This window comes from Pedobacter jejuensis (assembly GCF_003725795.1).
Lineage (GTDB): Bacteria > Bacteroidota > Bacteroidia > Sphingobacteriales > Sphingobacteriaceae > Pedobacter > Pedobacter jejuensis.
In genome coordinates this window covers 173,015-230,510 of the sequence record NZ_RBEE01000011.1, presented here as the reverse complement: position 1 = coordinate 230,510, position 57,496 = coordinate 173,015, and the positions used below count along the sequence as shown (strand labels likewise).

Sequence of the window (57,496 nt, the reverse complement as noted above, 5' to 3'; positions counted from 1 at the left end):
TAGGCTTATTGGACATTGTAATCAACAGTTTTTGTTCGGCTAAAAGCTAAACAAAAACATATTCCTATAAACCATTTAGCACAAACGAATCTGCAATTTCAAGGGGGTCAATTTGGATTGGCGCAAAGGGGTCTTTTTCCTTTGGCGAACCTTATCAAATTAACTCGGCTAAGGGGAACTTTTTAGATTGGCGAAGAGGGGTCAATTTGAAGCGGTTTATCCAATCTACCTTGTATTTATCTAAAACTCCAGCCTCAAACTTTTTTCGCCTTTCCTCATATGAACCATCATTGTCCATTCCATTATAAAAATCATGATCTACCAGCTTACTGAATTCATAGTAGGATTGTAGGGGGTATTCGGATGAGGCTATACCTGCTGTGATTTTTGGGGAGATAACGCAAAACCACATCCAGGCACCCAATAATACTAATAGTGAAGTGCCTGAGGATTTGCATACAAAAGATGTACAAACAGAGAAAACAGTAAAAATTAAGAAATACAGCAGATATGAAATGGCAAAAAGGCTCACATTAACATATGATTCTGAGCTAAATAAGCCCTTTATCAAAATGAAAGCAAGGCAAGGAAAAATGACAACCAGAATGATTACATAATTTCCCGCAATTTTCCCCCAGACCAGCGCACGGAGAGATAGTCCCTGTGACAGTAGTATTTTAAAAGTTCCGTCCTGCCGCTCTTTTGAAACTGAGGAAAACGATAGGAATATAATTACAAGTGGAACCAATAATTGAAATATGGATGCTACCGACAGTTCGCCAAAACGAATAACACCGTCCGAATCCTGAACGCTAGCCAAACTCATTTCCGATTGTTTGTGTGCTTCCACCCTGTATGAAATACCTGTGTAACTATTAACACCTGGGTCATATAAACTCAAAGACGTCAACGGCTTGAATAGATACGTTCCAAAGTGGGCCGCCGAATGGGGATTTCGCTCCTTTTCCGCTAATTCATTTTTGAATAAGGTCGTTGCCTCTAAACGTTGCTTTCTAGCGGTCCTAAAGTTTTCGAGTCCGCCAATACAAGCAACTGCCAGCAATGACCAAATGATCAACCCCAACACGATAAATACGTGATTTGAAAATGCAGCTCTTATTTCTTTTGCAGCTATAATTCTCCACATGTTAAATTGTTTCTAGATATAATTTTTGGAGATCACTTGCATTTATTTCAGATGCTAATACTTCATGAACCAGTATCCCATGGCGCATTATGCCGATCTTAGTGCCTACGTTTACTGCGTTAAAAAGATCGTGTGTGGCCATAAGTATAATCTTTCCCTGCTTTCCAAGTCTTATAACTAAGTCAGAAAATTCGTTAGTTGCTTTTGGATCTAGTCCAGATGTCGGCTCATCCATCAACAATACATCTGCATTCTTGGCAAGAGCAATGGCAATCCCAACTTTCTGGCGCATGCCTTTTGAATAGTTACCAAGAGGTTTATAAAACGCGTCAGGCTGGAGACCGACCTGAATCAAGAATTCCTGAAGTTCTTTTGTGGAGTAGTTGAAGCCAGCTATTTTGCTAAAAAAATCAAGGTTTTCTAAACTGTTTAATTTTTCGTAAAGCATCACTACCTCAGGTATGTAAGCAAGAAATTTTTTAACATCAGGGTCGCCTGGTTTTACAACAAGTCCGTTAACTCTTGCCTCTCCTGATGTTGCTTCAGCGAACCCAAGAAAAAGATTAATGACTGTAGTTTTACCTGCCCCATTCTGGCCCAGTAAGCAATATATTTCACCAGGCTCTATCGTAAGATTTAAATTATTTAGGGCAACATTGCCTTGATATTTTTTAGTAAGCCCGATCGCTTGTAACATTGCGTGTAAGATTAAATTATTTGAACACCCGAATCATCTAGATCAGCTAAAATTTGCCATAGGACATATGTTAGGTGATAAATATTGGGGGCTTTGGGATGATTGACATTTTCCAGCAATGGCACATACCGTGTTACAAATTCGTTGCAACGGTCGGTCCATATTTTTTAACGCAGGGTTTTATTTCCTAAATATTCAGGGATGTCAAACTCTCATTAAAAATTATCAGAAAATTAATTTAGGATGCACACCGTGCATCTACAGGGAAACTTGGATTTGGGGGGCTATTAGCTTTTGGAAAAAGAATTGTGAATGGTATGTATCCTATAATAGTTATTACCGAAAGTTTTGGCAGCTGCAATCCTACAGGCACAATAACTTCAACAAAATTGGACGTTCTGTATTTTAACTCTTGATGAGCCAGATAGTCGCAAACAGCACATTTTACATGAAAAACTTTAAAGCTATTCGAGTAAGCCGAACTTGAGGAAACTTGGTCGGGATGATGATGTACTGCCTGAATAACAGGAATCATCAAAAATACGATCAGTAGGATGACTGCCGACAATCGCATTTTTAACTTTAGACCTGTTTTACCCTTGTCTTTCATTATTGCATCAAAGTTGCAAATAATTTATTTAAATAATTGTAATATTTTTTTTACTCTGTTGTAATACCCTTATTTGACTTTGCCGCCCACATCATCATTATTAATACTTCTTTGGTTTTTTTTAATTTCGGATTTCAACGCCCCGAAATTATAATTTAAGCTCAATCCAAATGTCCGGTAAATCTTCTGCCCTGATACCTGTTGTTCAAAGTCTGCTGTGATTATCTTCGTTTTTACGTACCAGTATTTTTGATAAGGATTAACAACAGAAAAAGAGGCAGTTAATTTTTTCTTCAATAGATCTTTCGTTAAACGGAAACTATTATTGATTATAGCATTTCTTCGCCCTTGTAGCATTGGACTTGCACTGACAAAGCTTACAAATGTTCCAAGTCTCCAGTTAGTATTGATCTTATAATTAAGGCTGGCATAAGCTGAACCCTGTAGACCATCGTTTTCATAAATTTTTTTATTAAAACTCCCTTTCATCCAAACGTAACCTAATGCACTGTTGATACTTCCAGTGAAACTTTTTGAAAACGGATAGCTTGTACTAATGTTCATGCCTGTGGTTTTATTTTCACCGATATTTTCATAGGTAGTGTATGAAGCTCCCTCTAGTAGGGAGGTAACCTGTTGGATATTACTATTGGCAAAAGAATAGCTTAAAGCCAGGTTGTAATTTCCTTTACCGAAAATATTGTAGGCAAGTTCAAAATTATGGTTAAGCACCGGTTTCAACTCAGGATTTCCGGTAGTTATAAATTGCGGATCAGATTTGTCTATGAACGGGTTAAGCTGGTAAATTCCTGGTCTCGAAATCCTTTGCGTGTAACCTAAGTTTATAGCGCCTTGTTCAAGCTTTCGCTGAATAGAAATAACAGGTATATAATTTGTATAACTTTCTTTTAAAAAAGATTTTTGTGTACTGAAGTCGGCATTTAGTCGAGTGTTTTCTAATCTAAAACCAGCCTTTACCTCAATTTTTTTTAATTTCAAATGCCACGAGTTGTATAAGCTATAAACGCTCTGCCTGTAGTCAAAAGAATTGTCCGTAAAGCCATCTGCTGAATATGCATTTAAAGCTGGGTTATAAATTTCCCTACCGTAATCACTGAAATTATTCCTTAAAATCGCCTTTGCTCCAACCTCGATTGTAAATATTTTTGCCGGATGAACGTAATCTATTTGAATGGTTTGCTCGCGAGTTCCATTTGAATTAGCCTGTCGGTAACTGTTTTGTTCATAATTGTATCGATTACTGATTTGCACTTCATCGCTTTGCCGGTTGGGGAAATCTTGAAACTGATATGAAAAGGTAAGCAACTGATTTTTTAGCTGTTTAAAGCCAAGTTGATAGTTTATATTCAAGTCAACCCCAGTTTCTCGCTGCGGATTGATATTTAGCAAGTCATAGCTATAGAGTAGTTCGTTTTGGCCATTAACCATCCTTGATGTCTGGCTAGTCTGATCATCATACCTGCTTTGAAACAAACTCCCAGAAGCGGTAATTAAATTAAGACTATCAATCTCAAAACTAATTTCTAAATTTTCAGAACTATAGGCGCCCATATATGAATATGTTCCTTGTTGTAATAGTCGGGTAAACGCTGGTAGAAAGATATCTCTCGAACTTTCCGTTTCTAAGTACCGCTTAAAGTCCTGAAATACGTAAGCTCTCGAAGTTATGCCAAATTTACCTTTCTTCCATGTTAAGGTAGCATTTTCCCCCATTCCCACCATATCATTGTAACTCACGCCTATTGAACCGTTGTAGCCATCGACCAGCCTTTTGTTTGTCACGATATTAATGATTCCCGCTAACCCTTCAGCATCGTATTTTGCGGGAGGTGTGGTAATGACTTCAATTTTTTGGACAGAGTTTGCAGGCATAGCCTTTAAGGCCTCCTTTGGATTACGGGCGACCAATGCAGAAGGACGCCCATTTATAAAAATTTTATAGTTTCCGCTTCCCTTTAACAAGATGTTCTCGTCTCCATCTAAAGAGAGCATAGGAACCTTACTAATGATTTCTAAAACCGATTGACTTTTATTATCTGCATCAGCCTGTACATCATAACTGAGCCGATCAATTTCTTGTCTAACTAGCGGTCTGCTTGCGGTCACTAACACCTCTTTTAAACTGTTTATTGTTGGAGCAAGTACGATCTGTCCAAGGTTAGTCTGGGTATGTAAAGAATCGATTTTAGCAGATATAGTTTTACTTTTATATCCCATCGCACCAATTGCGATTGAATGGGGAAGGTTATCTAATCCCGAAATTTGGAATACTCCATTCGAATCTGTCAATAGTATTTTAGCCGCAGTACCTTTTACTGCATTTTTCACAGTCACGGTGGCAAATACAACAGGCAAAAGAGTTACCGAATCAATGACCTGACCCTTAATGGAATAATTTTGTTGAGCGCATAATTGGCTGCCTGTTATTAATAAAAGAAATAGAATCAATATTCTCATCAAGCGGTATTAGATTTTATCAAGGTATCCTTCAACTTTCCACCTGAAAATTCGATTGTCCTAACTGACAAATAGTGACTATTTGGAATTAAAGTTAAGCCAGTAAATTTCCCTGCCTTATATTCTTTAAGTTCATATTCGTTTAAAAGGCAACTTTTAAGACTTTTAGATATCGTCTCCTGATCTAAATCCTGACCAGTAAAGACTAGTTCATTCAAACGATCCCCAAATTCCTTGTCCCATTTGCCTTCAATATAATCTTTGTTTTCTACAAAGTCCTGATAATTCATACGCTCATTTAACGACATACTTGCCCACCAAACACCCGCGCTTTCCAAACGGGAAGAGCCACCAGCCTGTGAAAAATTCATGGCTTCATTAGGTTTGTCAGCAGTCCAGAATAATCCTTTTGATCTTATGATATTACTGGGGAAATCGTTTTGTAGGTAATTTGTTAGCCGATATGGATTAAAAGGAAGTTTGTCCCTAAAGACCATTGAGTTAATTCCGTACTCATCCGTTTCAGGTACATGATTTTTCTCCAATTCCTTAATCCAACCTGCTGCTTGCGAAGCCTTATCAAAATCAAAAAGTCCGGTATTAAGTATTTCCACAGGAGGCACGATACCAAAAACAGATTGAATAAGCTTTGCTTCAGGATTTAGCTTACTTATTAAGGCACTTAACAGTCCCACATCATTGCTGCTAACCAAATCTGTCTTGTTCAGAATAATAACATTGGCAAATTCTATTTGATCTGTTAACAAGTTTACAATTGTGCGGTTATCGTCATCATCTACGGTAAGATTTCGGTGCAGAAGCAACTCATCACTTCCAAAATCATTGATGAAGTTATAACAGTCTACTATAGTAACCATAGTGTCAAGTGTAGCAAATCGACTAAGATCAATTCCAGCATTTTCATCACTAAAAGTGAAGGTTTGAGCTATTGGGATGGGTTCTGAAATTCCTGTACTCTCAATGAGTAGGTAATCAAATCTGTTCTCTTTGGCCAATTTCTCAACTTCGATCATAAGATCCTCCCTTAATGTACAACATATACAGCCATTGCTCATTTCTACCAGTTTCTCTTCAGTGCGGGATAGTGTTTTCTGCCCAGCGATTAACTTAGCATCGATATTTACCTCGCTCATGTCATTTACAATGACGGCTACACGAAGATTTATCTTGTTGTGAAGGATATAATTTAATAAAGTTGTTTTTCCTGCACCTAAAAAACCACTGAGTACAGTTACTGGTAGTCTATTGTTTTTATTCATTTATGCAATGATAAGAAAGTTTAATATTATCTGCAACTATGTTGCAAATAATATTATTTTGATATGCCCGCATATCTTTTGTTACAAATAAATTTGGTTGTTAGTTAGAGTTTGGTTCACCAATGCCCATACTGGCATTGTTAGGACAGGCAAAGTTGCAGAGACTTTTTAATTGTCATTTTTTTAATGTCTTAATCTTTTATAACTAATTCTTACTTGTTGGTAAACTATATAGCCGGATACAACGTTTAAATATTGCAACTCAATTGCAAATATTATAAATCAATAGTATTAAATCAAGGAAACAATGATTAAGGCAAGAGCGGAAGATAAAGCAATAGCTGTGGAAATATTAAGCACTTCATTTAAAGATAATTTGAGTGTGAATTATATCGTAAAACAGGACAAAAAAAAGCTAAAACGCATTGAAGCTCTGATGGATTACTCTTTTGAAATTTGTCATTTGTTTGGAGATATATTTCTATCTGATGATAAAAAGGCATGTGCACTGGTGCTATATCCAGATAAGAAGAAAACAACTATTAAGTCTATAATGCTTGATTTTAACCTGATTTTGTCCTGCATTGGTATAGAGAACATTAAAAAAACGATCAACAGGGAGGCAATCATTAAAAAGATACCAGCCTAAAGAAACAATGTTTTATTTATGGTTTATAGGTGTCGATCCTGTAAATCAAAATACCGGAATAGGCAGTGAACTTCTAAAAGAAATCATAGAAGATAGCAGGCGAAAAGCAAAACCGATTTATTTGGAAACCTCCACACTCAAAAATCTACCCTGGTATAAGACATTTGGTTTTAAAATTTATAACGAATTAGAATTATCTTATCAACTCTATTTCTTAAAACTGGAACTAACAGAAAAGTAGATGATGAAAGTATTCGGGTCGGAAATGCTCGTAATTACTTTTGTTTTTGCGGTGCTTGAAGTTGTCATGTTTTTTTATCAGTTTATTTATTACTTATCCCGGCCACAGGATAAGCAACGCCTGTATTATCTTGTGTTGCTTTTACTGCTTGTAATCTACAATATAACCGGTGGCCTTTTGCCTGATCCTCAAATTAACATTCCAATTGTTGTACAAAACATTCTTGCCTATGGCAGTGGCTTTATTATGGCCTCCTACTTTCCTTACTATTTTTACAAAGGCTTCGATCTTGTTCGTTTAAGATTTCATGCTTTATATGGCGTATTGCTGTTTCTGATACTTCCCTTCCTGATATTTTTTGTAGTTGTCTATTCTTTTAATGAAAATCTTGATCTTGCGATTAAATATGGTATAATCATTCCCTTTTTCTATTCACTTATTCTTCTCGGAGCCATAACAAGGGCAATATGGTTAAAATATCAGCATAACAAGAGCAGGACAAATTACATGGAGATGATCGCTGTTTATCTGGCAGTGATTCCCTGGGTTTCAATGACCGTGATTGCTTACTTTAATCTCGGACAATTTATTGAAGTGATTTTTACAAATGGTGGTTTTCTAGTTATCACCATTATCTTTATTTCCACTTCTATAAAGCTGGCAAGGAGGGATTACGAGGAGTTACAACAATTAAAGATGGTAGGTATGCATCCTTCGCCTTATTTAGAAGAAAATTGCATTAGTTATGGTTTGACGCAACGCGAAATTGAAATTGTGCAGCTTATTCGAAAGGGATGGAAAAACAAAGCCATTGCTGAAAACTTGCATATTTCAGAAGGAACCGTTAAAAAACATGTTGAAAACTTATTTCATAAAACTGGTGCCACAGGTCGTGTTGAGCTAATCCACAAGCTCGTATTTACAGGAAGACTGTAAAATATCGTAAAAAACTTAAATATCCGTCTAAATACGTAGTGTAAATATGCCTAAATCCGTATTGTACAAGGATGAATATTGCCACAACTTTGTATCCACATTTACTCATAATAAAGTAGCTATGGAAAGAAACTTACTTATCACCTGTCCGATGTGATATAAATAAGCCAGTGAACAGGCGGGGCAGGATTACTTAATAATCCTATTTATGATACGAGAATTTAGTGCCGAACAGCTCGGAGTGCTGAATGAAGGAATGAAGGCAATTTCTGAAAAAAATCATTTAGCGCACTTTAAACTAACCGAAGAATTATTGCTAATACGCAATACCCTCTCTTCTCTCACAGAGTATATAAGAGAACATCCATTTGTGTCTGTTGATGAAGAAGTTGAGTTCCACAAACAAATTTATCCGCAGTTTCGGTGTCTCTACATTTATCATGCAGAAGTACATAACCTAACGCAGGAAGTTCCTGATGGTGATCGAAAAAGTATTAGAAAATACTACCGGACACAGATGGATATTATCGGGCACTACATTCATCATAACCAATTTCACTATAGCTACTTCAAACTTAAAGGAACCGAACTTGATCGCCTCTACTTTACATCTACCACAAACAGGCAAAGCGTATTGATACCTGTTCTTGCAGAACTTAGCGGAGAGCATTCGACAATAATGGGCTACCTATTTGCCCGATTTAGAGCTTATGAACTTTTGTACCATTACATTCTGATGAAGCTTGACGAGTTACAACCAAACCTTCCCGGCAGTCCAGCCAGAAAAACATTGAAGTGGTCAGGTGAAACAGTAAACCTGATTGAATTAGCACATGGTGTACATCTCAACAAGCAGATAAATAACGGTGATATTGGCATAGTGGAATTTTTTGAAAATCTGGGAGAATTTTTTGGAGTGAATTTAGGTGTACCAAAAAAAGGATTCGATGATTTAAAGAAGCGTAAACGTTTGAGCAAAACAAACTTTATAGATCACATGCGTGATGCTATTCTACAAAGAATGGATGATGAAGATGCTTATGACCCCAATAAATCAACTCATAAAGGCAACCATTTATAGTTGTAAATCAGCGTTTTGCAAATGTATTTTTCCCATATGGGATAAGAAGATTTGCAGCCTTTGAACCTTTGCTATTGAAATCGCGGCATAATGTAGTGCCGTGAATAAAAGCAAGTTTATGTTACAACAATTCACATGGCCGCAATTTCTGCTTGCCGCATTTGTACTTAGCCTCGTCTGGTATGTAGGTGTTGTCTTGATTTTTTACCGGAAAGAACTGAAGCAGTTTTTAAGTGGAGGAAGGAGGCAAAAGCAAAATCCTGAACCATTACCGCACCGATGGGACGCCGATACCGAGCCTATAGAAGATTCAAACGAAGAAACATTGATGGGCGAACCACAGCTACCACAAGGAATGACTAATGTTAGCATGGGCGGATTTGGGTTTGCAGTAAGCGAAGATGAAAAGGAAGAGCAATTTGGGTTGGTTCCTGATGTATTGGAGGAGATTAAATCAGTCTTTAATATCCTCTCAAAAGAGGATGGCAACAAAAAAGACTTCTTCAGTTTAATGAAACTTGTGAGTGCCAAATATCCTATGATAGGGTCCAATCCTAATATTGAACGTATCAACGAGTACATTACAGACCATGCGCCCTTTCATCTCTCGGCTCAGGAACTACAAGATCTTTGGGATTAAACTTTCCTTCTCAGGTAATTATTCAATTATTCATTAAAAAGTAACACATGAACAATTCATCTAATAATCATAAAAAGCAACTTTTAGCCAAATACTGGCTACTTTCTATAACTCTTTGTGTTTACAATATGCTATCCAGCTTATCCTTATTTGCTCAAGACGGAAATGCTGGCATACAAGAAGCCACTAACAAGGTTAAAGGGTACTTCGATACCGGTTGTGACCTGATGTATGCCATTGGTGCAGTAGTTGGCATCATTGGGGCAATAAAAGTATTCAATAAGTGGAATGCAGGTGAGCCTGACACTAATAAAGTGGCTGCCGCATGGTTCGGCTCTTGTATATTTCTGGTGGTCGTAGCAACCGTTCTTAAATCTTTTTTCGGTATTTAATCATGGCAAGCATCTATCACATTAATAAAGGCGTTTCTAAGCCAATCGAGTTTAAGGGATTAAAGGCTCAATACATTGCCTATCTGGCAATAGGATTAGTGTTATTGCTAATTGCCTTTGCGATTCTCTACATTATTGGGTTAAGCTTATTTGTGGTTCTTCCACTAATCATCGGTTTAGGTACATCTCTATTTTTCACGGTGTTTCATTTGAGCCGTAAATTTGGAGAGCATGGACTAACCAAATATTTAGCCAAACGAGGCTTACCCAACCATATCAAATTCCGCTCAAGGAGATTATTCACAAACTTAAAATCCAAATAATATGGTAGAAGCGCAAAATATATTACCTGTTTATAAGGTAGAACATAATTGCATTCTTTCGATGCAAGGCGATATTAGTATAGCCTATAAAGTTACTCTACCAGAAATTTTCACACTTTCGGACAGGGATTATGAAGCTTATCATCAGGCATGGATTAAGGCTATCAAAATCCTGCCACAGCAAAGCATTTTCCATAAACAGGATTGGTTTACAGAAGGCAGTTATCAAGCTGACTATGAAAGATCAGGAGACAGCTTTTTATCAAAAGCAAGTGAGCGATTCTTTAATGAGCGACCTTGCTTAGACCATGAGTGCTATATCTTTCTGATTAAAAAGCCAAAAGACAGAAAATTGTCTTCCTCTGTTTATAGCAACATTTTGCGAAAATCTATTGTACCTGTTCAAACTATCAATCCGGTTCTATTCCGGGACTTTCTGGATAGTGCAGGCCAATTTGAGCGGATACTAAAAGATAGCGGTTTTGTGGATCTTCGAAGGCTAACCGATAATGAACTGGCTGGCACAGCAAATGATGCAGGCATTATTGAACGTTATTGTTTTCTGTCTGGCATCGGGCAACAACCCCTTATTCAGGACATTCACATCAAAGATGAAATCCGCATTGGCAATAAGCAGGTAGAGCTTTACACTTTATCCGATACAGAACACTTGCCACCACTATGTGGTAGCCGTATCAATTATGATAAATACAGTACTGACCGGACAAAATTTAGTATCGGATTTGCATCACCGTTAGGAAGCCTGTTGAACTGTAACCACATTCTGAACCAGTATGTATTCATTGAAGATGCCCAAAAAACCATCAAACGTTTGGAGGCCAAAAAACTTCGCTTGCAGTCCTTGTCTGGTTACTCCCGCGAAAATGCAATCAACCGTGATGCAGTTAACGATTTTTTAAACGAGGCAATCGGTGAACAACGATTACCAATCAAGGCGCATTTTAATGTTTTAACTTGGTCAGAAGATACCGAGAAAGTCAAAGACCTTAAAAATCTGGTCAGTTCGGCTATGGCACAAATGGATGCTACGGCTAAGCAGGAAACAGATGGACAGGCGCAAATTTGGTGGTCAGGGCTGCCTGGAAACGAAGCGGACTTTCCAATGAATGATACTTTTGATTCTTTTCTTGAACAAGCCACCTGCTTTTTTAATCTGGAAAGTAATTACCGTTCAAGCATTAGTCCATTTGGTTTGCGTTTAGGCGACCGGTTGAGCGGTAAGCCTGTTCATGTTGATATATCCGATGAACCTATTAAGCAAGGCTATACCACCAATAGGAACAAATTCATATTAGGGCCGAGTGGCAGTGGAAAGTCTTTCTTTACCAACCACATGGTACGCTCTTATTATGAGCAGGGTGCGCATGTGGTTCTGGTAGATGTTGGGCACAGCTATAAAGGGCTTTGTGATCTGGTAGGCGGTTATTATTTCACCTATACAGAAAGCAATCCCATTAAGTTCAATCCATTTTATTTAACCGGTGGAGATGTATTGGATACCGAAAAAAAGGAAAGTATCAAGACTTTACTGCTGGCCTTATGGAAAAAGGAAGATGAAATCTTTCGGCGGTCTGAATATGTGGCCTTGTCGAATGCACTCACACTCTATTTTGACCATCTTGAAAAACGCCCAGACATCTTTCCCTGCTTTAACACCTTTTATGAGTTCCTGTTATCAGAATACATGCAGGTACTGGAAGATGGAAAAGTAAAAGAAAAGGATTTTGACATTGGTAATTTCCTGTATGTACTTAACCCGTACTATCGCGGAGGAGAATTTGACTACCTGCTAAATGCCACGCAAAACCTTGACTTGCTAAATGAGCGGTTCATTGTTTTTGAACTTGATCAAGTGAAGGATCACCCGATTCTTTTTCCCGCCATTACGTTGATTATCATGGAAGTATTCATCTCCAAAATGCGCAAGTTGAAAGGTATCCGCAAAGTTATTTTATTGGAAGAAGCCTGGAAAGCGATTGCAAAAGAAGGTATGGCAGAGTATATAAAATACCTTTTTAAAACAGTGAGAAAGTTTTTTGGAGAAGCCATTGTTGTAACGCAGGAAGTCGAAGACATCATCAGTTCCCCAGTAGTTAAGCAGGCGATTATCAATAATTCGGACTGTAAGATTTTACTTGACCAAAGCAAGTATCAGAACAAGTTTGACAGCATACAAGAACTGCTGGGTTTAACCGAAAAAGAGAAAGCACAGATCCTTTCTATGAACAAAGCAAATGATCCTAAGCGAAAGTACAAAGAAGTCTTTATATCACTTGGCGGGCAATACAGTAAAGTATACAGAACAAAGGTGTCGCTTGAAGAATATTTGGCCTATTCCACAGAAGAAAGTGAGAAAATACAGGTACAAGAATACGCTAAACGATATGGCAGCATACAGAAGGGCATTGCAGTACTGGCAGAGGAACTTAGAAGTAAATAATTAATTATTAACCCAGCCGATGTAAAATAAATACAACGGTCTAAAAATCAAAAACCATGAAAGTAAACATCTTTTTTTTGACAGTGTGTGCAATGATTCTTGCAGCCTGCAACAGCGAGAAAAGCACCCGTTCCTTTATCACAGGCACTTACGTGAGCCAAAGCGAAGGAGAATACAGTATTGCCAGTGATACACTGGTAATAGAAGCATCGGAAAGCAATAATTATATCATTCACAGAAAGACAGGCTTTAAGCGTATAACTGAAGGAAAGCAGGGAAAATTGGAATATGAAACCGAAGAATGGAATGCGCTTTATGATGAGGGAACCAACGCTCTTACGGAAACCAAAAAGGGAAAAGTCATTACTTTTTATCCTGAAGCAAATAAGCTGTTAGTTGGCAAGCGGGAATATAGGAAACTCGGAATAAAATAATCTTGAACCTGCTGATTGTATGATACTGTGAAAAAATTAATTAAAGAAATGGTCATTACGGAGCCTGCGGAGCAGGCTTCATCACCATAAACAACAATTATTAACAGATGAAAATGATAAAATATATGAAAAAGTATATGGTCATCTTGCCCATGAGTGCCATGACCCTTTTTGTTGCCTTGCCCACAGGGGCAAACGCACAGATAGCCGTTCTGGAAGTCATTAAGGCCGGAGTAAAAAAAGTAATCAAGGCAGTTGACCTGAAGGTACAACGCTTGCAGAACGAAACAATTTGGTTGCAAAACGCACAAAAGGTTTTGGAAAACCAACTATCCAAGCTAAAGCTTACAGAGATTGCAGATTGGACCGAAAAGCAGAAAAATCTCTATAGTGAGTATTACGAAGAGCTTTGGAAAATTAAGTCTGCCATTGCATACTACAAGCGCATCAAAGACCTGACCCAGCGACAGGTAGATATTGTAGATGAATACAAATGGGCATGGAACCTCTTCAAACAGGATAAGCATTTTACTGCTGACGAGCTGGATTACATACAAAAAGTCTATTCCGGCATCCTTGATGAAAGCGTTAAAAACGTCGATCAGATATTATTGGTGGTAAACAGCTTTAAAACACAGATGAGCGATGCTCAAAGACTGGAAATCATTAATGCAGCTGCCGATAAAATGGACACCAATTATAGTGATCTTAAACAGTTTAACACACAAAACAGCAGGTTAAGTATTCAACGGGCTAAATCATTGGATGAAGCAGCCAAACTCAAAGAAATATATGGAATCGAATAAGTTTAAAATCTTTTCTTGCACAGCTATCATGCTTGTTCTTTCTATTCCTGCCACCTTTGGACAGACTTTTTCAGAATGGTTTAACCAAAAGAAAACGCAGAAAAAGTACCTGATTGAACAGATTGTTGCATTACAGGTCTATACCGGTTATCTAAAAAAAGGTTATGAAATTGCAGGACAGGGAATTAACACAGTAAAAGATATTAAAGACGGTGAATTTGGTCTGCATAATGTTTTTATTGGTTCTCTCAAAACGGTCAACTCGGCTATTCGCAAAAGCAGTAAGGTAATGGAAATCATTGCTTACCAGGTAGAAATCAGTAAAGCTCTAAGCCAATTAAAATCCAATGAATGGCTTTCTTCTGATCATCAGCATTATGTGCGGAATGTAAAATATAAAGTGATGGAAGAATGCGGAAATGACCTCGAAGAACTTTTATTGGTTATCACTTCCGGCATGGTAGAAATGACGGATGACGAGCGTATCAATAGGCTTGATAAATTACATTCCGCTATGCAGGATAAAGCCGCATTTGTCCAAAGCTTCCAGAATCAGACAGATCTGCTTATCCGTCAACAGGAGCATTCACAAAGATCCATTAACCAAATAAAAAAATATTATGGAATCATTGATTAAAAGATTGATCTGGCCATTCATAGGGTTAGTTGTATTACTGTTTTTAAGTGTTTTTTCAATGGCTGCTAAAGCTCAATCGACTGAAATTCAGCAACTCCTTCTAAATGTGGAAAAGTTGTCTCAACTAAAGAACATTCTTGCCGATATGAAAAAGGGATATACTGTTATCACTAACGGTTATAATGCAGTAAAGAACGTTTCAAAAGGCAATTTTAGCCTTCACGAAGTTTTTCTTGATGGTTTGATGCTTGTTAACCCAGAGATTAAAAAGTACAAAAGGGTTGGCGACATCATCAGTTATCAGAAAGATCTGGTTACCGAATATAAATCAGCTTTTACCCGCTTCAGGGCTTCTGATAATTTTAGTCCGCAGGAGATTGGGTATTTAGGAAAAGTATATAAACAACTCTTCGATCAAAGCTTAAATAACCTGGATCAGCTAACGACTGTAATCACTTCATCTCAATTACGGATGAGTGATGATGAACGCCTACAGGCCATTGATAGGATTTTCGCCGACACCCAAGATAAGCTCATTTTCCTTCGGAACTTCAATCAACAAACAAGCATACTGAACTTGCAACGCCAAAAAGAGAAAGCGGATATCAAAGCGATGAAACAATATTACAACCTTAATTAAACGAATTATGAAAAATAAACTATTCATAAAATCATGTTTTGCATTAGCCGCCTTGCTTTCGCCCCATCTGCTTTTTGCTCAGGGAATGGCGCAGTCGCTAACGGGAATGCAACCCGTCCTTGACAGGGTGTACAATGAAATGCTTCCTCTATGCAGCCGCCTTATCGACGTGGCTCGCGGTATAGCCGGTTTCGGGGCATTATGGTATATCGCCAGCCGTGTATGGCGCCAGATTGCCGCTGCCGAGCCAATTGATTTTTATCCGCTCTTGCGCCCATTTGCATTGGGTATGGCTATTATAATGTTTCCAATGGTAATAGCCCTGATGAATGGCGTATTGCAACCAACTGTTTCTGCCACTGGCGCAATGGTTAAAGACAGTAACAAAGCTATCGCGGCATTATTGAGGGAAAAGGAAAAAGCGGTAAAAAATAGCGATTCCTATAAAATGTATGTGGGTGACAATGGACAGGGAGATAGTGATAAATGGTACAAGTACACCCATCCGAAAGACCCTGACAGACAGGATGAAGGGATGTTCGAGGGTATCGGAAATGATATTAAATTCTGGATGGACAAACAGTCTTACAACTTTCGAAATAGCATCAAACAATGGATGAGCGAAGTACTGGAAGTGCTTTATGCAGCCGCTTCACTTTGCATCAATACCATTCGTACTTTTTTTTTAATCGTACTCGCTATCCTTGGCCCGTTAGTTTTTGGATTTGCAGTATTTGACGGCTTTCAGAATACACTAGCAGTTTGGCTGGCGAGATATGTGAACATCTTTCTGTGGTTACCTATAGCTAATATATTCGGAAGCATTCTTGGAAAGATACAGGAGAATATGCTTAAACTAGATATTTCCCAGATCGGTCAGCAGGGAGATACTTTTTTCAGTAGCACTGATACCGGTTACCTCATTTTTTTAGTGATTGGCATTGTAGGCTATTTCTGTGTGCCAAATATTGCTAACTATGTTGTACACGCTGGTGGTGGCAATACCATTCTGCAAAAAGTAAATATGTTGGTAAGCAGTTCTTCCCATAGTAGTATGAAGGCCGGTATGGCAGGTGGTGGTATGGCAGCAGATGCCTTGGGCGATGGGGCAAGAAAACTTTATCAGGGATTTACAGGCTCCAGCAATGGAGATTACTTCCCCGATAGCAAAGGCGGAAGTCCAAGTCATCAGCATGATCGGCTATCAGGTAAATAAACCCAAATAAATCTCAGCATTATGTTTACACAATTTAAAAATATAGATACTGCTTTTAAGCATATTAAACTGTTCAGCATTTTTTTGATAATGGCATGTACACTGCTTTCTGGTTTTTCCATTTGGAAAAGCTTTGATATGGTAAAGACAGTAAAAGGTAAGATCTACATTCTTGCAAATGGAAAAGCTATCGAAGCTTTCAGTGCAGAACGCAAGAATAATATAGGCGTGGAACTGCGTGATCACATCAAAATGTTCCACCATTATTTCTTTACCCTTGACCCGGATGATAAGGTAATACAGGCTAATATATCCAACGCATTAAATCTCGCAGATGAAAGCGCAAAGAAGGCTTTTGATAACCTTAAAGAACAAGGTTATTATAACAACCTGATTTCGGCCAATATCTCGCAGGAAATAAGGGTGGATAGTACAAAGCTGGATATTAACCAATACCCCTTTCAATTTCGGTGCTACGCTACACAAAAGCTGATCCGTTCAACTTCAACGGTAACCCGCAAGCTTATTACACAGGGTTATGTGCGCAATGTTTCAAGATCGGACAATAACCCTCACGGCTTTTTAATACAGCAATGGGAAACCTTAGAAAACAGTGATGAACCTTTAAAGCCTTGACAAAATGAAGTTTTTAAAAAATTCAAAACAAGACCGTAGCAATGATGAAGTGGCACAAAGAATTGCAGAAAGGATCACGATCAGACAACAAAGAATAGCAAATTACCTAAATGATCGAACAAAGGACATTTCTGGTAAATATTTACTGATCTCTTTAATTGCCTTTTGTATCGTGTTTGCAAGCTACTCGCTCTACCTGCTAATAAACGCAGTTAACTAACCAAATTTTAAACTTTAAAAATAATAATATGGAAACAAGACAAAAGGATCACAAAAAAGTGCTGCTATTTCTGCCAATCTTGGTATTGCCTTTTCTCGCACTTGCGTTTTATGCAATGGGTGGTGGAAAAGGCAATGAAGATTTACAGCAGACATCAAGACCTGGTATCAATACCCACTTGCCAGATGCCACTTTTAAAAAGGATGAACCAGTGGATAAAATGGGGTTCTATCAGCAAAACGACCGAGATAGTGCCAATAAAAATGGCATCGAAAACGTAGCAGATCGTTTAGGCTTTAAGCAGGAAGACGACTTTCAAACTAAGCAGATTAATGAGAAGCTCGAAGCACTCAACAAAGAGATTGCAAAACCAGTTGAAACACGGAGTTATCAGGCAACTAACAATATATCTAAATCACAATCAACCAGTTTAAAAAGCGATGTTGACCGTTTAGAAGCTCTGATGAAAGTGATGCAGGATAACAAAAATGAAGATCCTGAAATGGCACAACTAAGCTCTATGATGGATAAAATCATAACTATCCAGAACCCTCAATTGGTACAAGAAAAATTAAGAACCCAACAACCCTACGGTGCTGATACTGCATTTAAAGCTATTTCAGCAGTAATAGAAGGAAACCAGAAGGTGGCGCAGGGCGGTGTTGTCAAATTGCGCTTATTGGATACTATCCATCTAAAAGGTGTTGTCATTCCCAAAAACCAATTATTGTTTGGCTCATGCAATATTACTAATCAGCGTTTATTGCTCAGTATTAAGAATATCAGATTGGGTAATGCAATAATTCCCGTAGACCTTTCCGTATTTTCTTTAGATGGGATGATCGGCATTGATGCACCCGAGGCAGAAATCAGCGAAGCAGCGGGCAGTGGTATTAATGACGCTTTACAAGGAATGCAAATTTTAAGCATGGATCAGTCCTTAGGGATTCAGGCAGCAGGTGCCGGCATAGATGCGGCTAAGAGCTTGTTAAGTAAAAAAGCAAAACGTATCAGGATAAAACTTAAAGCTGGTCAGCAATTATTACTTCGCAATAATCAAATCAGAACGCGGTAATTATTACAAATCAGGAGATAAATGTTAAACATTTTAAAATCATAAAAAAATGAATTTAAATAATTTAGAAAACCTCAAAGAGGAAATGAAGGCATTGGGCTTTAAAGAAAAGCTCATTAACCAAATGGAGGAACAAATGAAAAAGGATGTTCCTGAATTTAAACTGCATGATGCCTTGCCAGCAACTAAGGGACAGGTGGATATGACCCTGTACTTTAAACAGTCAGGCCAGTCAGAGTTCTATTATCTCAATAAATTTGAAGTGGCACACAATCAGGGTAAACCCTTAGAGGAAGGCCAAAAATATATGGTTATTTCGCCTGGAGCAGACGGAAAGAACATGGTCAAAAAAATGGAGAATGTAAGTGAGGCCATTGACTTTTTTAAAAAGCAGGAAGGCAACAGTGAACTTGCACTGGGCAAAGATGCAGCCCATAAAACTACGGTAGCGAGTACGGAGAATGGAAAGGTAAATTATGTTGCAAAAGATTTTCAGCGTACCTTTTATTCTCAACCCATACCACAGACCTTTTGGGTAGAAAAAGGCAAAGGTTTTACAGCGGAACAGGCTGCAAACCTCGTTCAAGGACGTTCAGTTTATAGAGACGACCTATTAAATTTAGGTGGTATTCCCTATAAAGCATGGATGAAACTCGATGCTGATAAGCCTCGCGACCGTCATGACAACTTAACCTTTAATCAATATCATGACCCATCTTATGGCTTTGATCTTGGAAAGGTGTTGGATAAGTTTAATATAAAGGAACTGGAAAACCCGGCCAAAAGAGTATTACTGGAAGTATCTATTAAAAATGGCAACCGACCATTGATCACAACCGTTAAAGATGGGCAGGAAGTGAAGTTGTTTGTGGAAGCCGTACCTCGTTATAGTCAGCTCAATATGTATCAGGAGAATGGAAAGCCAGAAAAAAGGGAGCAGTTCCAAAAGGAGCCTGCCATTTCAAATTCACATGCCAAGGGTAAAGAAAAGGAACATGAGCTTTCTGAAAGCCAGGGACTAAAAAGGTAAAAGCATCATTCCTATCAATTAATCAATATATTCACTATTTAAAAATTAAATTATGTCAGCATTCACGAAATTAAAAGAATTGGTAGCTGCTACAGAAGCAGATGCCACAGCCTTCTATGAGAAGGGAAACAAAGCCGCAGGAACAAGGCTACGCAAGGCTTTTCAGGAAATCAAAGTCTTGGCACAGGAAGGTCGTAACGAAGTTACAGCTAAAAAAGCCGTAAAATAAATTCCCTAAATTTCAGAAAACCTGATCGGAAACGGTCAGGTTTTTTTATGTAAGCTCTTTTTATTTCAGCAGTCCAGCCGCTTCACTCGTTCCTCGTTTCAGCCGCTTCCTGCTTTTCAAACAAGTGGCTTCGTTCCTCGCCACCCGTTCCTGTTTATAAGGAAAATTTCATTCCATTCTTTGTATAACTCTTTATAGGACCGGTTAAAAATTCCCCCAGACTTTTTGGTTAGCAAATTTCTGAACAATCCATTTGACGTCAAGACCAAGCCCTACGGGTTTGCTGAAAAAAAATCTTCCTCTTCCGCTGCGCTTCAGAGCGTATTTTTTTTCGCAAAGTCTTGCCTTACAAATGGATTGTGTTCAGGTGAGGGGGCTTAACAAAAAGCCAGGAGGCCCTGCCGACTGACTTTATAAAATAGAGAGCATGAAAACAACTAACGGCAGAAGCCCACCAGAGAAACCACAGCGGAACTAAAACAGCCACCGCACAAGCCTAAAGCCCAAAATTGGGAGTAATTAAAATTTATCAATAAAATTAAAATTAAGTAATCATGAAAACTACAGTAATCGAAAGCAAAGCAGGAAAAATTAACAGTTCAATACCTAACAGCAAACCCGAAAACAACGGCGAACAGCCAAAAGTTAACGGTTTGCCAGTCAGCAAAGAGTTTGACGGTAAGGCAAAGCCTGAAACGGAAGTAAAAAAAGCGGAAACCCCTGTACAGGTTAGCGAACAGCAAAAACCACAGGCAGACGCACCAAAAGAAGGAAAACCGCAAGCGGGACAGGCAATACCCGAAGCAACGAAAGCAGAAGCTGAACAGCCAAAGGCAGAGCCTACCAAAACAGAGGTCAAAGAAGTAGCACCGCAGAAAATAGCACTGAATTTGGAAAGCACCCTTAAACTGGTGGAAGAGTTGCACCGCAGGAAAATGCAACGTGATAGGCTTTTAGACACTATAGATACATTGGAAGCCTTTGAAATTGCCCAACAGGAAGATGCAGAAGAGACAGATAGCAACCATTTTCAGGGTTGCGTACTAACTATTGAAGATGATGAACGGAGAAAGTTCAGCACAAAAAACCCTGTAATCATTCAGGCAGTAGCACAGTTTGTAAACCGCATGTGCGTTGACCGTTTAGCAGAAATCGAAGCAGGTATAACAATTCCCGCATAACTAATAACTGCCCTTGCAATATGCAGGGGCAGTTATTTCAATCAGTTAAAATTATGGAAGAAGTATTTATAGAACACCTTGACCAAATTTATTGGCAAGGCTACGCAGAACAATTCCGAGAAGATAACCCTGATGCGTATTGGCAACAATTACAGGAATTTACGAACAATTATAAAGTCTCAAAACATGAAATATCAAACCCTTTATTTGATGGTACAGGTTACAGTGCAATCAAACCATCAAAACATATCCGACACAGTAAACGAGGTGGAAACACAGGCGACCTTTTCGCTAAATGACACACCAAAAGTAAAAGTAATGGAGACGGAAATATTATTAACAAGAGTAAGAAACTTAAAAAACACAGATCATGGCGCACAACATTAATTATAATCAGCAAACCGAAAAACATAGCTTTTTTAGCGTGAAGCAAAAAGCGTGGCACGGCTTAGGTCAAATTATAGAAGATTATCCGACCAGTGCAGAAGCAATAAAATATGCCGGATTAGACTATCAGGTAGAAAAACGCCCATTATTCACTTATGACACAGAAAATTTTAATGGTAATAGTGAAGTAGATTTGATTATACCCGAAATAGAAGTACCAGACTTTTATGCAACTATGAGAACTGATACGGAACAGGTTTTGGGTGTGGTGGGCAAGGACTATAATATAGTACAAAACATAGACGCGTTTTCATTCTTTGATAGCATTGTAGGCGCAAAAGATGGTGTGTTATATGAAACAGCGGGCGCATTAGGTAAGGGTGAACGCATTTTTATAACCGCAAAATTACCTGATTACATTCGCATCGGCAGGGATGATTGTATAGAAAAATATTTGTTTTTAACTACCTCCCATGATGGTTATGGAAGTATTACGGCAGCATTTACGCCAGTTCGTATAGTTTGCGCAAATACACTTAATGCAGCTTTGCGCAATCATAGCAACAGTATTAAAATACGGCATACCGCAAGCGCACAGGATAGATTGAAACAAGCCCATCAGCTTTTGGGGATAACTAATATTTTAGCAAATGAATTGGAAGAAGTTTTTAATCATTGGTCAAAAATCAGAATAACAGATACTTCTGTAAAACGGCTGGTGCAATTAGCAATGGCACCGAACAGAGAAACATTTTTAAATGTACAAAGTGGCAACGTTGATGAATTTTCAACAGCCTATAATAACATAGTAAGTAGTGTAATGGAATATGCTCTAACTGCAAGTACACAACAGGAAGCCACCACAAAAGGCACTTTGTATGGTGCTTATAATGCTGTTACTGGATATTTCCAAAATGTGAGAAACTATAAGGATGATGAAAGTAAATTTAAAAGTATCATGTATGGCACAGGTTTGCAACGGTCTCAAACTACATTTAGCCTTTGCGAAGAATTTGCGATACATGGTCTAACAGCACTTAATTAAGTTTCTCTATATAGACTAATAGCCCCTATATACCCGTTAATATTGGGTATATAAAGGGCTTTTTTCAGCGGCTTAAGTGCCTTTTATGTCATTCAAAGTCATTTTATATCTCCCAAAAATAAATATTAAAAGGATTTTTACTTATTAATTAACTTAAAAATGCTGAACTGGTTGGTGATAGATATTGTTTATTTAATCTGTTAACTGTTTTTAATGTTACTTTTAAATGTAAACAGTTAACGACATAGGTCTAACTACAATAAACTTTGGAAAAATGAAAAAAAAATCCTTATTATAGAAAGAGATCAATATATCCAGGATATAGTATCATTAATTTTAACAGAGGCTGGATATATAGCGATCACATCAAAATCGGATGAAGACATCTTACAGGAGATTTTAACATTGATGCCAGACGGTATATTGTTGGACATTATAAAACCAACTAAAGAAGGCACAAAAATGTGCCGTATAATTAAAGAAACGGAAAATACAAAAGATATACCTGTTATTGTTCTATCAACTCATCCCAACTCAATGGCTATAAAGGAAATATGTGCCGATGATGTATTGACAAAACCATTCGACATTGACGAACTGATTGCCATTTTGGACAAACAATTTACTTAATTTTTTTTAGTATTAATGGATTACAAAATTTTGCCAAGCTGTTTCACTAACATCAATACGCCACTTATTACCATAATCACAATTACCCATTTGCGAAAGGCTTCACCGGATAGCTTCTTTAGAAATCTTTTTCCGATCCAATTGCCAACTGAAGCACCTAATCCTAATACTAAGCCATACAGCCAGAGATTTCCTGTTAAGGAACCTAATGCGGTATAACTTGAAACTTGTACCAAACCGACAAAAAAAGAATTGATTGTTTTTGTTGCAATCATCTTTTCTTTTTCCAAACCATAATTTAAATAAAAGGGATTCAAGACCGGGCCTGTAGCGCCAATGAGAGTTGAAAAGAAGGCCACACTAAATCCAAGTGGCATAAAAGCTTTCAAGGACATTTTAAACGAACGTTCACTTTTTCCAAAGCGATATTGAAAAACGCTGCTGATAAGAAAAATCCCAACTACGATCTGCAGCCATTCAACATTAAGACTGCTGAAAATCCATGCGCTTAAGATCGTACCGACAACCGCTGGAGGAACATAATATTTAACGATCTTCCAATGAATGCTTTTCCAGAACAGAATAATCCTCACAGGTTCTCCGATAAGATTGCCAAGGTTGATGACTGGTGCCGTTGATTTTCCGCCGATCAATAGGCTGATAACCGGCACCAGCAATAGAGAACCGCCACCACCCGATAAAGTAGAAATGATATAGGCAACTATCCCTGCAAAAAAAACAATGATGTAGATTACAAGATCATTTGAAAGAATTTCAGACATGGTGTATTATACCGTTGGCGTAAACTGGGCTAAATCATAAATACCTAATTGCTTTTCGATATCTGCTACTTTATTAACCATCGTATCAAAACCATCTTCACCAAAAATTTTATGTTCATTTTTCTCAAAATCTTCGCCCAAGCTGTCATATTCATGCTTTGAAACTATTTTCCTGAAAGCGGGAAACAAAACAGTGTCCTCTCTTGCTTCATGAGGACGGTACATTGTATTGAAATCACCGAGCAACTGTATCAGGTTTTGATTTTCGCCCGCTGATAGAGTTTTCGTTTTGCCTAACTGCATAATCTTACTGGTGATGTTACGTCCGGCATTATGTTGAGCAAGTAAAGTCTGAACCAAATCAGTTAACTGATTTGCTTTTTTAAATCTTGGGAAAAGATAATTCTCTTCCTGTTTTTCATGATAATCCTCTACAAAGGTTCTGATAATATTTGCCGAGTTATATAAGGCTTCTTTGGGAAATGATTTTTTATCTGTCAAATGTATCCTGCAAGTATCATAAATGAGTAGTACGCGGTTTAATAAACCATGTTCCTGCATCAGATCTTCGGGTGGGGAAACTTCTTTTTCTTCATCCCCTTTTTCTTTACATGCCGAAAGAATGGTTATTCCACCAACGCCTGTAATTGCTGCGATCTTTAAGGTCTTTTCAAGAAAATTACGCCTGTTGGAGTTACCATCTTTGGAAAATTCATTTTCTAATGTTTTCATAACTGATATTTTGATTTGTAGATTTTATAGTCCAAAGAATTAACGCCAGCTCCGTAAACAAGCAGATAGATCAGAAGAACTGTCACCAATAAATCTGTACGGTATTCATGAGCAAAAGACCAAAAGTCTTTCCCTATTAATATTGGCCATTTGGTTTCAATAAAGGCAACTGCCATAATGATGATCAATGGAATAACAGCCATACGTATCAATAAACCCAGTATAACAAGGGTGCCGCAAAGAATTTCAAAAGCCCCGGTAAAATGTGCCCAAAACTCAGGATTTTCAAATCCTATTTTGGCAAATCTTCCGGATCCAACTTCTTCGGGTCTTATAAATTTCTGAATACCTTCAGAAAGGAATATAAGGCCAACGAGCATACGCAATGCTCCAATAAAAATAGCTGACGTTTTGAAAATATTTTTCATGATGATGTATCGATAAATAAGGATTGATAAAATTATACCATAGTCACCTAAACGGGTGGTATATTTGCAATATATATGGTATTTAAAATAGCAATTAAACTAAAGACAAACTTTTTAGTCTCAGCAATGAATCAATATTGTAACATGAAGTATGTTTGATGAATAGCCCAATTAGTATTAAGAACAAAATACAGGATGATAAAGTTCTAAAAGCCTCTTCTTTTAAAAAAGAGGTCAGGGTTACAACGCCACATAAACATAACAGCTATTTTGAAATTATTTACCTTTCTAAAGGGAGCGGTTTTCATTACATAGATTCTCAGCGTTATGAGGTTGTTCCGAATAGTGTTTTTTTTGTCCGTAAAGAGCAAATTCATTATTGGGAGCTGGCTTCGGAACCTGAAGGCTATGTAGTAATTATCAAGAAAAGATTAATTGACCAAAGTATAGATAAGGAAATAAAATCACTGTTATACCAGTTAAGCAAGACCGCTGTATTACATATTAAACAAACCGGCTCCATCAACAAATTATTCGAAATACTGATCGATGAAGGTACGATAGAGGATAATTCTTCAAATGCCCTTATCGAAGGATTATTGAAGGCTTTACTGGCTAAAATTTTATCTGAAGGCGAGCATCCATATACAAATAACAGGATAATAGAAAAAGGCCTTTACCATAATTTTCGTGAGCTCCTGAGCCAGGAAAAAACTTTGAAAAATAGTGTAGCTTATTATGCGGGTAAGCTGAATACCTCGCCCCAAAATTTAAACCTGGCTTGTAAGAAAGAGATCAATTCATCCGCGTCAACTGTTTTATCAGAATTTATCATTAATGAAGCAAAACGTTTATTGATTTACACAGACAATACGGTAGCTGAGATTGCGTTTATCCTTAGCTTTAATGACCCCTCACATTTTATTAAATATTTCAAAAGATTTACTACTATTACCCCTCAAAATTATCGGGTAAATCTCTTTTAATACCACACTATTTTCAAATATACCGTAAGATTGGATTTTTACTGGCCTTCTTTACTGGAATATATAACCGCAATAATTTCAACTCATACAATGGCATCAGGAACCAGATATCTATGTACGCTCGGGATCGGCTTTTTAACTTTAATGGCATGTTCAATGAGTTACGCTCAAACGCAGTTAGCTATAAAAGATGTTTCCGCTTTGGTCAAGGACAATCTGCCCCGGTTAAATGCTGCCAGATCAGAAATTGAAGCCAGTAAAAATTTGATAGCTTTTGAAAAACGGAGTCTGATGCCCGACCTGACGGTTGCTTATCAGGCTAACCTGGCAACGTTCAATAATATCACAGGCATGAGCTATCCAAGTTTGATCATGCCTATAAGCGGCCCGCCATCCGTAAATAATGATATTAATTTGGTGCCGGGTTCTGCAGCCACCGCATTGCTGATGTGGAGGCCTGTTACTTTCGGACAGCGGGGCGCTGCTATCGAAAGAGCTACTGCACAATATAAATTAGCTAACGCTGATTACAATGAGCAGGCTTTTAAATATGAGTTTTTGGCAGTTAATGCCTACCTGGATGCCATTTATTTTAAACAGATCATAGTTGCCAATCAGGCAAATATAAACAGATATCAATCTAGCCTTGACCAATCATTGGAACTGGCGAAGAATGGGTTAAGACCAGGTATTGATACACTTCAGTTACAAAGCTCCATTGCCCAGGCAGCGATAGACCTCCTGCAAACCCAAAATAATTACAAACAAAAACTCATTGAGCTTTCCAGTCTAATAGGAAATACTGAAAGAGGTGGTAATCTGGTTCTTACGGACACCTCTTTTCAGGCGATGAACACAGCTATTGATACGGCGGTCAACATCTCCGGCCATCCCTATTACCAATCCGCTTCAGCACAAAAAGAGGTCACAGCATCGCTGCTTGACGAAGTAAAAAAAACATGGCGGCCAAAACTGGATTTTTGGGGCAATGTTTATGGCAGGGGATCAGGAATTGATGTGAATAACAACATCAACAAATCTGAAGGCTTTAATTTAAGCCGCAGTAATATAGGTGTTGGTGTTCAATTGAGTTTCCCTCTTCTTCAGTTTCATCAGTTAAGCAGTAAAAAGAAGCAATATCAGGAACTTTTAAAGGCAGATGAATTTAGAATGGGTCAGGTAAAACTTGATTTAAATAAACAGGCTGATATGGCGCTGCAAAAGTACCAATCTAATGTTGCGGTTTCAAAGAATACGGCAATCCGGTTGAAAAGTGCCCTGGCGGCATATAATAGTTTGAGGGTCAGTTATGACGCCGGCCTGGTAGATTTTACCCGGTTGACACAAGCACAATTTGAATTGCAGCAGGCAGAGATCAATGATACAAGTGCCAAATTAATTATTCAGCGTTCATTGCTGGATATAAGCGTGGCAAAGGGAGACCTAAATTTATTTTATAACAGATAACCAGAATATGAAACTTATTATATCCGCATTAAGGCATCCTATTACCGTTCTTGTTGCCGTTCTTGGTATCGCTTTTTTTTCTTACATCTCTATCAGAAACAGCAAAATAGACATTTTCCCAACTTTAGGCTTACCTACGGTGTATGTCGCCCAGCCCTATGGAGGGCTTTCTCCGGAGCAGATGGAGGGTTTTGTTACCTCCTATTACGAATACCACTTTTTGTATATCACGGGAGTAAAATACGTTGACTCCAAATCCATACAGGGTGCAGCCCTCATTAAAATTGAATTTAATGAGGGAACGGATATGGCACAAGCAATGGCAGAAGTGGTAGGTTATGTAAACCGTTCGAGGGCATTTATGCCGCCGGGCACGGTTCCCCCATTTATTACCCGCTTTGATGCAGGAAGCGTCCCGGTTGGCCAGTTGGTATTCAGTTCAGAAACCAAGTCGTTGGGCGAAATTTCAGATCTTGCCCTGTTTAAGGTAAGGCCAATGTTTTCAACCCTTCCGGGTGTATCTGCACCACCGCCTTTCGGCGGAAATAATAAAACGGTAATCATTAATGTGGATCCTGATAAAATACGTAATTACCAGTTATCGCCAGGGCAGGTGATGCAGTCCCTGGCCACTTCAAATACGATTTCTCCGGCGGGAAATGTACGCATCGGAGACAGTACTTATCTTACCCCGCAAAACAGCGTGATTGAAAACCTGCAGGATCTGGAAAACACCCCGTTACAAAAAGGAAGCGGCACATCGGTATACATAAAGGACATAGCCACAGTAAGTATTGGCTCGGATGTAACCACCAGCTATGCACTGGTGAATGGCAAGCGTTCAGTTTATATCCCGGTAACCAAGCGAGCTGATGCTTCCACCTGGGATGTAGTTAAACTGGTGAAAGCTTCGCTGCCGGATATGCAGGCCGCTATACCCGAAGACATTAAAGTTTCTTACGAGTTTGACCAGTCTGGCTATGTAATCAGTGCTTTAAAAAGCTTATTATTTGAAGGTGGCCTGGGTGCGATTTTAACGGGCTTAATGGTACTACTGTTTTTAGGAGACAGAAGAGGGGCTTTAATTGTAGTTATGACCATTCCCCTGGCCTTATTGTGCTCAGCTACGGTGCTGTACCTGTTCGGACAGACCATAAATATCATGACTTTGGGCGGACTCGCCCTATCAGTTGGAATTCTGGTTGATGAAGCTACGGTTACCATAGAAAACATACACCGGCATCTGGAAATGGGAAAAGATAAGCGGCAGGCCATAGCCGATGCTTGTAAAGAGATTGCAACGCCAAAATTATTGATCCTTCTAAGTATCCTGGCCGTATTTGTTCCTCCCCTATTTATGAATGGGGTACCAAGGGCGATGTTTATGCCGCTATCGTTGGCGGTGGGTTTTGCCATGATCGCCTCATTCTTCCTGTCCCAAACCTTCGTGCCTGTACTAAGCAACTGGATGATGAAAGGCCATCTTCCTCAATCAAGTTCAAATAACCGTTTTGAGCGGTTAAAAATAAGTTATACGGGAACTATTACCCGTATTTCCAAAAAAACCGGACTGATCACACTATTATTTTCTTTGGTATCCACTGGTTTTGTGATTATTTTCTTTCTTTCAATTGGTACCGAACTTTTTCCTGCTGTGGACACCGGGCAGACACAGGTGACTGCCAATGTTGCCATAACCCTTTTAAAGGGAAAAGATTTGGTTATTCAAATGCCCAACCCAAAAATGCTTGCTATTTGGCAACGCAATTTAGAAGATGTGGCGGGCAGAAAGTTAGTTGATGTTTTTCCTGAATTGGAATTTCAGCGTTTCCCGAAACTTTTAACAGATGCATTCGAAACTGGCAATCGTGTTGCAATGGACCAGATCCCAGCTGTTATCGTAGATACAAATGGTAAAAGCCATCAAATTTATGTAGATTTTTCTTACGATCCGATATTCGATTCGATTGGAAATGTTGAATACATCATGGCAACGGTTATTGATGTAACTAAACAAGTTGAAAGCTTTACAGAATTAGAACAAAACAAAGCAGAGCTTCAGGCGATAACAGAAGAATTAGCGACTTCGAACGAAGAACTATCCGCTACTAATGAAGAGTTGGCTACAACAAATGAAGAACTGCAGGAAGCACAAGAAAGTTTACTTATAAAAAATGAAGAACTGGCTGAAACCGAAGAGAACTTAAATCTGGCACTAGCTTCGGGTAATTTAGGTATCTACAGCATCTATCCTTCAACAGGCAAGTTTGATATTTCTAAAAAAGCAAGAGAGTTTTATGGCTTGCCTTTAGAAACTGATGTTTTGTGGACAGATGTTATAAAAACGGTAGTTCCTGAATATTTATCAGTAATTGAAAAAGCCCGTGCAGATGCCCTAGCTAAACACATACCTTTTGACGTTCAATACCCAATCATTCAAGGTTCTACCGGAATTAAAAAATGGGTTAGAGTTGTTGGCAAAAGCATTCCAAAAACTAAGCTTAAAGAAGCTCGTTTTTTAGGTGTTATTATAGATATTACGGAAGAAGTTGAACATCGATTAGTTATCGAAGAAAGTGAAGATCGCTTTAGAAATATGGCAGAAGCAACTGATATTTATATTTCAGTTGGTGATTTATCTCGAAAGGCAACCTACTTTAACAATGCTTGGGTAAAACTTACGGGCCGCACAATGCAAGAGTTGGTGGAATTAGGCTATATAGATTTGGTTCATCCTGAGGATAGAAATATTTATATGGATGTTTATAATAAATCTTTCGACAAACAATCAACTTTTACAGGCGAATTTCGGTTGATGGGCTTGGATGGCGAATATAGATGGCTTTTGGCAAAAGGAACTCCGCGTTTTAATAATGATGGAATTTTTATGGGCTACATTAGTTCTAGTGTAGATATTACCGAGCTTAAAAAGGATGAATTGAGGAAAAATGACTTTATCGGAATGGTAAGTCACGAACTTAAAACACCATTAACAGCCATCAGCGGATTTGTACAGGTACTGCAATCAAGAGCCAGAAAAAGTGAGGATACCTATGCGTTAAATGCGCTAAATAGAGCTTACAATCAAATCAGGAAAATGACTAGCATGATTAATGGTTTCTTAAATGTTTCCCGCCTTGAATCTGGTAAATTGTTGATAGAAAAAAATGTTTTCAGGTTAGATGAATTGCTTGTAGAACTAATCGAAGAAAGCGATATTGTTCAATTTTCTCATGAAATCATATTATCGGTTGATGAACCTATTGAAGTAAATGCAGACCGCGATAAAATTGGTAGTGTAGTATCTAACTTATTAAGCAATGCGGTAAAATATTCTCCTTCAGGCACAAGGGTGGATGTTAAATGTAAAATATTGAATAATAAAGCTTTTGTTAGCGTTAGCGATAACGGAATTGGTATTGATAAAATAGATTTAGAAAAACTTTTCGACAGATATTATCGAGTTGGTAAACACCATACGGTTTCTGGCTTCGGTATTGGATTGTACCTTAGTGCAGAAATTATAGAGCGACACAATGGCAAAATTGGTGTAGATAGCGAAGTTGATAAAGGTTCTACCTTTTATTTTGAAATTCCTTTAATAGAGCATTAATTTCCTATTTTTTATCTAAAATTAAATCTTTTAGACGACTTTCCTTATCCTTAAGTTTCTATTAATCTGAGCTCGATTCTTAAACTTAATATTTTGCTTTTTTATAGCCGTATTGCTTTTAAGACACCTCTTGCTGAATTTATTTCAGCATCTTTCCTGCAAAAAAGACCCTGAAATAAATTCAGGGTGACGTTAACTAAAAAATAGCAGCTTATTAATAATGTGAAAGAAAATTAATAATCGAAATCAGGTTATTATATTTATGCCATAATAACTATAACCAAATATGGCAACTGAAAAACTACAACCAATTACAATAGAAACCATTGTAAATGCTTCAACTGAAAAAGTTTGGGAATTTTGGAATAACCCTGAACACATAAAAAATTGGGCATTTGCTTCTCCCGATTGGCATGCGCCTCATGCAGAAAATGATTTACGTGAAGGCGGTCAATTTACTACAACCATGGCAGCAAAAGATGGAAGTATGAGTTTCGATTTTGGCGGAACCTATACAACTGTTGAAGAAAACAAATTAATAGAATATATTTTGGGTGATGGTAGAACAGTAAAAATTGTTTTTGAAGGTGATGAAGCAACTACTAAAATTACAGAAACTTTTGATCCTGAAACGCAAAATCCTGTAGAAATGCAGAGAGATGGGTGGCAAGCTATTCTAGATAATTTTAAAAAACTTACTGAAGCAAGCTAGTTTTTACTGGCTGATCGATACACCTGTAGAAATTATATGGCTGTAATAATTGAAGCAATTTTTTAGTTTGATTTTGTTTGATGCAAGCAAGTATTATATGATTAGCTCGTGCCTTGCAAAAATGACCTTATAAGATACTGAAAAATTTATTCATAGAACGCTCAGGTTATTAGATATCAGAATGTTATCTTAGCTAAATCACTTTTTTTAAATCATCCTCATGAACCAAAAAATCATCAACCTGTACGATAAATACACGCACAGCCAAATCAACAGAAAAGAATTTATGAAAAAGCTTGCTATCCTTGCCGGAAGCACAGCTTTAGCTGCAACAATTTTACCCCTACTGGAAAATAATTATGTTGCTGCAGCAGAATTTGTAAGCGATGAAATCACATCAGAAGAAATAACTTTTGCGGGTGTTGAGGGTGATATGAAAGCTGTTTTAGCTAGGCCGAAAGGCAAAAAGAATTTAGGTACTGTGTTGGTTATTCATGAAAACAGAGGTTTAAATCCACACATTATTGATGTAACCAAAAGGGTTGCAGCAGAAGGGTTTATCGCTTTAGGGGTTGATGCGTTATCGCCATTGGGTGGTACACCTGCAGATGAAGACAAAGGGCGTGAATTGATTGGAAAATTAGACCCGGAAAAAAATCTTCAGAATTATTTAAAAGGCTTGGAATACCTACGTAAAATTAAAGGTGGCAATGGAAAAGTTGGCTGTGTTGGTTTTTGTTGGGGAGGCGGCATGTCGAATAAACTTGCTGTGAATGATCCAAATTTACATGCCGCTGTGGCTTATTACGGTGCTCAGCCCAACCCTGCAGATGTTGCAAAAATCAAAGCAAGTGTAATGATGCACTACGGAGGTTTAGATGAACGCATAAATGCAGGCATCCCTGCTTATGAAGCAGCATTAAAGGCCGCAAATGTAGATTACAAAATTTTTATTTATGATGGTGTAAACCATGCATTTAACAATAATACATCGCCAACAAGATACAATGAAGCAGCTGCAAAACTGGCCTGGAGCAGAACAATAGAGTTGTTTAAGCAAAAGTTAAGTTAATTTCCCAGGTTAATGAAAAATGCTTTTATTGCTTTAGCAGTATTACTATTCTTTTGTAACTGTAAAAGATATTTAAAGCCAGATGAGGTTGATTTAAACAGGCAATTGAACAAGCCTTCTTCCTTTCCATTTCGAAACTATTTGGGTGTTAACGCATTTGAATGGGATTTCGTTGAAGACAAACAAGAAAACCTTATAAGTGCAAAAAAAATTGAAGTAATAAGATCTTTCGGTGCCATTCGGCATTACCTGGATTGGGAGAGAATGGAATCTAACCAAGGTAAGTACACTTTTAACCCTACTCATGCAGGAGGCGCTTATTATGATGTTATGTATCAAAGGTTAAAAGCAGAAAATATAGATGTTTTAGTTTGTTTAAAAAACGTACCGAAGTGGTTTGTACAAAGTTATCCTGAAAATGAACGAGGTGCAGATAACACACCTGTGCCCTTTAATGCTGATAAAAATGACCCAAAATCTTATATGACTCAAGCAAAAATGGCTTTTCAGTTTGCAGCAAGGTATGGCTCAAATAAAAATATCGATGCCAGTTTAATATCTGTGGACACCAGCAAAAGATGGACGGGCGATGATGCTAATCAATTAAAAATCGGATTGGGTTTAATCAAATATATAGAATGTAATAACGAACCCGATAAATGGTGGGCTGGTAAAAAAGCTCAGCAAACTGCGGAGGAATATGCAGCAAATTTATCAGCATTTTATGATGGACATAAAGGAAAGTTAGGCAAAAACGTTGGTGTAAAATCAGCCGATAAAAATATCCAGGTCGTAATGGGCGGTTTGGGAGATGCAAAACCAGAGTTTGTAGCGCAAATGATTGAATGGTGTAAAAAAAATCGAGGGTTGAAACCCGATGGCAAAATAGATTTGTGCTTCGATGTGATTAATTACCACTTGTACGCTAACGATGCATTTGTAAACAGCGGAAAAGCAACCAGCGGTATTGCCCCAGAACTATCGGAACTTGGTGAAATGGCTGATAAATTTATCAAAATGAGGGATAAAAATGCACCCAATATACCGGTTTGGGTTACGGAAACTGGTTATGATGTTGGCAAAACACCTCAATCTGCTATTCCAATTGGCTCGAAGTCATCATTTATTACGCAAGCAGATTGGAATTTAAGAACGTCACTACTCTATGCAAGGCATGGAATTTCCAGGTGCATGTTTTATATGCTTGATGATGCCGGTGGTGTAAATAATCCTGTGCAATACAGTTCATCGGGTTTTGTGAACGAAAATGGAACCAAAAGGCCATCAGCAGATTACATGCTTCAAGTCAAAAAGTTACTCGGAAATTATTTCTATTTTAAAACCTTGAGTAATCAACCAATAGTTGATTTATACAAACTCAATAAAAAAGAAATGTATGTATTAACGCTTCCAAGCCAAAAAGGATTGAAAGTTACTTACGAATTGGATTTAGGCAATGCTAAACAAGCCATCGTACATTCTTTGCAAATAGGTAAACAGCAAATGCTCGCTAAAACCACAGCTACCAAAAATGGAAAACTAAAAATCGAGGTTGGCGAAACTCCAATATTTATAGAAAAAATTTAAAATTACGGATTTGCCTCTAGTTGGTAGATTAGCCCATTATTTCCAGCTAAAACGACTACGCTCCCTTTTTTCGATTTTTGAACAACATTAAAACTTAAATCTGATATATGTTTCCAGTTTGCTCCTCCATCCAAAGAAATATCAGTACCTGATGTTCCGGTAGCGATTAAAGTATTTTTGGTAATGTAGGTAACTCCTGAGCGATAGCCAAACACCGGAGTTTCAGGTTTTTTCCAGGTTTTACCACCGTCATCAGTTAATAAAATGTTATTGCTGTTATCTTTATCTTTAACATAATTTCCACCAACCGCTACACCAATTTTTGCATTATAAAAATCGATAGAAAATGGTCCGGTGCTATTTTCACCTTGCCAAATGGGTAATTTGTAAGCCTGCCAGTTTAAACCATAATCGGAAGAATAATAGATGTTTGATACTGTTCCGCCGCTTGCTATCCAAACTTTTCCACCAGCTAAAGTTTTTATTGTTGTTCCGCTGGCAGCAAAACCTGCTTCGCCCTTTGCTAATGGAAGTTTTAGATTAGAGGATATATCAATCCACTTTTTACCTGCATCAATGGTTTTAAGCAATTGCATTTTGTTGTTAATGGGGTCGCCAAAAATAATTGCTTTGTTTTTATCCCAAAAGCCCAAGCCATCTAAAAATATTGCAGTATCGGTATTCTTATAAGTTTCAACCCAATTTAAACCACCATCGGTAGTTTTTAGAATATATGCTGGCGAGCCGGCATTAACGGCAATTGCTTCATTTTCATCAAAAGCTTCAATATCTCTAAAATCTAGTTTTTCATAACCTACTGGTTTTATCCAAGTCCAGGTTTCTCCTCCATTAACAGTTTTACCTATTGAACCATTACTTCCACTAACCCAAATAACCTTATCGGTTACAACACTCAATCCTCTTATGCTGGTTTTGGTATTTTTATTTAATGGTTTTATAGAATAGGTTTGCGCAAAGCAAAAAAAAGGTGCCAAAATTAGGCACCAGAATATTTTCATCATATTTAATTACTTATTTTACTCTTTTAAACGTTTCTGAGCGACCGAGTAGTGAAATTCCAATGTAACCTCTAACGTTCATTACATCATTACCTTTAAGCGATATGTTACAACTGTATGTTTTACCACTTTTAGGATCGTATATTGTTCCATCGGTCCATTTTCCATCATCATAAACAAAATCTTTTAAAATTTCCAGGTTTAATAATGGTCTGCTTTGTAAGGATGATGATGGATTATTAACATCAGTTTTAGGCTTTCCATTAATGTTAGGTTCCTTTAACCAGGCTAATTTGCCGTAATATTTAGCGCCCTTTTTATAAATTTCTATCTGCCCTTCGCCCGATGGATTTAACCATTTACCAACAACAGCATCTTTATTTTGCGCAAGTGCATTAAAACTTATTGCTGCAAAAAGCAGCACCAAAAACTGTAATTTTCTCATAATTAATTTCTATTTAGTGTTTTTAAAGATAGTAATTTGCATTTTCTATGCAAACATAATAAATATAAAAACCACCAAATGTTTTGCAAACAAACTACTTAGAAATAATAGGCAGATATTTTTGGCGATAAGCATAAAAAAGAAATAAATTAAATATTAGCATTACAGCTACCATTGGCAATTCTTTCGGACCTAAAAAAGCATGATACAGGAAAATATTTAAGGTAACCGGGAAAATAATTAATGCAGCCAATGGTGCAATTCTTCCAATAAGGAGTAAAACACCGGCAATTAATTCTGTTATTTTTATTAATGGCATTAAATAAACTGATGCCATAACGCCTGACATAAATGTTGTTTGTTCAGCCGACATTTCAGGAGCCTCTGGCATATATTTAGCAAAATAACTAATAGATGCAAACAAATACATTGCACCTAATAAAACACGGACGATAATTACGGCGATTTTCATAAATATTTTAGTTTAGGATAAGATTTTTTGTATTTACTTATTGAGTTTATTTATAATCGTAATTTATCATCCAAGGAATACCAAATTTATCAGTTACCATCCCAAACAATGCCCCCCAGGAAGTTTTTTCTAGTGCCATAGTTATGCTACCACCATCTGCTAAACCATTAAATATTTTATGTGCTTCCGACTCACTTTGTGCATCTACAGAAAGTGATATACCTGTACCATAAGTTGCTGGAGGCATTGGATCAGTTATATCAGTTCCCATTAAAATACTTCCTCCGATAGGTAATGCAATATGCATTATTTTATCTAGGTCATCTGCTTTCATTCCGTCGCAACCAGGTGAATCTTTGAAACGCTGAATGGTAATGAAATCTCCACCAAAAACAGATTTGTAGTGGTTAAATGCAGCTTCTGTATTTCCGTTAAAATTTAAATAGGTGTGAATTGAAGCCATAATTTAGTAATTTATATGGTTTATGATAAATTAGGTTCGTAGATAACAATGGTTAGTGCAATACTTAAAGGTACACAGATTATTCTATGTATTCTAATTTGCCTATTTTCAACTTAAATAAACGTATGCTGCGCCTGAACGAGGGATTTTAATCGCTCTATTTATTAATTTTCTGTAATCATTCTAATACATTAAAAAATAATTCTCAATGTTAAAATAATTCTGATTACCTTAACGTTATAGTAACATTAACCAAATAATATTTTTATGAGCACATTCCTTTCGATTGTTGGTTGCTTCTACGTTATCTCTCTCTGTATTATGCTTTATGGTTATTACTCGGCTGAACCGATGCCGATAGACTATGAAAAATTATAAATAAATTAAATTTCATAAGGTTCGATTCGTGGTAAAAGATGAATCGATTTACATTGATTTATTTAATGACTAATACAATTCCGTCATTTTTTATTTTGTAGTAGTATTTCTTTTGAGTACTATGTTCGAGAATTTGCACAGCTGTAACTTCTCCAGATTTTCCATTGTCAAAACTTATCGTATCGCCTTTCTTTACACGTTCTAAGTCAGTTGATTTGGTATTTTTGGAAATGTGGATCATTTATAGTTGAGGTTATATATACTGAACGAACAACTGCGATAAATGTTTGATTTATAAGTATTTTGATTCAAGCGGATTATTCCAATGTGTTCAGCACCTTTACAAGTTTTAAACCTGCATTTTACGCTGAGATTTATTTGTCAGGTATTGCTGCGTTTTAATATTCTCCCACATAATTAGTTTATCCTCTACCCTCGTAAAAACTCGAATATCTCCATCTTGTGATATAACTAGCCCAAGTGCCGTAGGATGATTCCAGCAATAAGCAATCATCGATCGATGTCGGGTTCCATAATGCTTTGGATCGTGAGGCGTTAAAGATTTTGAATTTGCAGTTGCAGTTTGTGAAATATAAATTTTTCCAGGCATTTTCTTAGCCCGAAGTACACCTCCAAATCCATTAGCTACCATATTTCTATTAAATAGCACCACTCCATCTACACAACTTTGCGATGAAATGAAGCTTATGGCGCCTTTAATTTCATCATTTGTACCTTTTTTCTGATAATTAGATTGTAATTCGCCAATGTAAGAATGTTTGCTAACCGAACGCCTGCCCGACTTAAAATTGTTTTGGATTTCCGATTCATAGATGTAATTATCTATCGCTGCTTTCGCATGGGCAATCATTGCCAAAGTTAATCGTTCATAATGAATTCGGTATTTAACGTCTAAATCAACACTATTATCGGCGATTAAAATTGCCCCTCCATGTTGGTAGTCCTGAATTTTTATTAGCATTCTTGAAAATGTTTGAATCCAGAGATTATCCAAAAAATCTTCCCATTCTGTATACGGTTCCAATGGATGTTTAGCAATTAAATAATCCTTTATGGCAATTTTTAAAAAGTCGGCATTCTTTTTCAATATTTTAGAAATCGGACCAATTGTTAAAACATCTGGATACCTTTTTACTAAAACATTTTGCTTAAGTGTAGCCAGCAATTCATAATCAAACAGGACATGAAGTGTGCCTATATCACTTATTGAAACCTGAAAAAGCCCTGGTTGTTCAGAGTCTGTATCCGATTCATAATTCAAAAAGTTTTGATAGTGCATCGCTTGGTCTATCATACCCCAAACATAGAGTTTGTTATCATCGCCATAATAAACCGCTAATGTAGATGATGAAGGATCTGCAGCTTTGGATAGCTTCGCCAAAGCTTTGGTAGTCATTGCAACTGGCTTATCAAAGGCAATAAAACTCCATCGCTCTGGTACAATGTAAGCAGGAGGGTTAGGATCTGGATTTTTAGGATCAATGAAAGTAATTGTAACCTTAATAAGATCACTCTCTTCCTTACACATGCTGGCATAGAAAAGGCAATCGAACAAATCTTCCAAAACCTTTATATCTGGCAATGATGCAATAAGTTTATTGATTTTTAATTTATTGTAAACCAATGCGGCAAGATCTTGTGGGTGTGAATTTTCCAAAGTGCTTTTTTTAATACTAACACCACGATCTAAAAATAGTTTATCGATAAGCGTGAATATACTTTTTCTTCAGAATTACATTGATAAAATTGCCAAAAGCACAAAGATTGAGCATACAACCTTAATGAGTAAGACAAGTTTTCTGGTTAAAAACAATGGTATGTGAACATGTGTTTGATAATAGAAACTAAATTATAAAAGCATGATAAATAATGATGAACAAAGCTTATTTGATGAGCAGGGAAATAAAACTCCAGACAATAACGAAATAAAAGGTTCGAACGCAATTAAGGATCCTGATGAATGGACGACGGGAGATGAGCCTATGACTGGTGCACAGGAATCATATCTAAAAACGCTTTCTGATGAAGCTGGAGAAGAATTTGATGAAAAGCTCTCAAAATCAGAAGCTTCAAAACGAATTGATGAATTACAGCACAAAACCGGAAGAGGTTTAAATTCGTAATCCAACATTCCAAATATAATTTTTATAAAAAAAGTCTGCTATAATTATTATTTAGCAGACTTTTTTAATTTGATTCGAGAAGGTAATTTTCTACCCAAAATAAATTTCTGCCGATTACAAAGCTTAATTATTGTGGATTGCTATCTGTTCTCCAGCGGCTGAGACAAATTCAGATTCAAGCTCATCCAAAGTCCGCCATTCTTTTTTTTCATCTACAGATTCTGCATAAATAACGCCAATCTTCTCTTCCCCATCCATTACTCTGTAAGTGCCATTATCCTGAGGCTCAATTAAATAATTGATATTATTAACTGTGATGTTAAAGTTTTCCATAAGTGTTGTTTTTTAATCCTCCAACATAATTTTTCAGCTAAAGTTTTATCCATTTTCTTTCCTTACAATTAAAACTTAAAGCCATTTTATCAAAAACCTTTCCTTCAGCTTGATGTTCTACACTTGTCTCATAAATATAATTGAGACTTACACATGAATTATGGCACATCTAGAAGTTGAACGCAAACCAAAACGCCCATGGTGGGTGTGGTTATTAATAATTTTATTACTCATTGCATTAGCTGTTTTAATATTTAACAGATACAATAGTAATGGTGAAAAATCAGCAACAGATTCTATATCCAATGCCAAATTAAATACAAGAACTCTAAATTTTGGTAAATACGAGGTAAATAATCCTGATTTGAAAATGCCCTTTAGGGTTCAAGAAATCCTATTCATAACAAAAAATTAAAGAATTATGTCTGATAAAGAATATAACCAAAACAATTTACAAGAACTTACTAAAAGCGATTATCAAATTGTAGGAGATGAGCCGAATATCATTGGCTGGGAAGTAAAGAATGAAAGCAATGCTTATATAGGAACAGTAAAAGAATTACTTTTTGACCCTGCGAGTCAGGCTGTTCGGTACATTATTGTTGAACTAGAAGGAACTGGCGTATTGAATGAAGAAACAAGCGTTGCCGTTCCGATCGGTTTAGCAAGATTGCATACCGAAAATGATGAAGTTACGCTGCCCGATATTCATACAGAGCAATTTAGAGCATGGCCAAAATATAATAAAGAAAGCTTTGGTGAAGAAATTGAAGTTTTGATAAGGGATGTTGTTGGTAGTCCTGCTGCGTTAAGAATGGAACAGAAAATAGTTGCTTTTGATAGGAATACATTTTACAACCACCATAATTTCGATAGAGCGATGTTCCAAAGAAATAAAAATCAACCTGAAAATTCTATTGATGAATCGTCATCAAAGAAAATTCAAGAAAACGGAGAGAATGATCCTGATACCGAAAATGGAATGCCGTCAAAGTTATACTAGTCCATACAACTTACTTAATAGACTTATTCTCCATTATCAGATAAGGCGATTAACAAAGCGCCAGCAACCATAGCCGCACCGCCAATTACGATTTGCCAGGTAAGTTTCTCTTTTAAGAATATTACCGATAAAACAATGGCAATTACCAATGAGGAGCGTTCTATAGTTGCTACTGCAGATGCAGGACCTAATGATAAAGCTTTGTAAGAAAACAGTGTTGAAAGCGAGGTGAAAACACCCGCTGCTAATAAGAAAATCCAGGCATTTTTTTCGATGTCTTTCCATTCGTTAAAATTGCCTTGGTAGATTACTACGGCCCATGTAATCAATAAAATTAGTACTGCTTGGATTGCAAAAGCGAGACTTGAATCTACATTTTTTAAGCCCGCTTTAGTTAAAACAATTACAAGTGCTGCCGATATTGCCGCAAGCACTGCCCATACAATCCACATATATTTATTTTTGCTTTAATAACAACAAGCTTTACAAAAGGTTGTAATTAATAAAACATCTACGAAAGCAAATACTTTGATAAAATGAGATGAGGAAGTAATAAACTATTTATTGCGGTACATAAACCACGTATTTGGTATCGAAAAAATCTTCCTCAAAATAATCGGATAGCGGATATAACTCTGCCTTTAATTTTGATTCTTTAATTTCTTCTGCTAAATCGCCACCTTTTAGATATAATATCCCATTCGGAATGGCATTTAAGGAGTCCTTTTTAAACTTACCTTGTATCCATGGATAAAAATCACCTAAGCGAGTTACTGCTCTTGAAATGATGAAATTAAATTTTTCTTTAACCTGTTCTGCTCGCAAATGTTCGGCTTTTAGATTATCTAAACCCAAAGCAGAAGCCACTTCTTTTACTACTTTAATTTTCTTTCCGATAGAATCTACTAGATAGAATTGTGTTTCAGGAAATAAAATTGCCAATGGAATGCCAGGAAAACCACCTCCTGTACCAACATCCAATATACTTTCACCTGCTTTAAAGTTGCAAACTTTTGCAATTCCTAAAGAATGCAGCACATGGCGCTCGTACAATTCTTCAATATCTTTTCTAGAAATAACATTTATTTGAGCGTTCCAATGACTATATAAATCAAATAATTGCGAAAATTGCTCAATCTGTTTATCTGATAAATCAGGAAAATATTTAAAAATTATATCGGGCTTTATTTCGGACATGTTGTTATTATATATAATTTAAAATTATTTCCAGCTTACTTTCTTTTTTCCAAACATGGATAAAAAACCGTTAAGCATCAAAAAGAAGAACAAAAGTATATCTAATATTGGGAACCACCAACGTAAATCACTATAATTTAAACGTTTCAAAAGTTTTGGATAAATCAAGCATCTTATTATCAAGCTTAATAAAAATATGCCGGCTGCTACGTATTTTGCCTCATTACTTAAAAACATACAAGCTGCAAAACTAGTGTAAAATAAAAATTGAAAAATGATTTGCAAACTAAGTATAAACTTGTGCTTTGACTTATAGAATTTGCCAGCACCAAAATGACGTTTCTTTTGGCGGAGATATCCAGCCCAGGTTTTGTTAGGTTCACTCCACACCTGGCTTTCTTTATTTATTCTGATTGCTGTATTGCGAGCAGTAGCATGAGCATTTACAAATAAATCATCATCGCCCGATGGTATATGCATGTGAGCGGCAAAGCCTTTGTTTTTAAAAAAAAGCGATTTTTTATAAGCCAAATTTCTACCTACGCCCATGTATGGCATTCCTTTTAAAGCAAAAGAAAGATAATTTACAGCAGTAAAAAAAGTTTCGAAGCGGATAAGGGCATTTAACAAACTTCGCCTTTTTAAATATGGCGAATAACCTAAAACAATCTCCGTTTGTTCATCTGCGGGTTTCTGCATATACATTAACCAGTTATCGCTTTCGGGTACACAATCGGCATCGGTAAACACCAGCCATTCGCTTTTTGCAGCCTTAATACCCATTGTTACTGCAAATTTCTTACCGGCAATGAATTTATCGTTATCTAAAATCTTTACTATTTTAAGATTGGCGTGCTGCGTTTCGAGTTGTTCCAGGTATTCTTCTGTACCATCCCACGACCTATCATTAACTACCACAACCTCAAAATCCGGATAGTTTTGGTTTAATACAGATGGCAAATATTTTTGAAGATTGCTAATTTCATTCCTTGCGCATATAATAACACTTAAAGGAAATTTAGCTGATTGTGGCAACTCTTCTACAGTAATCTTAGCAAGTTTTAAATGCACAAAAAGAACAAAATACAATTGTACAAACAGACAAATAGCAAATGCAGAAAGTAAACAAATTTCGGTTAAGGTTAATATCACGGTATCAAAATAAATAGGCGCAAATTTCTCATTTTTAATCTGTAATACACTTTTATGTGGATAAAAAATTAAACAAAAATAAACCCTCAAATTTTGCTACTTTTGGCAGATTTTTCAACGGTAAATAATGCCTAATAACGCTCTATTATTGTTAATTAAAGGGATTCGTTTACCCATCAATAAATTATACACTACAAATGAAATTTACTTTACAGGCTAAAGATCCACTTTCCAAAGCCAGAGCCGGAACAGTTACTACTGCTCATGGCGAAATACAAACCCCAATTTTTATGCCTGTTGGTACTGCAGGAACGGTAAAAGCAGTACACCAAAGAGAATTAGAGCAAGATATTAACGCACAAATAATTTTAGGCAATACGTACCATCTTTATTTAAGACCAGGATTAGATACTTTAGAAAAAGCAGGTGGCCTGCATAAATTTATCGGTTGGGATCGGCCAATTTTAACCGATAGCGGTGGTTACCAAGTGTATTCGTTAAGCAAGGTGCGTAAAATTAAAGAGGAAGGCGTTACTTTCAATTCTCATATTGATGGTTCAAAACACCTTTTTACGCCGGAGTACGCAATGGATATCCAACGAACCATCGGAGCTGATATCATTATGGCTTTTGATGAATGTACACCATACCCTTGCGATTATAAATATGCGGCTGAATCCATTAAAATGACACATCGTTGGTTAAAACGTTGTTGCACTCGTTTTGATACTACCCAACCAAAATATGGATTCGACCAAACGCTTTTCCCAATTGTGCAAGGCTCGGTTTATAAAGATTTAAGGGTTAAATCAGCCGAATTTATCGCAAGTATGGACAGGGAAGGTAATGCAATTGGTGGTTTATCAGTCGGTGAACCTGCCGAAGAAATGTATGCAATGACTGAAGTAGTTTGCGATATATTACCCTACGAAAAACCACGTTATTTAATGGGCGTTGGTACGCCAATTAATATTTTAGAAAATATTGCCTTGGGCATTGATATGTTTGATTGTGTAATGCCAACAAGAAATGCCAGAAATGGTATGTTGTTTACAAAAAACGGCATTATAAACATTCGAAATAAAAAGTGGGAAAATGATTTTTCGCCAATAGAACCTGATAGCGATTTGCATGTTGATTTGGTAACAAGCAAAGCCTATCTTAGACATTTGGTACATAGCAAAGAAATGCTTGGCGCACAAATTGCTACGCTACATAACCTGCATTTTTACCTTTGGTTGGTTAAACAAGCAAGAGAAAAAATTATCAGCGGCGAATTTTACGAGTGGAAAAACCAAATGGTTAAAGTATTAGGCAATAAGCTATAAAATGAATTTTATAACAAGCAGAATAAAAATTATCGACCGATACATTATTGGCAAATACCTGGGCACATTTATTTATACCCTGGCCATTTTTGTAATTATAATTATTGTTTTCGATTTATCAGAAAAGCTTGATGATTTTTTAAAAAGTGGTTTGGGTTTTTGGGGCGTCTTGTCTAAATACTATGCAGGTTCGATCCCATTTTACATCAACATGCTATCGCCATTAATTAACTTTATTGCCGTAATATTTTTTACAGCAAAAATGGCCGATCAGACCGAGATTGTTCCCATTTTAAGTGGCGGAGTTAGTTTTAATAGATTTTTATGGCCATATTTTGTTTCAGCAACCATCATATTTTCTGCCAATTTAGTATCCAATCTTTATATACTTCCGTACACAAATACGTTGAAAAACAGCTTCGAAAATAATTTTGTTAAACGAAACGACCCTTCGACTAAATCAAACATCCACATGAAACTGGATGATAAAACCTATATCTATATTCAAAGTTTTGATAACAAAACAAATTATGGATATCGCTTTTCACTAGATAATTTTGATGGTGATGTGCTTACCAGAAAAATAATTGCAGATAACATTAAATGGGATTCTACTAAGCGAAAATGGCAGTTGAGCAATTACTCCATTCGAAAAATTGATGGACTAAAAGAAACCATGATTTACGGCAATGGTAAACTAAAAGATACCATTTTAGATATGCGTCCGGATGATTTTTCTGCTTATGATAACGTGGTACAGAACCTTTCAACACCAGAACTTGCAGAAAAAATAAGGAAAGAAAAAATACGCGGAACAGGAATTATGAACGATTTAATGTTCGAACAATATAAACGGTATATACATCCATTATCGGCCTTTGTACTTACATTAATTGGTGTTGCATTATCCTCACGGAAGGTGCGTGGAGGGGTTGGTGTTTCATTAGGTATTGGAATATTTATCAGCTTCGCTTATATCGTATTTAATCAATTTACTCAGATGTTTTCTACCAAGGGAGGTTTACCTCCTTTTGTTGCCGTTTTATCACCAACAATTGTATTCGGATTGCTAGGTTTTTACCTATTAAAACGTGCCCCAAAATAATGGATGCGAATAAAAAAAACTTACTAATCCTGCATCTTACCGTTTTTGTTTGGGGCTTTACAGGCGTGCTTGGTAAAATGATTTCTATTGATGCTGTACCGATGGTTTGGTATAGAGTTTTAATTGCTTCGATAACATTATTTGCGTGGTTTAGCATTACCAAAACCAATATAAAAATTACGAAAAAGCAGTTTATTCAACTATTTTTAACAGGCGGAATTGTAGCCATTCATTGGATATTTTTCTTTCATGCCATAAAGGTTTCTACGGTTTCAGTTACGTTAGTTTGCCTTTCATCATTTACATTATTTACAGCAATACTAGAGCCGCTAATTAAAAAGCATCCAGTTTATAAAGGAGATATCATAATTGGTTTATTAATTATTGTTGGAATTTACATGATATTTAAGTTCGAAAGTCAATATACTTTGGGTATAATTTTCGGTCTTTCTGCAGCATTTGCAGCAAGTATTTTTTCCACTATCAATTCCACATTTGTACAAAAAATCCAGCCTTCTATCATAGGATTTTATGAACTTTCTGGTGGGCTATTTTGGATAACTTTGTATCGTTTTTACGATGGCTCCTTTCTAAATGTGCCTTTTAATTTGGGCACAAATGACTGGATTTATTTAACGATTTTAGGTACGCTTTGTACCTCCGTTGCATATGTTGCAGGCGTATCTGTTATGAAAACTTTATCAGCTTTTCGGACCGCATTAGTAACCAATTTGGAGCCGGTTTATGGCATCCTTTTAGCCTTCATTTTCTTTAAGGATAAAGAACAAATGACGACCGGATTTTACATTGGTGCCACCATCATATTAGCTTCTGTTTTTCTATATCCTATCTACAAAAACAAGAAAAATCACGCCTAGATTTTAATCAAAATAAGACTTAAAGAAGATAATTATTTATTGCTTAATAATAGATCTGCTCGCCAAAATTTCAAGTTTTATATAAGCGCTCATAAGAACTTTAGCGTTAAAATATCCCTCTTAGTCTATAATTGACATCTCTAACAAGTTTTAGACAAAAACTTATATAAAATGCCTTTATGGCTATAGAAACAAGGTATTTATGCTATTTAACAAATTATCAGATAAAAATATTTTTGTTTAAAATAAATCCCTATATGCTGAGGAATCATCGTTAAAGGCGCAAATTTTCGATTAATTCGAGGTAAATAACGAATAAATTTAATGTTTATTCAAGGCTTCAACATCAAAAAACCACCTCATATTCTAAAGTTATTTTATCATTCTCTATCAAATATTTGCTGTTCCAAAGCCTTCCTTTATAAGAATTTTAATCTCAAACCTAAGGATTATAAGGCAATGCAGTTTTCAAATTTAATCGAATCGATCTTTAAAAAACCGAATTACATTTGACCCACAATTGAATTCTGTATAAAACAAGATTGCCTAATACAACAGAAATTTAACAATTGATTTCTATTTGATGTTTGATAATTTCTAATAACTAACTTATGTAAAACTGTCAATTCGTCATATATAAAATCAGATAATTCTAATGCTTACAATAGCAATATCATATATAAAATATCCACTTTGATTATCTAATTATTGATCTGCAAAGTGATTTCAATTTAACAATTCTCACTATGATTCATTAATTCTAAAATTTAACAATAAAAATCATTCTTGTTAAACTCGCCCATATCTTTAAATTCTTGAGTTTACACCGGGAGAATAGTTAAACATTTAGCACAAAAATTGGAGAACGCTACATACATCATTCATATTTGTTGTACAAATTTTCATTTTTAAATCAATTAATTAGTGTAATTTAAGCACCGTATAATTCAATAAATTATCAGTTACCCGAAACATGCAGAACAAGTTTAAATCGATAGATTAAAATTGAATAAAATCCATTATTTAAGATTAATAAAAAATATATAACAAACTGTAAATCATAAATATAATAACTTTAAATAAAATTATTAATTAGTTAAATAATATTCAATAAAAATCAAAAAACTAATTATTTTAGTAATTTACATAAATGAAATTCAATAAACATAACAGTACACTATTTATCAGTTACTTAGCCATCATTACATCAACAATTATTTCACAATCGGTTTTTGGGCAAATTTTTAGTTCCGACCAAAACCCGCTTAGTGTAAAATGGAACTATATTTGTTCGGGGGGCTTTAAAATCATTTACCCAAGAGAGCTTGAAAAAGATGCACAACGAATGGCCAATACCCTACCATTTATTTATCCAAAGGTTGGACTTAGTTTGCGTCAGCAAAAAACAGCTATCCCTATCCTATTACAGAATCAAGGAACCATTGCCAATGGCTTTGTTCAGCTCGGCCCGAAGAAGTCAGAATTTTATGCGACGCCTCCACAAAATTTTGATAGCCAAGACTGGTTGAATAACCTTGCGGTACACGAGCTTCGACATGTTGCTCAGTTTGACAAATTGACAGGAACACAAGCCCATCCATTTCCTGAGTTGGTTTATTTCGCTTACATGGGTGTGGGCATCCCGATTTGGTTTTTTGAAGGCGACGCCGTAGTGAACGAAACTGCATTAACCAACTCTGGTCGCGGGCGACAACCAAAATGGATTATGCCTTACAGAACCTCACTATTGGAGGGAGAAAAATTTTCGTACAGCAAAGCATATTTTGGCTCGAACAAAGATGTAACTCCAGGCTACTACCAAACCGGATTTTTAATGGTGGCGAATATGAAAGCAAAATATGGAAAGTTTATCTCAGACAGTTTGCTGGGCGACATCAGAAAAAGACCTTTGAGGCTTTATCCATTTTCGCAAAGCTTAAAAAAGTTTACCGGAAAAAACACCAAAAATTACTTCGCCAATACTCAAGAAAATCTTATTGAAAAATGGAAAATTCAGGAAGGAAAAATCTCGGCTGAAAACTACGAAAGTCTGAATCAGAAAACATCATTAGCTACCAATTATTTTCTACCAGTTCGCCTAAATAAAAATCAGATTTTGGCACTGAAAGAAAGTAAGCAACAGGCTCGATATTTTGTTATCATAAACGAAGATAAAACCGAACAAAAATTATTCGGAATTGGTTATCAGGAACAGCCTTGGTTTAGCTATAAAAATAACCTTTTGGTTTGGGATGAAATCCGTTACGACCCGCGGTATAAACAACGAAGTTATAGCGTAATATGTAGCTATAATTTTAAGACTAAAAAATTCAATAAGCTCAGTAGCAGAAGTCGCCTCTTCTCCCCTAGCCTTTCTGCAGACGGTAAAAAAATTATTGTAGCAAAAGTTGACTTGAGCAATCAGTTTAATCTGGTAGAAATCGATGCTACTTCGGGGAAGATTTTAAAAACCTACCCCAACCAAGAAAACGAAATTTTGCAAACACCAAGCTTTGATAAAACCGGAAATCGGATTGCTTACATCAGCGTGAGCGAAAAAGGAAAAAGTTTGTGGTTATTGGAAAATGGCAAAAAGATTAATATCATTTCTGGCAGCAGACAGCAACTGAATAGACCAATTTTTATCGGAGATAAAATTGTTTTTAACGCACACTTTAGTGGCATCGATAATATTTACAGCATTAACATTAAAACGAAAAGAATTAATGCATTAAGTAGCGCCAAATATGGTGCCTTTAATCCCACAGAAACTGAAGATGGTAGTATAACTTTTAACGATTACAAAATTAACGGTTATGAAATTGCGGAAAAATCTCTTATTGAAAAACCTGTTGGTCCTTTAACGTTTGTTGATTTTTCATCAGCAGCAGAAAAGCAAGAAAACGTAGGCAATGTTTTTGAAAAAATTCCAGATAGTTCATTCCAGTCAAAACGCTTTCATCAGGCCTTAAACTTATTGAGTTTTCACAGCATAATTCCGGTAATCGATAATGAATATGTTTTTGGTTTAGAACTTCAATCAAACAATTTATTGAACACGATGGACTTCTATACTGGCGCAAAATACCACCGTGATTTGAAACGATTTGAATACACTGCAGATATTAGCTATAAAGCACTTTATCCAGTTTTTAGCTTGCTATACCGCAACCGACCTAAACGAACGTTCTATCGAGCTAAAAACATTAGTCAGCAAGGCGATTGGCGAGAGAACTATGTGAAATTAAATGCAGCTCTTCCGCTTTCGTTTAATGCAAGAAATCATAATTACACCTTTACACTAAATGCGGCAACAAGTTTTACCCAAAGGTATTTACTCGAAAACATGCCTGGCAATTTTATTCGCGAGCTTAAATTTCCGATGGAATATAATTTTACGTTTAACCATAGCGTCCGCACCACCGAAAGAGATATTGCTCCAGAATGGGCGCAAGTGTTAAGAGCCACCTATAATCACCAACCTTTTGATAAAAATTTGGGTGGCGAAATTATGGCGCTAGAAAGTTTCTTTTACTTTCCTGGTTTAGCTAAAAATCATTCTTTCCTGGCAAGTTTTAATTATCAGAAAGCAAGCGGCGTAAATCAATACGCTACAGAAATTTCGACTGTTTATGGTTACAACAACATCTTAGCGAAAAGTAAATTACAAAACACTTTGCTTTTTAATTATCGTTTTCCCTTTGCCTTTCCTGATTGGGAATTGGGTTCGCTGGCATACATTAGAAATTTTAGGGCTGGTTTGTTTAGCCATTATGAAAACATTGGAATAAACACAGATTTGAGTCAGCCAAAAACTTATGGCGTAGAATTGAATAGTAGTTTAAACATTTTGCGCTATCAACCTGTTGTTGATGTTGGAGCCAGATTGGTTTTTGTTAATAAGATTTACAATCAAAATCCGATATTAGAGTTTTCATTTAATTATAGCTTTTAACCCATGAGCGGAAAAACCATTTTCATCATCATTCTAACAGCAATATTGACCATATTTTTAATGGTTAATACCGAGCCTGTCGATTTTAACTTCTTAGTTACAACTGTTGCGGTATCAAAACTTTTGGTAATTGGCATTTGCATTATTGTTGGTTTTATCATCGGTTTCATCGCCGGCCGACCAAGAAAAACAGTTAGCAGCTACGATGATGAGATTCAGAAAAATAATCCTACCGAGAATAAGAAAGATTTGAGCGACGAAGACAGGGCGTATATTAGCTAGACGAGGATTTACCAGGATTTTAATGATTAAACGATTTTAGGATTTTAACATCTGATTAAAATTGTCATTTAAAAACATTGTATTTCTAGATTTTATAGCTTAGTTTGGTTGAAAGAAAGTCCCTATTTCTAAAAAAATAAATTTATTTATTATGATGAAATATGGCGATATCACAGGTCGAATTATCGGCTGTGCAATGAAAGTTCATTCTTTTTTAGGTTCTGGATTTCAGGAAAAGATTTATCAAAAAGCATTAGGTATTGAAATGTCGATTGAAAATCTATCTTACAAAGAAGAGATGACGATGACTATTTTTTATCGGGAAACGAAAATTGGGTGCAGAAGAGTTGATTTTTTCGTTGAAAACAATATCATGGTTGAACTAAAAGCTGTAAGTGAATTAAACGATGCACACCTTGCTCAAGCAATCAATTATCTTGAGGCATATAAACTTCCCGTTGGATTATTAATTAATTTTGGAAGTAGGAGTCTTACTTTTAAAAGAGTTTATAATACAAAGCATCCGGACAACAAAAACCAGGATTAATGGGATTATTTGATTTTAGCATTAATTTGCAATAAAAATCAGGATAGTAGTATCAATGGTTTAGAATTAAATAATACAATAATTTTTGAATGAGAGGATTAACTCGCCTTCCATACTATTCTCATTTCATCCTAAAATCCTGTAATCCTATTAATCCTAGTAGACGACAGTTAGCCCAGTGCAGTCATAATTTCTCCGTACAGCAGACCACTTCCACCACCATAATGCTGTATAATTTTAACCTTCGGTTGAATAGACAAAATATTTTTCTTTAATATTTCTTCTGCGTCTGAATCAATACCATTACCCAAAAGAATCAAATCCACTTCCTGATTTTCTAAAATAGATATCGCCTCCGCATCGCTACAAACGCAAATACCCTTCCATTCTGGCTTGGCATTAAGTAAGCGATTCATCACGACGGTAATTTCTGTATCTCTGCCAATATAAAGTATTGTGGTTTGCATATTTATCCAAAATAATAAACCTCATAGGTTTTTAATACCTATGAGGTATGATAAAAAATAATTATTAATTCAATTCCATCGGAATATCCATTAACAGAACCTCTGCATCTGCAGAAATTGCTTTAAAACTGATGCTTTCTGTATCCCAGATACCAATTGCATCGCGTTTGCTTAGTGTTTGTCCGTCAATGGTAACTTCGCCGCTAATCACAAAAGCATATACACCGTTTCCAGCTTTTTTGATTTTATATGCTGTTTCAAATCCTTCATCGAATTTACCCAGTGAGAACCAAGCATCCTGATGAATCCAAACATTATCATCTTCTGCATTTGGAGATAAAATCTGCTGAAAATTATTGTGTCGAGCATCAACATTTAAAGCTTTTTGGTCGTAACGTGGTGTAACGTTCTTTTTATTTGGAAACAACCAGATTTGCAATAAGTTTAGCTGAACATCCTCCAAAGCATTAAATTCACTATGGCTTACGCCAGTACCCGCACTCATAACCTGAATTTCACCAGCATTAATAACAGCTGAATTACCCATGCTGTCTTTATGAGCAATAGCTCCAGCCAATGGAATCGTAATGATTTCCATATTATCATGTGGATGCGCACCAAAACCCATTCCACCATCAATTAAGTCGTCATTTAAAACTCTTAAAACCCCAAAATGCATTCTATCAGGATTGTAATAGTTAGCAAAACTGAATGAATGATGGGCGTTTAACCAGCCATGATTTGCATGGCCTCTGGTGTTTTCTTTGTGCAAAATAAACTGTGACATAAATTTCCTTTCTTGTTTATGATACAAATTTAAGCTGTGTTTGGCATGTAGGTATTGATGTAGGGTAAGTAATGGCTAGGATTTTCAGGATTATAGGATTTTAAGATTAATGTGCAATACCGTTCTAAATTTCTGAGATATAGATGCAAGAGTAAGTAATGGCTAAGATTTGAGGATTATAGGATTTTAAGATTAAAGTGCACTACCGTTCTAAATTTCTAAGATATTGATGCAAGTATAAATAATAGCTAGGATTTGCAGGATTATAGGATTTTAAGATTAAAGTGTACTAACGCATTAAAGTTTAGATGGAAAAGTAGAGATAAAAAAAAGCGAGATAGAAAAAACACCTGGTTCCCTATCTCGCTTGTAGTTCCTCCTTCTGAAGGCTATGAAGTTAACGCCTGCTCAATGTCTGCAAGAATATCATTAATATGTTCTAGCCCGATTGATAAGCGAACGGAGCCTTGTTCTATACCCACTATATTTCGTTCTTCTTCTGTTAATTTGCTGTGCGTGCTGGTAGCTGGATGCGTTGCAATGGAGCGTGTATCTGCAAGATTTGCCGAAATGGAAAACATTTTCAATCCATCCATAAATTTGCTGGCGCCTTGAACACCGCCATCAACAACAATAGTAACAACACCACCACCTTGTTTCATTTGCTTTTTGGCAATTTCATATTGTGGGTGCGATGGTAGGAAAGGGTATTTTACCAACTTAATTTTAGGGTGTCTTTCAAGATATTCGGCTACTTTTAATGCGTTTTCGCAATGGCGGTCCATGCGAACGGCCAAGGTTTCTAAACTTTTAGATAAAATCCAGGCATTGAAGGGCGATAAAGCAGGACCACTGTGGCGGGCAAAACCTATCACTTCTGTAATTAATTCTTTGGTGCCTAAAATTACGCCACCCAAAACACGCCCTTGTCCGTCGATATATTTTGTTGCCGAATGAATAGAAATATGAGCACCTAACTTAATCGGCTGCTGTAAATAAGGTGTAGCAAAACAGTTATCAACTACTAAAAGTTGATTGTATTTTTTCGCCAAATCGCCCAAAAATTGCAAATCGATAATATCAATACCAGGATTTGACGGCGTTTCTACAAAAATCATTTTTGTATTTGGCTTAATCAGACCTTCCCAATCTTCAGGTTTGTCTAAATCGGCATAATCGAAAGTTACACCCCATTTAGAGAAAACATTGGTTAACAACTGGTGTGTAGAACCAAAAACGGAGCGGCTAGAAATAATATGGTCGCCGCTTTTTAAGAAAGCACCAAACGTAGTAAAAATAGCGGCCATACCAGTTGCTGTTGCGAAACCATCTTCAGCACCTTCTAAAAGACACATTTTTTCTATAAATTCTGATGTGTTTGGGTTTGAATAGCGACTGTAAACGTTACCCTCCTTTTCATTTGCAAATAAAGCCCGCATTTCTTCGGCATCATCAAATTTATAGCTCGATGTTAAGTAAATTGGCGCAGAATGTTCTTTGTGCGAACTGCGTTCGGTTTGAGTTCGTATCGCTATGGTTTCAAAATTTTCGGATTTCATTTTGTTTTGTGATATGAGTATTGAGATTTGTGATATGAGATTCGAGACCTTAAGCCTAAAACCTTTTACCTTAAACCTTATTTATTTTGTATGTAAAGTTTATTTTCGCAGAGCGGCCTAAGATGTTCGAAACAGAGCAATATTTATCGAAAGTCATGGCTAAAGCACGTTCTACTTTTGCAGCGCTTAAATCGCCAAATAAATCGAAATGAATTTCAATTTCATCGAAAATTGGTGGCATCTCTTCGTCTTTTCGTGTGGCATTAATGGCTATTTTAATATCATCTAAAGGTTCTTTTTGTTTCGTTAAAACATTAACCATATCAATGCCACTACAACCACCAAGACCTACCAAAAGCATCTCCATTGGCCTGAAACCTTTACCTTCGCCTCCAATAGCAGCTTTAGCATCCAATTCTACAGTAAAGCCACTTTCATTTACTGCCTCAAAATTAAATTTTCCGCTTTTGCGGATGAGATTTATGTTCATTTTGTTATTCACGATTATTCAGTATCCAATATCAAGACGCATTTTGCTTTAGTCTTTCAGCTTTTACCTTTCAGCTCTTTTAAATATTATAATAAACTAAATTGTCTTTTTCCAGTTCGGGCAGTTTAACGGGTTCGTTAAAAATTGCAAAAACCGACGAACCGCTACCACTCATTAAAGCGAATGTTGCGCCTGCATCGTATAAATTGGTTTTTATTTGATGAATTTGGGGATATTTTGCGAAAACCGAAATTTCGAAATCGTTGATAACCTTATTTTTCCATGTTGTTGGCGACAAATGTATGATTTCTTTTAACGATTGCAAAGGCTTTTTAGGTTTTACCAAAGCGTATGCGTCAGCTGTGCTGACATGTAAAGGTGGTTTCACCAAAACTTTAAACCAGGCTGACAAATCTACTTCACATTTTTCGAACTCATCGCCTTTATTGAAAGCATAAACTGGCTTGTTTTCGATAAAAAAAGCACAATCCGCACCTAGCTGACGAGCATAATTTTCCATTTCATCTACCGATAAACCCAAATTGAATTTTTCATTAATCAGTTTAATTACAAAAGCGCAATCTGCAGAGCCACCACCCAAACCAGCACCTACCGGAATATTTTTCAAAAGATTTATTTGTTGCGATGGAATATCAAAATCAGCTTTGATGAGGTGATAAGCTTTTAAACAGAGATTATCATTCGCATCTCCAGGAATATCAATACCATGAATTTTGCAAGATGTATGTTCGTTATCTGTAATTTCTACAGCATCTTTTATATTTATTGGATAAAAAACAGTTTCGAGGTTGTGATAGCCATCCGCCCTTTTTTCGGTAATGTTTAAACCCAGATTTATTTTTGCGTTTGGAAAAGATAACATGCAGATTGAGATTTGAGATTTGAGATTTGAGATTTACCTCAAAGTCAAATATTGTTCTGATGCAAACATACAAAAGTCAGGCTTGTTTAAAAATCCATCAATGTAGAAAACTAAAAGATTTCGGGATTAAGATTTTTTACATATTTGTAATTGATAATTTATTCAAGATTAAAATCCCCATCAGGGGTTTGGGGTATATGAAACAATATTTAGATTTAATGCAGCATGTGCTGGATAATGGCGCACAAAAACATGACCGTACCGGCACCGGAACCATTAGTGTTTTTGGTCACCAAATGCGATTTAATTTGCAGGAAGGCTTCCCGATGGTTACAACTAAAAAACTGCATTTAAAATCAATCATTCACGAATTAATTTGGTTTTTAACAGGCGATACCAATATCAAATACTTAAAAGATAATGGTGTACGTATTTGGGATGAATGGGCAGATGAAAATGGAGATTTAGGTCCTGTTTATGGTTCGCAGTGGAGAAGTTGGCCAACACCTGATGGTAAACATATCGACCAGATTACCAATATCATCAATACGATAAAAAATAATCCAGATTCGCGTAGAATTATTGTTTCTGCATGGAATGTTGCTGAAATTGAAAATATGGCTTTACCACCTTGCCATGCTTTTTTCCAGTTTTATGTTGCACCCGCTAACCCCCTAAAGGGTGAAACAAAAGGCACACTTAGTTTACAATTGTATCAGCGCAGTGCTGATATTTTCTTAGGCGTACCATTCAATATTGCATCATACGCTTTGTTAACGATGATGGTGGCACAGGTTTGTGACTTACAAGCCGGAGATTTTGTTCATACTTTAGGTGATGCGCATTTGTATAACAACCACATTGAGCAAGCCAATCTTCAATTAAGTAGAGCGCCAAAACCGTTGCCTACAATGAAAATTAATCCTGATGTGAAAAGCATTTTCGATTTTAAGTTTGAAGATTTTACTTTGGAGAATTATGAGGCGCATCCACATATTAAGGGTGTAGTGGCGGTGTAGTTCATTGGTCATTTGTTCATTAGTCATTTGTTTGGGTGTCTAATAAAACTTAAGAAAAATCATCCTTATAATTCATTTTAAAAAATAAAAACATGAATTATAAATTAGAAGACTTAGAAGTTTATAATCTTTCTGAAGTAATTTCAGATAAGATATGGAACATTGTAATTACTTGGGATTATTTTTCGAAAGATACCATCGGAAAACAATTATGCAGAGCTGCCGATTCAATTAGCGCAAATATTGCTGAGGGATATGGCCGCTATCATTTCAAAGAAAATAAGAACTTTTGTTATTACAGCCGAGGCTCAATTTTAGAGGTGAAATCTTTTTTAAGGAAATCAAAAAATCGAAAACTCATCTCAGACGAGATTTATCAAGTGCTTTATTTGGACTTGCAAACTATTCACTTAAAATTGAATGCATATATTAAATATATCGGAAACAAGCCCGAAATACAATAACCGAAGTAATTACAAGTTAATTTTGCACTATGTTTAAAATCCCTGCAAACTAATGAACTAATGTCCAATGACTAATTAACGAATGACTAATGACTAATGAACAAAAATCTATCTCTATAGCCGTTGCCGTAGGCGAAAACTTCGCCATTGGTAAAAACAACCAACTTTTATGGCATATGCCTGCTGATTTAAAGTTTTTTAAACAAACCACTTCTGGGCATACCGTTATTATGGGTCGTAAGACGTTTGATTCTGTTGGCAAACCTTTGCCAAACCGCAGAAATATCGTAATTACAAGAGATACCTCATTGCACATTGATGGCGTAGAAATAGTAAATAGCTTAGATGAAGCTTTGGAAATAACCAAAAGTGAAGAAAAACCAGTATTCATTGTTGGCGGTGCAGAGATTTATCGCCAGGCTTTACCGAAAACGGATATACTTTATTTGACAACTATCCACCATACTTTTGATGCGGATACTTTCTTCCCTGCAATAGATAGAAATGAATGGGAAACGATTAGTTCTGAGCCACATCAAGCTGATGAAAAGAATAAATACGATTATACTTTTGAGGTTTTGAAAAGAAAGTAACTTTTTTTATTAACCACAGAGAAAAAGAGATTTTCACAGAGGATAAAAAGAAT

General features: G+C 36.4%; 62 protein-coding genes. 39 read left to right on the top strand and 23 right to left on the bottom strand.

Annotated elements, in window-relative coordinates; translation table 11 throughout:
• Positions 1 to 154 precede the first annotated feature (154 nt).
• From D7004_RS07535 to D7004_RS07515, 5 genes are all read right to left on the bottom strand, one after another.
• The gene (locus D7004_RS07535) at positions 155 to 1,147 is read right to left on the bottom strand and encodes an ABC transporter permease (protein ID WP_123205257.1); all 993 of its coding nucleotides are present in this window, start codon (positions 1,145 to 1,147) and stop codon (positions 155 to 157) included.
• A 1-nt stretch (position 1,148) separates the two neighbouring features.
• Positions 1,149 to 1,844, bottom strand: a complete 696-nt coding sequence (locus D7004_RS07530; RefSeq protein WP_123205256.1) for an ABC transporter ATP-binding protein — start codon at positions 1,842 to 1,844, stop codon at positions 1,149 to 1,151.
• 238 nt (positions 1,845 to 2,082) lie between these two features.
• Positions 2,083 to 2,454 (bottom strand): hypothetical protein, encoded by a 372-nt coding sequence (locus D7004_RS07525; RefSeq protein ID WP_123205255.1) that lies wholly within the window; start codon positions 2,452 to 2,454, stop codon positions 2,083 to 2,085.
• Positions 2,455 to 2,523: 69 nt separating this feature from the next.
• On the bottom strand, positions 2,524 to 4,932 hold the full coding sequence (locus D7004_RS07520; RefSeq protein WP_123205254.1) for an outer membrane beta-barrel protein: 2,409 nt from the start codon (positions 4,930 to 4,932) through the stop codon (positions 2,524 to 2,526).
• Positions 4,932 to 6,212, bottom strand: a complete 1,281-nt coding sequence (locus D7004_RS07515; protein ID WP_123205253.1) for a GTP-binding protein — start codon at positions 6,210 to 6,212, stop codon at positions 4,932 to 4,934. Before D7004_RS07515 ends, D7004_RS07520 begins: the two co-directional genes overlap by 1 nt.
• A gap of 307 nt (positions 6,213 to 6,519) precedes the next feature.
• On the opposite strand from D7004_RS07515, the gene D7004_RS20985 reads away from it, so the two are divergent.
• The 21 genes from D7004_RS20985 (at position 6,520) to D7004_RS07410 (ending at position 23,101) form a co-directional block, all read left to right on the top strand.
• Positions 6,520 to 6,861 carry a hypothetical protein gene (locus tag D7004_RS20985; RefSeq protein WP_244214271.1) on the top strand — a complete coding sequence of 114 codons (342 nt, stop codon included), beginning with the start codon at positions 6,520 to 6,522 and terminating at the stop codon, positions 6,859 to 6,861.
• Between the two features lie 7 nt (positions 6,862 to 6,868).
• Positions 6,869 to 7,102, top strand: coding sequence for a GNAT family N-acetyltransferase (locus D7004_RS20980; protein ID WP_244214270.1), 234 nt, complete (start codon positions 6,869 to 6,871; stop codon positions 7,100 to 7,102).
• A complete protein-coding gene (locus D7004_RS07505; protein WP_244214269.1) occupies positions 7,103 to 8,038 on the top strand; it encodes a response regulator transcription factor in 936 nt (311 codons plus the stop codon).
• A 208-nt stretch (positions 8,039 to 8,246) separates the two neighbouring features.
• Positions 8,247 to 9,119 (top strand): RteC domain-containing protein, encoded by an 873-nt coding sequence (locus tag D7004_RS07500; protein WP_123205252.1) that lies wholly within the window; start codon positions 8,247 to 8,249, stop codon positions 9,117 to 9,119.
• Positions 9,120 to 9,237: 118 nt separating this feature from the next.
• A complete protein-coding gene (locus D7004_RS07495; RefSeq protein WP_148042770.1) occupies positions 9,238 to 9,759 on the top strand; it encodes a hypothetical protein in 522 nt (173 codons plus the stop codon).
• A 47-nt stretch (positions 9,760 to 9,806) separates the two neighbouring features.
• Entirely contained in the window at positions 9,807 to 10,151 is a 345-nt protein-coding gene (locus D7004_RS07490) for a DUF4134 domain-containing protein (RefSeq protein WP_123205250.1), read from the top strand.
• 2 nt (positions 10,152 to 10,153) lie between these two features.
• Positions 10,154 to 10,474, top strand: a complete 321-nt coding sequence (locus D7004_RS07485; RefSeq protein WP_123205249.1) for a DUF4133 domain-containing protein — start codon at positions 10,154 to 10,156, stop codon at positions 10,472 to 10,474.
• Between the two features lies 1 nt (position 10,475).
• On the top strand, positions 10,476 to 12,935 hold the full coding sequence (locus D7004_RS07480) for a TraG family conjugative transposon ATPase (protein WP_123205248.1): 2,460 nt from the start codon (positions 10,476 to 10,478) through the stop codon (positions 12,933 to 12,935).
• A gap of 56 nt (positions 12,936 to 12,991) precedes the next feature.
• Entirely contained in the window at positions 12,992 to 13,369 is a 378-nt protein-coding gene (locus D7004_RS07475) for a hypothetical protein (RefSeq protein WP_148042769.1), read from the top strand.
• Positions 13,370 to 13,476: 107 nt separating this feature from the next.
• Entirely contained in the window at positions 13,477 to 14,175 is a 699-nt protein-coding gene (locus D7004_RS07470; protein WP_123205246.1) for a conjugal transfer protein TraI, read from the top strand.
• Positions 14,162 to 14,812 carry a hypothetical protein gene (locus D7004_RS07465; protein WP_123205245.1) on the top strand — a complete coding sequence of 217 codons (651 nt, stop codon included), beginning with the start codon at positions 14,162 to 14,164 and terminating at the stop codon, positions 14,810 to 14,812. Before D7004_RS07470 ends, D7004_RS07465 begins: the two co-directional genes overlap by 14 nt.
• The gene (locus D7004_RS07460; protein WP_123205244.1) at positions 14,796 to 15,452 is read left to right on the top strand and encodes a TerB family tellurite resistance protein; all 657 of its coding nucleotides are present in this window, start codon (positions 14,796 to 14,798) and stop codon (positions 15,450 to 15,452) included. The genes D7004_RS07465 and D7004_RS07460 overlap by 17 nt, the downstream gene beginning before the upstream one ends.
• A gap of 7 nt (positions 15,453 to 15,459) precedes the next feature.
• On the top strand, positions 15,460 to 16,668 hold the full coding sequence (traJ, locus tag D7004_RS07455) for a conjugative transposon protein TraJ (RefSeq protein WP_123205243.1): 1,209 nt from the start codon (positions 15,460 to 15,462) through the stop codon (positions 16,666 to 16,668).
• A gap of 21 nt (positions 16,669 to 16,689) precedes the next feature.
• A complete protein-coding gene (gene traK, locus D7004_RS07450; RefSeq protein WP_123205242.1) occupies positions 16,690 to 17,304 on the top strand; it encodes a conjugative transposon protein TraK in 615 nt (204 codons plus the stop codon).
• Between the two features lie 248 nt (positions 17,305 to 17,552).
• Complete coding sequence (traM, locus tag D7004_RS07440) at positions 17,553 to 18,599, top strand: conjugative transposon protein TraM (RefSeq protein ID WP_123205240.1); 1,047 nt, start codon at positions 17,553 to 17,555, stop codon at positions 18,597 to 18,599.
• A 49-nt stretch (positions 18,600 to 18,648) separates the two neighbouring features.
• A complete protein-coding gene (locus D7004_RS07435; RefSeq protein ID WP_123205239.1) occupies positions 18,649 to 19,629 on the top strand; it encodes a hypothetical protein in 981 nt (326 codons plus the stop codon).
• 52 nt (positions 19,630 to 19,681) lie between these two features.
• On the top strand, positions 19,682 to 19,858 hold the full coding sequence (locus D7004_RS07430; protein ID WP_123205238.1) for a histone H1: 177 nt from the start codon (positions 19,682 to 19,684) through the stop codon (positions 19,856 to 19,858).
• A gap of 554 nt (positions 19,859 to 20,412) precedes the next feature.
• Positions 20,413 to 21,039, top strand: coding sequence for a hypothetical protein (locus D7004_RS07425; RefSeq protein WP_123205237.1), 627 nt, complete (start codon positions 20,413 to 20,415; stop codon positions 21,037 to 21,039).
• A gap of 53 nt (positions 21,040 to 21,092) precedes the next feature.
• The gene (locus D7004_RS07420) at positions 21,093 to 21,338 is read left to right on the top strand and encodes a hypothetical protein (RefSeq protein WP_148042768.1); all 246 of its coding nucleotides are present in this window, start codon (positions 21,093 to 21,095) and stop codon (positions 21,336 to 21,338) included.
• 71 nt (positions 21,339 to 21,409) lie between these two features.
• Positions 21,410 to 22,471 carry a DUF932 domain-containing protein gene (locus D7004_RS07415; RefSeq protein WP_123205235.1) on the top strand — a complete coding sequence of 354 codons (1,062 nt, stop codon included), beginning with the start codon at positions 21,410 to 21,412 and terminating at the stop codon, positions 22,469 to 22,471.
• A 285-nt stretch (positions 22,472 to 22,756) separates the two neighbouring features.
• Complete coding sequence (locus D7004_RS07410; protein WP_123205234.1) at positions 22,757 to 23,101, top strand: response regulator; 345 nt, start codon at positions 22,757 to 22,759, stop codon at positions 23,099 to 23,101.
• A 20-nt stretch (positions 23,102 to 23,121) separates the two neighbouring features.
• On the opposite strand, the gene D7004_RS07405 is transcribed toward D7004_RS07410, so the two are convergent.
• From D7004_RS07405 to D7004_RS07395, 3 genes are read right to left on the bottom strand one after another with little or no spacing between them, the layout of a single operon-like run.
• Positions 23,122 to 23,883 (bottom strand): sulfite exporter TauE/SafE family protein, encoded by a 762-nt coding sequence (locus D7004_RS07405; RefSeq protein WP_123205233.1) that lies wholly within the window; start codon positions 23,881 to 23,883, stop codon positions 23,122 to 23,124.
• A 6-nt stretch (positions 23,884 to 23,889) separates the two neighbouring features.
• Positions 23,890 to 24,615, bottom strand: a complete 726-nt coding sequence (locus D7004_RS07400; RefSeq protein ID WP_123205232.1) for a hemerythrin domain-containing protein — start codon at positions 24,613 to 24,615, stop codon at positions 23,890 to 23,892.
• Entirely contained in the window at positions 24,612 to 25,043 is a 432-nt protein-coding gene (locus D7004_RS07395; protein WP_123205231.1) for a DoxX family protein, read from the bottom strand. Before D7004_RS07395 ends, D7004_RS07400 begins: the two co-directional genes overlap by 4 nt.
• A 158-nt stretch (positions 25,044 to 25,201) precedes the next feature.
• Here D7004_RS07395 and D7004_RS07390 point away from each other — a divergent pair, with 158 nt between their 5' ends.
• From D7004_RS07390 to D7004_RS07365, 6 genes are all read left to right on the top strand, one after another.
• Positions 25,202 to 26,029, top strand: a complete 828-nt coding sequence (locus D7004_RS07390; RefSeq protein WP_123205230.1) for an AraC family transcriptional regulator — start codon at positions 25,202 to 25,204, stop codon at positions 26,027 to 26,029.
• Between the two features lie 90 nt (positions 26,030 to 26,119).
• Positions 26,120 to 27,496 carry a TolC family protein gene (locus D7004_RS07385; protein ID WP_123205229.1) on the top strand — a complete coding sequence of 459 codons (1,377 nt, stop codon included), beginning with the start codon at positions 26,120 to 26,122 and terminating at the stop codon, positions 27,494 to 27,496.
• A 7-nt stretch (positions 27,497 to 27,503) separates the two neighbouring features.
• Positions 27,504 to 31,109, top strand: coding sequence for an efflux RND transporter permease subunit (locus D7004_RS07380; protein WP_123205228.1), 3,606 nt, complete (start codon positions 27,504 to 27,506; stop codon positions 31,107 to 31,109).
• A gap of 286 nt (positions 31,110 to 31,395) precedes the next feature.
• Positions 31,396 to 31,821, top strand: coding sequence for an SRPBCC family protein (locus D7004_RS07375; RefSeq protein WP_123205227.1), 426 nt, complete (start codon positions 31,396 to 31,398; stop codon positions 31,819 to 31,821).
• A 220-nt stretch (positions 31,822 to 32,041) separates the two neighbouring features.
• Positions 32,042 to 32,893: a dienelactone hydrolase family protein gene (locus tag D7004_RS07370; RefSeq protein WP_123205226.1), complete on the top strand. Its 852-nt coding sequence runs from the start codon at positions 32,042 to 32,044 to the stop codon at positions 32,891 to 32,893.
• 12 nt (positions 32,894 to 32,905) lie between these two features.
• Positions 32,906 to 34,480, top strand: a complete 1,575-nt coding sequence (locus D7004_RS07365; RefSeq protein ID WP_123205225.1) for a hypothetical protein — start codon at positions 32,906 to 32,908, stop codon at positions 34,478 to 34,480.
• Between the two features lie 2 nt (positions 34,481 to 34,482).
• Here D7004_RS07365 and D7004_RS07360 read toward each other — a convergent pair whose 3' ends face one another.
• The 6 genes from D7004_RS07360 to D7004_RS07335 form a co-directional block, all read right to left on the bottom strand.
• Positions 34,483 to 35,502, bottom strand: coding sequence for a WD40/YVTN/BNR-like repeat-containing protein (locus D7004_RS07360; protein WP_167459434.1), 1,020 nt, complete (start codon positions 35,500 to 35,502; stop codon positions 34,483 to 34,485).
• Between the two features lie 10 nt (positions 35,503 to 35,512).
• Positions 35,513 to 35,944 carry a DUF2147 domain-containing protein gene (locus tag D7004_RS07355; protein WP_123205224.1) on the bottom strand — a complete coding sequence of 144 codons (432 nt, stop codon included), beginning with the start codon at positions 35,942 to 35,944 and terminating at the stop codon, positions 35,513 to 35,515.
• Positions 35,945 to 36,038: 94 nt separating this feature from the next.
• Positions 36,039 to 36,416, bottom strand: a complete 378-nt coding sequence (locus D7004_RS07350; protein WP_123205223.1) for a DoxX family membrane protein — start codon at positions 36,414 to 36,416, stop codon at positions 36,039 to 36,041.
• Positions 36,417 to 36,462: 46 nt separating this feature from the next.
• Entirely contained in the window at positions 36,463 to 36,879 is a 417-nt protein-coding gene (locus D7004_RS07345; RefSeq protein WP_123205222.1) for a VOC family protein, read from the bottom strand.
• A gap of 436 nt (positions 36,880 to 37,315) precedes the next feature.
• Positions 37,316 to 37,498, bottom strand: coding sequence for a hypothetical protein (locus D7004_RS07340; protein ID WP_123205221.1), 183 nt, complete (start codon positions 37,496 to 37,498; stop codon positions 37,316 to 37,318).
• 108 nt (positions 37,499 to 37,606) lie between these two features.
• Complete coding sequence (locus D7004_RS07335; protein WP_123205220.1) at positions 37,607 to 38,935, bottom strand: putative sensor domain DACNV-containing protein; 1,329 nt, start codon at positions 38,933 to 38,935, stop codon at positions 37,607 to 37,609.
• A gap of 202 nt (positions 38,936 to 39,137) precedes the next feature.
• Here D7004_RS07335 and D7004_RS07330 point away from each other — a divergent pair, with 202 nt between their 5' ends.
• A complete protein-coding gene (locus D7004_RS07330; RefSeq protein WP_123205219.1) occupies positions 39,138 to 39,401 on the top strand; it encodes a DUF3072 domain-containing protein in 264 nt (87 codons plus the stop codon).
• A 123-nt stretch (positions 39,402 to 39,524) separates the two neighbouring features.
• Here D7004_RS07330 and D7004_RS07325 read toward each other — a convergent pair whose 3' ends face one another.
• Positions 39,525 to 39,734: a hypothetical protein gene (locus tag D7004_RS07325; RefSeq protein WP_123205218.1), complete on the bottom strand. Its 210-nt coding sequence runs from the start codon at positions 39,732 to 39,734 to the stop codon at positions 39,525 to 39,527.
• 160 nt (positions 39,735 to 39,894) lie between these two features.
• Between D7004_RS07325 and D7004_RS07320 the strand changes: the two genes are divergently transcribed.
• Both D7004_RS07320 and D7004_RS07315 read left to right on the top strand, forming a co-directional pair.
• The gene (locus tag D7004_RS07320; RefSeq protein WP_123205217.1) at positions 39,895 to 40,149 is read left to right on the top strand and encodes a hypothetical protein; all 255 of its coding nucleotides are present in this window, start codon (positions 39,895 to 39,897) and stop codon (positions 40,147 to 40,149) included.
• Positions 40,150 to 40,155: 6 nt separating this feature from the next.
• On the top strand, positions 40,156 to 40,737 hold the full coding sequence (locus D7004_RS07315; RefSeq protein ID WP_123205216.1) for a PRC-barrel domain-containing protein: 582 nt from the start codon (positions 40,156 to 40,158) through the stop codon (positions 40,735 to 40,737).
• 23 nt (positions 40,738 to 40,760) lie between these two features.
• On the opposite strand, the gene D7004_RS07310 is transcribed toward D7004_RS07315, so the two are convergent.
• From D7004_RS07310 to D7004_RS07300, 3 genes are all read right to left on the bottom strand, one after another.
• Entirely contained in the window at positions 40,761 to 41,189 is a 429-nt protein-coding gene (locus D7004_RS07310) for an EamA family transporter (RefSeq protein ID WP_123205215.1), read from the bottom strand.
• Positions 41,190 to 41,298: 109 nt separating this feature from the next.
• The gene (rsmG, locus tag D7004_RS07305; RefSeq protein ID WP_123205214.1) at positions 41,299 to 41,934 is read right to left on the bottom strand and encodes a 16S rRNA (guanine(527)-N(7))-methyltransferase RsmG; all 636 of its coding nucleotides are present in this window, start codon (positions 41,932 to 41,934) and stop codon (positions 41,299 to 41,301) included.
• A 24-nt stretch (positions 41,935 to 41,958) separates the two neighbouring features.
• Complete coding sequence (locus D7004_RS07300; protein ID WP_244214268.1) at positions 41,959 to 43,086, bottom strand: glycosyltransferase; 1,128 nt, start codon at positions 43,084 to 43,086, stop codon at positions 41,959 to 41,961.
• A gap of 197 nt (positions 43,087 to 43,283) precedes the next feature.
• Between D7004_RS07300 and tgt the strand changes: the two genes are divergently transcribed.
• The 6 genes from tgt (at position 43,284) to D7004_RS07270 (ending at position 51,181) form a co-directional block, all read left to right on the top strand.
• The gene (gene tgt / locus D7004_RS07295) at positions 43,284 to 44,414 is read left to right on the top strand and encodes a tRNA guanosine(34) transglycosylase Tgt (protein WP_123205213.1); all 1,131 of its coding nucleotides are present in this window, start codon (positions 43,284 to 43,286) and stop codon (positions 44,412 to 44,414) included.
• Position 44,415: 1 nt separating this feature from the next.
• Positions 44,416 to 45,519, top strand: coding sequence for an LptF/LptG family permease (locus D7004_RS07290; protein ID WP_123205212.1), 1,104 nt, complete (start codon positions 44,416 to 44,418; stop codon positions 45,517 to 45,519).
• A complete protein-coding gene (locus D7004_RS07285; protein ID WP_123205211.1) occupies positions 45,519 to 46,397 on the top strand; it encodes a DMT family transporter in 879 nt (292 codons plus the stop codon). The genes D7004_RS07290 and D7004_RS07285 overlap by 1 nt, the downstream gene beginning before the upstream one ends.
• Positions 46,398 to 47,547: 1,150 nt before the next feature.
• Complete coding sequence (locus tag D7004_RS07280) at positions 47,548 to 50,352, top strand: TolB family protein (protein WP_123205210.1); 2,805 nt, start codon at positions 47,548 to 47,550, stop codon at positions 50,350 to 50,352.
• A 3-nt stretch (positions 50,353 to 50,355) separates the two neighbouring features.
• Entirely contained in the window at positions 50,356 to 50,634 is a 279-nt protein-coding gene (locus D7004_RS07275) for a lipopolysaccharide assembly protein LapA domain-containing protein (protein ID WP_123205209.1), read from the top strand.
• 151 nt (positions 50,635 to 50,785) lie between these two features.
• Positions 50,786 to 51,181 (top strand): GxxExxY protein, encoded by a 396-nt coding sequence (locus D7004_RS07270; RefSeq protein ID WP_208646807.1) that lies wholly within the window; start codon positions 50,786 to 50,788, stop codon positions 51,179 to 51,181.
• Between the two features lie 170 nt (positions 51,182 to 51,351).
• Here the strand turns inward: D7004_RS07270 and D7004_RS07265 are convergent, their stop codons facing one another.
• From D7004_RS07265 to ispE, 5 genes are all read right to left on the bottom strand, one after another.
• Positions 51,352 to 51,648 (bottom strand): response regulator, encoded by a 297-nt coding sequence (locus D7004_RS07265; protein WP_123205207.1) that lies wholly within the window; start codon positions 51,646 to 51,648, stop codon positions 51,352 to 51,354.
• Positions 51,649 to 51,712: 64 nt separating this feature from the next.
• Positions 51,713 to 52,435 carry a pirin family protein gene (locus tag D7004_RS07260; RefSeq protein ID WP_123205206.1) on the bottom strand — a complete coding sequence of 241 codons (723 nt, stop codon included), beginning with the start codon at positions 52,433 to 52,435 and terminating at the stop codon, positions 51,713 to 51,715.
• Between the two features lie 389 nt (positions 52,436 to 52,824).
• On the bottom strand, positions 52,825 to 53,994 hold the full coding sequence (locus D7004_RS07255; protein ID WP_123205205.1) for a trans-sulfuration enzyme family protein: 1,170 nt from the start codon (positions 53,992 to 53,994) through the stop codon (positions 52,825 to 52,827).
• Positions 53,995 to 54,064: 70 nt separating this feature from the next.
• The gene (locus D7004_RS07250; RefSeq protein ID WP_123205204.1) at positions 54,065 to 54,484 is read right to left on the bottom strand and encodes an OsmC family protein; all 420 of its coding nucleotides are present in this window, start codon (positions 54,482 to 54,484) and stop codon (positions 54,065 to 54,067) included.
• A gap of 79 nt (positions 54,485 to 54,563) precedes the next feature.
• On the bottom strand, positions 54,564 to 55,367 hold the full coding sequence (ispE, locus tag D7004_RS07245) for a 4-(cytidine 5'-diphospho)-2-C-methyl-D-erythritol kinase (protein ID WP_123205203.1): 804 nt from the start codon (positions 55,365 to 55,367) through the stop codon (positions 54,564 to 54,566).
• Between the two features lie 197 nt (positions 55,368 to 55,564).
• Here ispE and D7004_RS07240 point away from each other — a divergent pair, with 197 nt between their 5' ends.
• The 3 genes from D7004_RS07240 to D7004_RS07230 all read left to right on the top strand — a co-directional run bounded on the left by D7004_RS07240 (position 55,565) and on the right by D7004_RS07230 (position 57,443).
• Positions 55,565 to 56,386: a thymidylate synthase gene (locus tag D7004_RS07240; protein WP_123205265.1), complete on the top strand. Its 822-nt coding sequence runs from the start codon at positions 55,565 to 55,567 to the stop codon at positions 56,384 to 56,386.
• Positions 56,387 to 56,478: 92 nt separating this feature from the next.
• Positions 56,479 to 56,850, top strand: coding sequence for a four helix bundle protein (locus D7004_RS07235; RefSeq protein ID WP_123205202.1), 372 nt, complete (start codon positions 56,479 to 56,481; stop codon positions 56,848 to 56,850).
• Positions 56,851 to 56,939: 89 nt separating this feature from the next.
• Positions 56,940 to 57,443, top strand: coding sequence for a dihydrofolate reductase (locus D7004_RS07230; RefSeq protein ID WP_123205201.1), 504 nt, complete (start codon positions 56,940 to 56,942; stop codon positions 57,441 to 57,443).
• Positions 57,444 to 57,496: the final 53 nt, after the last annotated feature.

Excerpts from the sequence above, each read along its gene's own strand:
- D7004_RS07520 (WP_123205254.1), bottom strand. The coding sequence starts at position 4,932 with ATGAGAATATTGATTCTATTTCTTTTATTAATAACAGGCAGCCAATTA.
- D7004_RS07325 (WP_123205218.1), bottom strand. The coding sequence starts at position 39,734 with ATGGAAAACTTTAACATCACAGTTAATAATATCAATTATTTAATTGAG.
- D7004_RS07240 (WP_123205265.1), top strand. The coding sequence starts at position 55,565 with ATGAAACAATATTTAGATTTAATGCAGCATGTGCTGGATAATGGCGCA.
- D7004_RS07290 (WP_123205212.1), top strand. The coding sequence starts at position 44,416 with ATGAATTTTATAACAAGCAGAATAAAAATTATCGACCGATACATTATT.
- D7004_RS07485 (WP_123205249.1), top strand. The coding sequence starts at position 10,154 with ATGGCAAGCATCTATCACATTAATAAAGGCGTTTCTAAGCCAATCGAG.
- D7004_RS07340 (WP_123205221.1), bottom strand. The coding sequence starts at position 37,498 with ATGATCCACATTTCCAAAAATACCAAATCAACTGACTTAGAACGTGTA.
- D7004_RS20985 (WP_244214271.1), top strand. The coding sequence starts at position 6,520 with ATGATTAAGGCAAGAGCGGAAGATAAAGCAATAGCTGTGGAAATATTA.
- D7004_RS07500 (WP_123205252.1), top strand. The coding sequence starts at position 8,247 with ATGATACGAGAATTTAGTGCCGAACAGCTCGGAGTGCTGAATGAAGGA.
- D7004_RS07270 (WP_208646807.1), top strand. The coding sequence starts at position 50,786 with ATGATGAAATATGGCGATATCACAGGTCGAATTATCGGCTGTGCAATG.
- D7004_RS07345 (WP_123205222.1), bottom strand. The coding sequence starts at position 36,879 with ATGGCTTCAATTCACACCTATTTAAATTTTAACGGAAATACAGAAGCT.
- D7004_RS07525 (WP_123205255.1), bottom strand. The coding sequence starts at position 2,454 with ATGAAAGACAAGGGTAAAACAGGTCTAAAGTTAAAAATGCGATTGTCG.
- traK (WP_123205242.1), top strand. The coding sequence starts at position 16,690 with ATGTTTACACAATTTAAAAATATAGATACTGCTTTTAAGCATATTAAA.
- ispE (WP_123205203.1), bottom strand. The coding sequence starts at position 55,367 with ATGTTATCTTTTCCAAACGCAAAAATAAATCTGGGTTTAAACATTACC.
- D7004_RS07530 (WP_123205256.1), bottom strand. The coding sequence starts at position 1,844 with ATGTTACAAGCGATCGGGCTTACTAAAAAATATCAAGGCAATGTTGCC.
- D7004_RS07330 (WP_123205219.1), top strand. The coding sequence starts at position 39,138 with ATGATAAATAATGATGAACAAAGCTTATTTGATGAGCAGGGAAATAAA.
- D7004_RS07400 (WP_123205232.1), bottom strand. The coding sequence starts at position 24,615 with ATGAAAACATTAGAAAATGAATTTTCCAAAGATGGTAACTCCAACAGG.
- D7004_RS07490 (WP_123205250.1), top strand. The coding sequence starts at position 9,807 with ATGAACAATTCATCTAATAATCATAAAAAGCAACTTTTAGCCAAATAC.
- D7004_RS07415 (WP_123205235.1), top strand. The coding sequence starts at position 21,410 with ATGGCGCACAACATTAATTATAATCAGCAAACCGAAAAACATAGCTTT.
- D7004_RS07355 (WP_123205224.1), bottom strand. The coding sequence starts at position 35,944 with ATGAGAAAATTACAGTTTTTGGTGCTGCTTTTTGCAGCAATAAGTTTT.
- D7004_RS07535 (WP_123205257.1), bottom strand. The coding sequence starts at position 1,147 with ATGTGGAGAATTATAGCTGCAAAAGAAATAAGAGCTGCATTTTCAAAT.
- D7004_RS07515 (WP_123205253.1), bottom strand. The coding sequence starts at position 6,212 with ATGAATAAAAACAATAGACTACCAGTAACTGTACTCAGTGGTTTTTTA.
- D7004_RS07265 (WP_123205207.1), bottom strand. The coding sequence starts at position 51,648 with ATGCAAACCACAATACTTTATATTGGCAGAGATACAGAAATTACCGTC.
- D7004_RS20980 (WP_244214270.1), top strand. The coding sequence starts at position 6,869 with ATGTTTTATTTATGGTTTATAGGTGTCGATCCTGTAAATCAAAATACC.
- D7004_RS07395 (WP_123205231.1), bottom strand. The coding sequence starts at position 25,043 with ATGAAAAATATTTTCAAAACGTCAGCTATTTTTATTGGAGCATTGCGT.
- D7004_RS07495 (WP_148042770.1), top strand. The coding sequence starts at position 9,238 with ATGTTACAACAATTCACATGGCCGCAATTTCTGCTTGCCGCATTTGTA.
- D7004_RS07370 (WP_123205226.1), top strand. The coding sequence starts at position 32,042 with ATGAACCAAAAAATCATCAACCTGTACGATAAATACACGCACAGCCAA.
- tgt (WP_123205213.1), top strand. The coding sequence starts at position 43,284 with ATGAAATTTACTTTACAGGCTAAAGATCCACTTTCCAAAGCCAGAGCC.
- D7004_RS07505 (WP_244214269.1), top strand. The coding sequence starts at position 7,103 with ATGATGAAAGTATTCGGGTCGGAAATGCTCGTAATTACTTTTGTTTTT.
- traM (WP_123205240.1), top strand. The coding sequence starts at position 17,553 with ATGGAAACAAGACAAAAGGATCACAAAAAAGTGCTGCTATTTCTGCCA.
- D7004_RS07425 (WP_123205237.1), top strand. The coding sequence starts at position 20,413 with ATGAAAACTACAGTAATCGAAAGCAAAGCAGGAAAAATTAACAGTTCA.
- D7004_RS07380 (WP_123205228.1), top strand. The coding sequence starts at position 27,504 with ATGAAACTTATTATATCCGCATTAAGGCATCCTATTACCGTTCTTGTT.
- D7004_RS07420 (WP_148042768.1), top strand. The coding sequence starts at position 21,093 with ATGGAAGAAGTATTTATAGAACACCTTGACCAAATTTATTGGCAAGGC.
- D7004_RS07470 (WP_123205246.1), top strand. The coding sequence starts at position 13,477 with ATGAAAATGATAAAATATATGAAAAAGTATATGGTCATCTTGCCCATG.
- D7004_RS07275 (WP_123205209.1), top strand. The coding sequence starts at position 50,356 with ATGAGCGGAAAAACCATTTTCATCATCATTCTAACAGCAATATTGACC.
- D7004_RS07465 (WP_123205245.1), top strand. The coding sequence starts at position 14,162 with ATGGAATCGAATAAGTTTAAAATCTTTTCTTGCACAGCTATCATGCTT.
- D7004_RS07405 (WP_123205233.1), bottom strand. The coding sequence starts at position 23,883 with ATGTCTGAAATTCTTTCAAATGATCTTGTAATCTACATCATTGTTTTT.
- D7004_RS07460 (WP_123205244.1), top strand. The coding sequence starts at position 14,796 with ATGGAATCATTGATTAAAAGATTGATCTGGCCATTCATAGGGTTAGTT.
- D7004_RS07350 (WP_123205223.1), bottom strand. The coding sequence starts at position 36,416 with ATGAAAATCGCCGTAATTATCGTCCGTGTTTTATTAGGTGCAATGTAT.
- D7004_RS07280 (WP_123205210.1), top strand. The coding sequence starts at position 47,548 with ATGAAATTCAATAAACATAACAGTACACTATTTATCAGTTACTTAGCC.
- D7004_RS07390 (WP_123205230.1), top strand. The coding sequence starts at position 25,202 with ATGAATAGCCCAATTAGTATTAAGAACAAAATACAGGATGATAAAGTT.
- D7004_RS07475 (WP_148042769.1), top strand. The coding sequence starts at position 12,992 with ATGAAAGTAAACATCTTTTTTTTGACAGTGTGTGCAATGATTCTTGCA.
- D7004_RS07230 (WP_123205201.1), top strand. The coding sequence starts at position 56,940 with ATGACTAATGAACAAAAATCTATCTCTATAGCCGTTGCCGTAGGCGAA.
- D7004_RS07235 (WP_123205202.1), top strand. The coding sequence starts at position 56,479 with ATGAATTATAAATTAGAAGACTTAGAAGTTTATAATCTTTCTGAAGTA.
- D7004_RS07255 (WP_123205205.1), bottom strand. The coding sequence starts at position 53,994 with ATGAAATCCGAAAATTTTGAAACCATAGCGATACGAACTCAAACCGAA.
- D7004_RS07385 (WP_123205229.1), top strand. The coding sequence starts at position 26,120 with ATGGCATCAGGAACCAGATATCTATGTACGCTCGGGATCGGCTTTTTA.
- D7004_RS07250 (WP_123205204.1), bottom strand. The coding sequence starts at position 54,484 with ATGAACATAAATCTCATCCGCAAAAGCGGAAAATTTAATTTTGAGGCA.
- D7004_RS07365 (WP_123205225.1), top strand. The coding sequence starts at position 32,906 with ATGAAAAATGCTTTTATTGCTTTAGCAGTATTACTATTCTTTTGTAAC.
- D7004_RS07430 (WP_123205238.1), top strand. The coding sequence starts at position 19,682 with ATGTCAGCATTCACGAAATTAAAAGAATTGGTAGCTGCTACAGAAGCA.
- D7004_RS07375 (WP_123205227.1), top strand. The coding sequence starts at position 31,396 with ATGGCAACTGAAAAACTACAACCAATTACAATAGAAACCATTGTAAAT.
- D7004_RS07315 (WP_123205216.1), top strand. The coding sequence starts at position 40,156 with ATGTCTGATAAAGAATATAACCAAAACAATTTACAAGAACTTACTAAA.
- D7004_RS07435 (WP_123205239.1), top strand. The coding sequence starts at position 18,649 with ATGAATTTAAATAATTTAGAAAACCTCAAAGAGGAAATGAAGGCATTG.
- D7004_RS07360 (WP_167459434.1), bottom strand. The coding sequence starts at position 35,502 with ATGATGAAAATATTCTGGTGCCTAATTTTGGCACCTTTTTTTTGCTTT.
- D7004_RS07285 (WP_123205211.1), top strand. The coding sequence starts at position 45,519 with ATGGATGCGAATAAAAAAAACTTACTAATCCTGCATCTTACCGTTTTT.
- D7004_RS07260 (WP_123205206.1), bottom strand. The coding sequence starts at position 52,435 with ATGTCACAGTTTATTTTGCACAAAGAAAACACCAGAGGCCATGCAAAT.
- D7004_RS07480 (WP_123205248.1), top strand. The coding sequence starts at position 10,476 with ATGGTAGAAGCGCAAAATATATTACCTGTTTATAAGGTAGAACATAAT.
- rsmG (WP_123205214.1), bottom strand. The coding sequence starts at position 41,934 with ATGTCCGAAATAAAGCCCGATATAATTTTTAAATATTTTCCTGATTTA.
- D7004_RS07310 (WP_123205215.1), bottom strand. The coding sequence starts at position 41,189 with ATGTGGATTGTATGGGCAGTGCTTGCGGCAATATCGGCAGCACTTGTA.
- D7004_RS07320 (WP_123205217.1), top strand. The coding sequence starts at position 39,895 with ATGGCACATCTAGAAGTTGAACGCAAACCAAAACGCCCATGGTGGGTG.
- traJ (WP_123205243.1), top strand. The coding sequence starts at position 15,460 with ATGAAAAATAAACTATTCATAAAATCATGTTTTGCATTAGCCGCCTTG.